Origin of the sequence: Xanthomonas vasicola (genome assembly GCF_000772705.2) — a bacterium.
GTDB lineage: Bacteria > Pseudomonadota > Gammaproteobacteria > Xanthomonadales > Xanthomonadaceae > Xanthomonas > Xanthomonas vasicola.
Window position 1 is genome coordinate 57,672 of sequence record NZ_JSBW02000048.1, and the last position, 57,671, is coordinate 115,342.

General features: G+C 64.3%; 49 protein-coding genes, 3 other RNA genes and 1 riboswitch (2 of these 53 cut by a window edge). Of the genes, 13 read left to right on the top strand and 39 right to left on the bottom strand.

The genetic code is table 11. The annotated features are described in order from the left end of the window. The 5 genes in view from NX05_RS13325 to mraZ are tightly spaced (at most 55 nt apart) and all read right to left on the bottom strand, a layout consistent with a single transcriptional unit that may run on beyond the window. Positions 1-1,132 carry the 5' portion of a UDP-N-acetylmuramoyl-L-alanyl-D-glutamate--2,6-diaminopimelate ligase gene (locus NX05_RS13325; RefSeq protein ID WP_172645765.1) on the bottom strand. Its footprint begins 344 nt before the window's first position, so only the first 1,132 of its 1,476 coding nucleotides appear in the window; its start codon is at positions 1,130-1,132; its stop codon lies off the left edge, out of view. Positions 1,133-1,140: 8 nt separating this feature from the next. Continuing rightward, entirely contained in the window at positions 1,141-3,009 is a 1,869-nt protein-coding gene (locus NX05_RS13330; protein WP_017118331.1) for a peptidoglycan D,D-transpeptidase FtsI family protein, read from the bottom strand. Between the two features lie 55 nt (positions 3,010-3,064). Beyond that, positions 3,065-3,328: a cell division protein FtsL gene (ftsL, locus tag NX05_RS13335; protein WP_005991913.1), complete on the bottom strand. Its 264-nt coding sequence runs from the start codon at positions 3,326-3,328 to the stop codon at positions 3,065-3,067. After that, complete coding sequence (rsmH, locus tag NX05_RS13340; RefSeq protein WP_039436660.1) at positions 3,325-4,383, bottom strand: 16S rRNA (cytosine(1402)-N(4))-methyltransferase RsmH; 1,059 nt, start codon at positions 4,381-4,383, stop codon at positions 3,325-3,327. The genes ftsL and rsmH overlap by 4 nt, the downstream gene beginning before the upstream one ends. A 14-nt stretch (positions 4,384-4,397) precedes the next feature. Beyond that, the gene (gene mraZ, locus NX05_RS13345; RefSeq protein ID WP_104607691.1) at positions 4,398-4,853 is read right to left on the bottom strand and encodes a division/cell wall cluster transcriptional repressor MraZ; all 456 of its coding nucleotides are present in this window, start codon (positions 4,851-4,853) and stop codon (positions 4,398-4,400) included. A 315-nt stretch (positions 4,854-5,168) separates the two neighbouring features. Between mraZ and NX05_RS13350 the strand changes: the two genes are divergently transcribed. The 3 genes from NX05_RS13350 to NX05_RS13360 are packed head-to-tail and all read left to right on the top strand — an operon-like array spanning position 5,169 to position 6,550. After that, on the top strand, positions 5,169-5,936 hold the full coding sequence (locus NX05_RS13350) for an NRDE family protein (RefSeq protein WP_039436659.1): 768 nt from the start codon (positions 5,169-5,171) through the stop codon (positions 5,934-5,936). A 48-nt stretch (positions 5,937-5,984) separates the two neighbouring features. Continuing rightward, positions 5,985-6,236 carry a type II toxin-antitoxin system CcdA family antitoxin gene (locus NX05_RS13355; RefSeq protein WP_010367654.1) on the top strand — a complete coding sequence of 84 codons (252 nt, stop codon included), beginning with the start codon at positions 5,985-5,987 and terminating at the stop codon, positions 6,234-6,236. Then, entirely contained in the window at positions 6,233-6,550 is a 318-nt protein-coding gene (locus NX05_RS13360) for a CcdB family protein (protein WP_010367656.1), read from the top strand. Before NX05_RS13355 ends, NX05_RS13360 begins: the two co-directional genes overlap by 4 nt. 284 nt (positions 6,551-6,834) lie before the next feature. On the opposite strand, the gene rnpB is transcribed toward NX05_RS13360, so the two are convergent. The 3 genes from rnpB to rsmI form a co-directional block, all read right to left on the bottom strand. After that, positions 6,835-7,184, bottom strand: an RNA gene (gene rnpB / locus NX05_RS13715) — RNase P RNA component class A. An 18-nt stretch (positions 7,185-7,202) separates the two neighbouring features. Continuing rightward, positions 7,203-7,421, bottom strand: a complete 219-nt coding sequence (locus NX05_RS24455) for a hypothetical protein (RefSeq protein ID WP_026112348.1) — start codon at positions 7,419-7,421, stop codon at positions 7,203-7,205. 490 nt (positions 7,422-7,911) lie between these two features. Continuing rightward, complete coding sequence (gene rsmI / locus NX05_RS13370; RefSeq protein WP_026112344.1) at positions 7,912-8,739, bottom strand: 16S rRNA (cytidine(1402)-2'-O)-methyltransferase; 828 nt, start codon at positions 8,737-8,739, stop codon at positions 7,912-7,914. An 81-nt stretch (positions 8,740-8,820) separates the two neighbouring features. Here rsmI and NX05_RS13375 point away from each other — a divergent pair, with 81 nt between their 5' ends. Genes NX05_RS13375 through NX05_RS13390 form a run of 4 tightly spaced genes read left to right on the top strand, consistent with a single transcriptional unit; the run spans position 8,821 to position 12,875 of the window. Then, the gene (locus tag NX05_RS13375; protein WP_039436656.1) at positions 8,821-10,551 is read left to right on the top strand and encodes a penicillin-binding protein activator; all 1,731 of its coding nucleotides are present in this window, start codon (positions 8,821-8,823) and stop codon (positions 10,549-10,551) included. A gap of 4 nt (positions 10,552-10,555) precedes the next feature. After that, a complete protein-coding gene (locus NX05_RS13380) occupies positions 10,556-10,924 on the top strand; it encodes a YraN family protein (RefSeq protein WP_010367666.1) in 369 nt (122 codons plus the stop codon). Between the two features lie 29 nt (positions 10,925-10,953). Continuing rightward, positions 10,954-11,493 (top strand): metal-dependent hydrolase, encoded by a 540-nt coding sequence (locus NX05_RS13385; protein WP_039436924.1) that lies wholly within the window; start codon positions 10,954-10,956, stop codon positions 11,491-11,493. Further along, positions 11,490-12,875, top strand: a complete 1,386-nt coding sequence (locus NX05_RS13390) for an FAD-binding oxidoreductase (protein ID WP_039436655.1) — start codon at positions 11,490-11,492, stop codon at positions 12,873-12,875. The genes NX05_RS13385 and NX05_RS13390 overlap by 4 nt, the downstream gene beginning before the upstream one ends. Before the next feature lie 13 nt (positions 12,876-12,888). Here NX05_RS13390 and NX05_RS13395 read toward each other — a convergent pair whose 3' ends face one another. The 16 genes from NX05_RS13395 to NX05_RS13470 form a co-directional block, all read right to left on the bottom strand. After that, entirely contained in the window at positions 12,889-13,605 is a 717-nt protein-coding gene (locus NX05_RS13395; protein ID WP_017118337.1) for a response regulator, read from the bottom strand. Next, entirely contained in the window at positions 13,595-16,255 is a 2,661-nt protein-coding gene (locus NX05_RS13400; RefSeq protein WP_039436654.1) for a sensor histidine kinase, read from the bottom strand. The genes NX05_RS13395 and NX05_RS13400 overlap by 11 nt, the downstream gene beginning before the upstream one ends. Positions 16,256-16,305: 50 nt before the next feature. Beyond that, positions 16,306-16,935 carry a potassium-transporting ATPase subunit KdpC gene (kdpC, locus tag NX05_RS13405; RefSeq protein WP_026113173.1) on the bottom strand — a complete coding sequence of 210 codons (630 nt, stop codon included), beginning with the start codon at positions 16,933-16,935 and terminating at the stop codon, positions 16,306-16,308. Between the two features lie 40 nt (positions 16,936-16,975). Next, entirely contained in the window at positions 16,976-19,024 is a 2,049-nt protein-coding gene (kdpB, locus tag NX05_RS13410; RefSeq protein WP_039436653.1) for a potassium-transporting ATPase subunit KdpB, read from the bottom strand. An 11-nt stretch (positions 19,025-19,035) separates the two neighbouring features. After that, positions 19,036-20,829 carry a potassium-transporting ATPase subunit KdpA gene (gene kdpA / locus NX05_RS13415; protein ID WP_039436646.1) on the bottom strand — a complete coding sequence of 598 codons (1,794 nt, stop codon included), beginning with the start codon at positions 20,827-20,829 and terminating at the stop codon, positions 19,036-19,038. A gap of 15 nt (positions 20,830-20,844) precedes the next feature. Further along, positions 20,845-20,937, bottom strand: coding sequence for a potassium-transporting ATPase subunit F (locus tag NX05_RS13420; RefSeq protein ID WP_006452907.1), 93 nt, complete (start codon positions 20,935-20,937; stop codon positions 20,845-20,847). Positions 20,938-21,365: 428 nt separating this feature from the next. After that, positions 21,366-21,441: non-coding RNA, sX9 sRNA (locus tag NX05_RS22625), on the bottom strand. Between the two features lie 86 nt (positions 21,442-21,527). Continuing rightward, on the bottom strand, positions 21,528-22,889 hold the full coding sequence (gene xopI, locus NX05_RS13430) for a type III secretion system effector F-box protein XopI (protein ID WP_039436642.1): 1,362 nt from the start codon (positions 22,887-22,889) through the stop codon (positions 21,528-21,530). 45 nt (positions 22,890-22,934) lie between these two features. Continuing rightward, on the bottom strand, positions 22,935-23,285 hold the full coding sequence (locus tag NX05_RS24215; RefSeq protein ID WP_126922549.1) for a hypothetical protein: 351 nt from the start codon (positions 23,283-23,285) through the stop codon (positions 22,935-22,937). 301 nt (positions 23,286-23,586) lie between these two features. Beyond that, on the bottom strand, positions 23,587-24,447 hold the full coding sequence (locus NX05_RS13440) for a hypothetical protein (RefSeq protein ID WP_230597678.1): 861 nt from the start codon (positions 24,445-24,447) through the stop codon (positions 23,587-23,589). Between the two features lie 976 nt (positions 24,448-25,423). Continuing rightward, on the bottom strand, positions 25,424-27,001 hold the full coding sequence (locus tag NX05_RS13445; RefSeq protein ID WP_039436638.1) for a CocE/NonD family hydrolase: 1,578 nt from the start codon (positions 26,999-27,001) through the stop codon (positions 25,424-25,426). 394 nt (positions 27,002-27,395) lie between these two features. Beyond that, a complete protein-coding gene (thiL, locus tag NX05_RS13450; protein ID WP_017118339.1) occupies positions 27,396-28,373 on the bottom strand; it encodes a thiamine-phosphate kinase in 978 nt (325 codons plus the stop codon). 222 nt (positions 28,374-28,595) lie between these two features. Continuing rightward, a complete protein-coding gene (gene nusB / locus NX05_RS13455; protein WP_010367695.1) occupies positions 28,596-29,066 on the bottom strand; it encodes a transcription antitermination factor NusB in 471 nt (156 codons plus the stop codon). Further along, entirely contained in the window at positions 29,063-29,527 is a 465-nt protein-coding gene (gene ribH, locus NX05_RS13460; protein ID WP_010367697.1) for a 6,7-dimethyl-8-ribityllumazine synthase, read from the bottom strand. Before ribH ends, nusB begins: the two co-directional genes overlap by 4 nt. Positions 29,528-29,836: 309 nt before the next feature. Next, the gene (gene ribB, locus NX05_RS13465) at positions 29,837-30,976 is read right to left on the bottom strand and encodes a 3,4-dihydroxy-2-butanone-4-phosphate synthase (RefSeq protein ID WP_039436636.1); all 1,140 of its coding nucleotides are present in this window, start codon (positions 30,974-30,976) and stop codon (positions 29,837-29,839) included. After that, positions 30,973-31,575: a riboflavin synthase gene (locus tag NX05_RS13470; protein WP_039436921.1), complete on the bottom strand. Its 603-nt coding sequence runs from the start codon at positions 31,573-31,575 to the stop codon at positions 30,973-30,975. Before NX05_RS13470 ends, ribB begins: the two co-directional genes overlap by 4 nt. Before the next feature lie 167 nt (positions 31,576-31,742). After that, positions 31,743-31,918, bottom strand: a riboswitch (FMN riboswitch). 219 nt (positions 31,919-32,137) lie between these two features. Between NX05_RS13470 and NX05_RS13475 the strand changes: the two genes are divergently transcribed. Further along, complete coding sequence (locus NX05_RS13475) at positions 32,138-32,761, top strand: outer membrane beta-barrel protein (protein ID WP_039436634.1); 624 nt, start codon at positions 32,138-32,140, stop codon at positions 32,759-32,761. Positions 32,762-32,815: 54 nt separating this feature from the next. On the opposite strand, the gene ribD is transcribed toward NX05_RS13475, so the two are convergent. The 6 genes from ribD to NX05_RS13510 all read right to left on the bottom strand — a co-directional run bounded on the left by ribD (position 32,816) and on the right by NX05_RS13510 (position 40,769). Continuing rightward, positions 32,816-33,925, bottom strand: coding sequence for a bifunctional diaminohydroxyphosphoribosylaminopyrimidine deaminase/5-amino-6-(5-phosphoribosylamino)uracil reductase RibD (gene ribD, locus NX05_RS13480; RefSeq protein ID WP_039436632.1), 1,110 nt, complete (start codon positions 33,923-33,925; stop codon positions 32,816-32,818). Next, complete coding sequence (locus NX05_RS13485; protein ID WP_039436630.1) at positions 33,922-34,407, bottom strand: GNAT family N-acetyltransferase; 486 nt, start codon at positions 34,405-34,407, stop codon at positions 33,922-33,924. The genes ribD and NX05_RS13485 overlap by 4 nt, the downstream gene beginning before the upstream one ends. Next, positions 34,404-34,928 (bottom strand): transcriptional regulator NrdR, encoded by a 525-nt coding sequence (gene nrdR, locus NX05_RS13490; RefSeq protein WP_003490311.1) that lies wholly within the window; start codon positions 34,926-34,928, stop codon positions 34,404-34,406. Before nrdR ends, NX05_RS13485 begins: the two co-directional genes overlap by 4 nt. Before the next feature lie 102 nt (positions 34,929-35,030). Further along, positions 35,031-36,284 carry a serine hydroxymethyltransferase gene (glyA, locus tag NX05_RS13495; protein WP_039436627.1) on the bottom strand — a complete coding sequence of 418 codons (1,254 nt, stop codon included), beginning with the start codon at positions 36,282-36,284 and terminating at the stop codon, positions 35,031-35,033. 178 nt (positions 36,285-36,462) lie between these two features. Then, positions 36,463-38,778 carry a TonB-dependent receptor gene (locus tag NX05_RS13500; protein ID WP_039436625.1) on the bottom strand — a complete coding sequence of 772 codons (2,316 nt, stop codon included), beginning with the start codon at positions 38,776-38,778 and terminating at the stop codon, positions 36,463-36,465. A gap of 1,493 nt (positions 38,779-40,271) precedes the next feature. Further along, positions 40,272-40,769: an RcnB family protein gene (locus NX05_RS13510; protein ID WP_010381857.1), complete on the bottom strand. Its 498-nt coding sequence runs from the start codon at positions 40,767-40,769 to the stop codon at positions 40,272-40,274. Positions 40,770-40,993: 224 nt separating this feature from the next. Here NX05_RS13510 and ettA point away from each other — a divergent pair, with 224 nt between their 5' ends. Continuing rightward, positions 40,994-42,655 carry an energy-dependent translational throttle protein EttA gene (gene ettA, locus NX05_RS13515; protein WP_010367724.1) on the top strand — a complete coding sequence of 554 codons (1,662 nt, stop codon included), beginning with the start codon at positions 40,994-40,996 and terminating at the stop codon, positions 42,653-42,655. 234 nt (positions 42,656-42,889) lie between these two features. Here the strand turns inward: ettA and def are convergent, their stop codons facing one another. From def to arsC, 3 genes are all read right to left on the bottom strand, one after another. Then, entirely contained in the window at positions 42,890-43,405 is a 516-nt protein-coding gene (gene def / locus NX05_RS13520; RefSeq protein WP_017118342.1) for a peptide deformylase, read from the bottom strand. A 38-nt stretch (positions 43,406-43,443) separates the two neighbouring features. Continuing rightward, positions 43,444-43,519: non-coding RNA, sX9 sRNA (locus tag NX05_RS22645), on the bottom strand. A 252-nt stretch (positions 43,520-43,771) separates the two neighbouring features. Then, positions 43,772-44,194, bottom strand: a complete 423-nt coding sequence (gene arsC, locus NX05_RS13525; protein WP_039436622.1) for an arsenate reductase (glutaredoxin) — start codon at positions 44,192-44,194, stop codon at positions 43,772-43,774. A gap of 623 nt (positions 44,195-44,817) precedes the next feature. On the opposite strand from arsC, the gene NX05_RS13530 reads away from it, so the two are divergent. Both NX05_RS13530 and NX05_RS13535 read left to right on the top strand, forming a co-directional pair. After that, positions 44,818-45,240 carry a post-PEP-CTERM-1 domain-containing protein gene (locus tag NX05_RS13530; protein WP_039436620.1) on the top strand — a complete coding sequence of 141 codons (423 nt, stop codon included), beginning with the start codon at positions 44,818-44,820 and terminating at the stop codon, positions 45,238-45,240. After that, on the top strand, positions 45,233-46,891 hold the full coding sequence (locus tag NX05_RS13535; protein ID WP_039436619.1) for a PA domain-containing protein: 1,659 nt from the start codon (positions 45,233-45,235) through the stop codon (positions 46,889-46,891). The genes NX05_RS13530 and NX05_RS13535 overlap by 8 nt, the downstream gene beginning before the upstream one ends. A 317-nt stretch (positions 46,892-47,208) precedes the next feature. Here NX05_RS13535 and pncB read toward each other — a convergent pair whose 3' ends face one another. The 6 genes from pncB to NX05_RS13565 form a co-directional block, all read right to left on the bottom strand. Then, a complete protein-coding gene (gene pncB / locus NX05_RS13540) occupies positions 47,209-48,387 on the bottom strand; it encodes a nicotinate phosphoribosyltransferase (protein WP_039436616.1) in 1,179 nt (392 codons plus the stop codon). Positions 48,388-48,924: 537 nt separating this feature from the next. Beyond that, positions 48,925-49,893, bottom strand: coding sequence for a glycoside hydrolase family 113 (locus tag NX05_RS13545; protein WP_039436614.1), 969 nt, complete (start codon positions 49,891-49,893; stop codon positions 48,925-48,927). After that, on the bottom strand, positions 49,875-51,173 hold the full coding sequence (locus tag NX05_RS13550) for a hypothetical protein (protein ID WP_164722234.1): 1,299 nt from the start codon (positions 51,171-51,173) through the stop codon (positions 49,875-49,877). The genes NX05_RS13545 and NX05_RS13550 overlap by 19 nt, the downstream gene beginning before the upstream one ends. A 49-nt stretch (positions 51,174-51,222) precedes the next feature. Next, positions 51,223-53,130 carry a glycosyltransferase family 2 protein gene (locus NX05_RS13555; RefSeq protein ID WP_010381878.1) on the bottom strand — a complete coding sequence of 636 codons (1,908 nt, stop codon included), beginning with the start codon at positions 53,128-53,130 and terminating at the stop codon, positions 51,223-51,225. 13 nt (positions 53,131-53,143) lie between these two features. Continuing rightward, entirely contained in the window at positions 53,144-54,175 is a 1,032-nt protein-coding gene (locus NX05_RS13560) for a hypothetical protein (RefSeq protein ID WP_039436611.1), read from the bottom strand. 113 nt (positions 54,176-54,288) lie between these two features. Beyond that, positions 54,289-55,143, bottom strand: coding sequence for a glycosyltransferase family 2 protein (locus NX05_RS13565; protein WP_039436609.1), 855 nt, complete (start codon positions 55,141-55,143; stop codon positions 54,289-54,291). Between the two features lie 614 nt (positions 55,144-55,757). Between NX05_RS13565 and NX05_RS13570 the strand changes: the two genes are divergently transcribed. Further along, complete coding sequence (locus NX05_RS13570; protein ID WP_039436607.1) at positions 55,758-56,915, top strand: phosphotransferase enzyme family protein; 1,158 nt, start codon at positions 55,758-55,760, stop codon at positions 56,913-56,915. A 32-nt stretch (positions 56,916-56,947) separates the two neighbouring features. Continuing rightward, positions 56,948-57,671: the 5' portion of a TonB-dependent receptor gene (locus NX05_RS13575; protein ID WP_039436605.1), read on the top strand. The gene runs 1,439 nt beyond the window's last position; 724 of the gene's 2,163 nt are visible here — the first part of the coding sequence; its start codon is at positions 56,948-56,950; its stop codon lies off the right edge, out of view.

Here is a 57,671-nt window from a genome sequence, read left to right on the forward strand (position 1 = left end):
CGCCGCAGCCGAACACGCAGATCAGCCGGTCCTGCGCATGCGAACGCAGGCTGCTTAATGCCTGTTCCAGCGCATCGGGCGTGTGCGCGTAATCAACCACCACCAACGGTGCGCCATGTGCGCCACCGAGCCGATTCATGCGGCCATGGATCGGCTGCAACTGGCCAAGCACAGTGGCGATCTGCGCAGGTGCAGTCTCCAGCGCCCACAACGCGCCAGCCACCGCCAATAGGTTGTCCACGTTGAAGCGGCCCAGCAGCGGCGAATGCACCGGATGCACTTCGCCTTGGATATTCAGCGCGAAGTTGATGCCGTTGTGGTCCAGCTGCAGTGCCTGCGCGCTCACGCTGGCATCGGCCTGCGCGCGCGAGCTCACACCGATTGCACGCAGTGCGGGATCGAGCGAGGCGAACAGCGTGCGGCCAAAGGCATCGTCCAGATTCACCACCGCCGCTTTCAAGCCAGCGCGGGTGAACAGCTTGGCCTTCGCAGCGCCGTACTGCGCCATGTCACCGTGGTAATCGAGATGATCGCGGGTGAGATTGGTGAACACCGCGACATCGAAATGCACGGCATCCACGCGGCCCTGATCGAGCGCGTGCGAGCTGACTTCCATTGCCACCGCCTGCGCACCCTCATCGCGCAACTGCGCCAGCAACGCATGCGTGGGCAGCACCAGCGGCGTGGTGAAACCGGTCGGCACGGCCGCGCCATACAGACCGACGCCCAGGGTGCCGAGCGTGCCGGTGGGTGTCCCGAGCAGCGTCAGCGCCTGCGCCAGCAACTGCACGGTGGAGGTCTTGCCGTTGGTACCAGTGACGCCAACCATCCGCATCGCATGCGACGGCCGGCCATGAAATTGATCGGCCATCACGCCAAGGCGCGCGCGCAGACCGGGCACGGCAATCGCATCGGCCGGGACCGGCATACCGTCTGGAGCCGGAGGCTCGAACAACACCGCACCCGCACCATTGGCGCGCGCCTGTTCGACAAAGCCCAGGCCATGCGCACCGAAGCCGGCGATCGCCACGAACGCATCGCCCGGAGCCACCACACGGCTATCCATCACCAGACCGGAGACCTGCACGTCGTGCGGCAGTGCCACGTCCGGCAGCAACTGCGAGAGCGCCATGGAGCGGCTCATTGGCGGCTCTCCTGCAACGGCGCAGGCTGCGCTGGCGCGTTGGCCGGCGGTGGTGCCACTGCGGTCGGAATGCCGGCAGACACTTCGTCCACAGGGTCCGGCACCAGCGCCGGATCCAGATCGGCCGGCTGCGGCTTGACCGTGGGCTGACCCGTTTTACCGGCAGCTTGCGCGGCCAGCCACGATTGGATGTCGTCCGGCGGCACGTCCATCAAGCGCAGCGCGCCTTCCATCACGCGGTGGAAGACCGGCGCCGACACCAGGCCGCCGTAGTACACCTTGCCCTGCGGATCGTTGATCACGATGACGGTGGCAAAGCGCGGGCGCGTGGCCGGCACCAGGCCGGCGAACAGCGCGTTGTAATGCCCGCGCTCGTAGCCGTTGGCGCCATTCTTGCGCGCGGTACCGGTCTTGCCGGCCACGTGATACCCCAGAATCGCCGCGCCCTTGGCGCCGCCTTGGGTGACCACGGTTTCCATCATGTCGATGACCTGGCGCGCCACTTCCGGCGTGATCACCTGACGGGTTTCGTTGTGCTGGCCGCGCACGAACGTCGGCGGCGTGAGCTTGCCGCCGTTGCCGAGCGTGGCGTATGCCTGCGCAATCTGCAGCGGTGTCACCGACAAGCCGTAGCCATACGACATCGTGGTCTTGGACGGGCCGCTCCAGCGTGCCGGCTGCAACACCACACCGGCCGATTCGCCGGGAAAACCGCTATGCGGCGCGCTGCCGTAACCGAAGTTGCGGATCGACTGATAAAAGGTCTGGTCCGGCACCTTGGCGGCGATCTTGGCCGCGCCGATGTTCGAGCTGCGGGTGATCACGCCGGTGACGTTGAGCACACCGTTGTTGCGCGGCACATCGCGAATGGTGAAGCGCCCCACCGACATGTAGCCGGGGTTGGTGTCGATGATGGTGTCTTTGGTCACCACGCCGGCCGTCAGCGCGGTGGCCACGGTCAGCGGCTTCATCGTCGAACCCGGCTCGACCAGATCGGTGACCGCGCGGTTGCGGCGCGCCGACGGGTTGATGCCGGTGACCGAATTCGGGTTGTAGGTGGGCAGGTTGACCATCGCCAGCACTTCGCCGGTGGCCACATCCATCACCACCATCGAACCGCCGGCCGCGTTGTTTTCGACCAAGGCGTTTCGTAGTTCCTTGTAAGCAAGAAACTGGATGCGGCGGTCGATGCTCAGCGTCAGGTCCTTGCCCGGCTGCGCCGGACGCACCAGGTCCACACTTTCCACGATGGCGCCGCGCGCATCGCGCACCACCTTCTTGGAACCGGGCTTGCCGCGCAGCCATTCGTCGAACGCAAGTTCGAGACCTTCCTGGCCGCGGTCGTCGATGTTGGTGAAGCCCAGCACGTGGGCCATCGCCTCGCCTTGCGGATAGAAGCGACGGAACTCGCGCTGCGAGAACACGCCCGGAATCTTCAGATCGACAATCGCATGCGCCTTGTCCGGGTTGATCCGGCGCTGCAGGTACATGAATTCCTTGCCGGCCTTCTGCGCCAGCTTGGCGTTCAATTCATCCAGCGGCTGTCCGAGCGCCTTGGCCAGTTCGGGAATGCGGTCCGGGTTACGCAGCAGTTCCTGCGGATTGACCCAGATCGATTCCACCGGCGTGGACACCGCCAGCGGCTCGCCGTTGCGGTCGGTGATCATGCCGCGCGAGGTGGCGATGGGCAGTTCGCGCAGGTAACGCGCTTCGCCCTGACGCTGATAGAAATCGCGATTAACCAGCTGCACGAACGCGGCGCGCCCGATCAGCGTCACCGAGCACAGGCCCAACGCGATGCCGACCAGGGTCAGGCGACCACGGAGATTGAAATTGCTGCGGGGGCGGTTGCGGCCGGCCTTCACCGCGCACCTCCCGCTGCGCAGCTGCGCCGTGCAAAGCGGCTGTGCTGCTGATTGGTCATGGGCGCACCACCACGATGTCGTTGGTCTCCGGGAACTTCATCCCGATGCGCGCACGCGCGACCTGATCGACCCGGTTGCTTTCCGCCCACGTGGCCTGCTCCAGCTGCAGCCGGCCGAATTCGATATTCAATTCGTCGCGCGTGTGCTCGAGCTTGGACAACTGCACGAACAGCTTGCGATGCATGTGGCGCATGTACACGACACCGATCGCCGAGGCGATGCTGCAGGCAAGCAGCACGATGAGCAGCAAGCGGCTCATGCGGCGCCACCGTTCGGTGACGCCGGGAATCGGGAATCGGGAGTCGAGAATCGGGAAGCAGCGGCGCTCCTGCCGTCCCCCATTCCCGATTCCTCATTTCCCATTCCCAGCTTCTCCGCCACCCGCAATACCGCACTGCGTGCACGCGGATTGACGTTCAATTCGGCGTCGTCGGCCTTGATCGCACCGCTCACCAGCTGCAGTGTCGGCACGAACGGCTGCGCTTCGGGCAGGCGGCGATTGCTCGGCGGGGCCTTGGCGTAGCGGGCCATGAATTGCTTGACGATGCGGTCTTCCAGCGAATGGAAGCTGATCACCGCCAGACGGCCGCCGGGCTTGAGCGCGGCCAGCGCTGCATCCAGGCCGGCTTCCAGATCGTCGAGTTCGCGGTTGATGTAGATGCGGATCGCTTGAAAGCTGCGTGTCGCCGGGTGGGTCTTGCTGTCGCCGCGCGGCATCACCGAGGCAATCAGGTCGGCCAGTTGCGCGGTACGCAGCAACGGCTGTTCGGCGCGGCGCGCCACGATGGCACGCGCGATGCGGCGGCTCTGGCGTTCTTCGCCATAGGTCCACAGCACATCGGCGATCTCGCGGTCGCTGGCATGCGCCAGCCACTCAGCCGCGCTCTGGCCGCTGTCCGGATCCATGCGCATGTCCAGCGGGCCGTCCTTGCCGAAACTGAAACCGCGCCCGGCCACGTCCAGCTGCGGCGAAGACACACCCAGATCCAGCAGGATGCCGTCGACGGTTGCCGCAGCAACCACTTGACCGAGCCCGGCGAAACTGCCGCGATGGATGGACACGCGCGCATCGCCACCGAACGTCTGTTCGGCCACTGCGATCGCTTCGGGGTCCTTGTCCATCACCAGCAGTCGACCTCCCGGGCCAAGATGTTCCAGCACACCGCGTGCGTGTCCGCCACGCCCGAACGTGCCATCGAGATAGGTTCCGTTTTCGGTCACTTGCAGGCCATCCAGCACCTGCGTGTACAGCACCGGCACATGGGCCGCCGGGGACTGCGACACCGGGTGACCGGGCTGCGCTTCACCGCGCATCCGGGCACCCCGGCTCACAACCTGAGATCGAGCAATTCATCGCCCAGATCCCCGTCAGACAATGTCTGTTGGATCAGTGCGCGATGTGCCTGCTCGCTCCACAGTTCGAACTTGTCGCCCATGCCCAGCAGCACGGCTTTTTTCTCGATGCCCACCGCGTTGCGGTGGCTGGCCGGGATGCTCAGACGGCCATTGGCGTCCAGCTCGAGCACGGCCGAAGAACCCACCAGTTTTTGCTGCAGCGTGCGGACTACGCGCTGGGTATTGGGCTTGGACATCACATCCTCGCGCACCCGCTCCCACTCCTTTTCCGCATACAGCCACAGGCATCCGGCTTCGAACGGGTTGTAGGTGAGGACCAGGCGGTTGCCGCTGACACGCGTGACGAGGTCGCGGTATGCAGTTGGCACCGCCATACGCCCCTTGTCGTCCACCGTGATGGCAGTCTCGCCCTGAAACACCGAATGCAACCTCGAATACCCGCTGGGGGATCATTGAACCACGAAAAACCACAAAACACCTGGTTTTCCCTCCGTTGTCCACCTTAGCAGCGCGTCAAAGGTTGTCAACAACTTTGAGGTCCATAAATCGCTAGTCGCATCAATGAGTTGCAGCACTCTTTAGAGACTTGTTCAAAGGTTATCCACAAGTTGCTGTTTCGTCTCAGATTTTGAGATTGAACGGAAATTCAGGGGCGTGAAGGGCATGTAAACTCGGCCGCAGTCTCACTTCACATTGCGCCAGCTGCATACCTCAAATTGCGCAAACACGTAACAATTGGTGGCATGTGCCTGGTCGCTCTTGCCTGGAAAGCTCACCCTCGCTGGCGCCTGCTGCTGGCGGGCAACCGCGATGAATTCCACGAACGCCCCACCGCGGCGCTGGCGCAGTGGGCGGCACCGGCCGCCAACGTGCTGGCAGGTCGCGACCTGCGCTCTGGTGGCAGTTGGGTTGGCCTGGGTCAGGACGGCCGCGCTGCGGTGGTCACCAACGTGCGCGACCCACTTGCCACCGCCTCGGGGCGCTCGCGCGGGCATCTGATTGCGGACTATCTGTCCGGCAGCCTGGGCGCTACCGCATACGCCGACGCACTGGCCGGCGCCGCCCACGCGTTCCCACCTTTCAACCTGTTGCTATGCGACGCCGACCGTTGCGAGCACCTCAGCAATCACCCGCCACTGGCGCGGCAACTGGCGGCGGGCGTCCATGGGATGTCGAACGGACCGCTGGACGCACTGTGGCCCAAGACCGCCGCACTGACCAACGTGCTGCGCCATTGGTGCGCAGACGGCGCTGAAGACCTGCAGCCGCTGTGGGCTGCACTGGGCAACCCAGCCATCGCCCCCGACGCTGCGCTACCGCAGACCGGCGTGGACCTGGCCACCGAACGCCTGCTCTCGGCCGCCTTCATCACCGGGCCCAGCTACGGCACCCGCGCCAGCACCATCGTGGCGGTGGACCATCGCGGCCACGGCTTCATCCATGAGCGCCGCTTCGGCCCGAACGGGATTTTCCAGGGCCAGACAAGGCTGGCAATCCCCGGAACGCTTTGACGACCCCCAATCATGCGCATACTATGCGCATAACATTGGGAGCCACGCATGAACCGCTACTACGATGTTTCTGCGCAGAAGAAGCCGCTGAATCTGACCATCAACGCCGACCTGGCAGCGCAAGCCCGCGCGATGACCGGCAACCTTTCGGCAAAGGTGGAAGAGTTGCTGGCCGAGTACGTCACCAAGGAACGCGATAGCCACAGCGCAAGAGCGCTTGAGCTGCAACGCGCCGCGAGCGAATGGAAGGCCTTCACTGAGGCGCACGGCTCCTTCGCCGACGAGTTCTCCACGCTATGACCGACCAGTTCGATGTCTACGCCAATGTCGGCCAGAACAAGAACATCCCGTACGTGGTTGTCGTTCAGTCGAAAATTTTCGACGCCTCACCACGCCGTGTCGTCATCCCCCTGGTTCGAAAGTCCAAGCACTCCCCGACCCCATCCCGCTTCACCCCGGAACTCACCGTCGCCGGCCACAGCGTCATCCTGCAACCCCTGGAAATGACCTCGGTGCCGCTGGCCGTCCTCAACAAACCAGCCGGCACATTGAAGGACCAAGGCCAGATCATCATCGACGCCCTGGACGAGCTATTCACCCGCTCGTTCGGTTAAACGCAAAACAAAAAAAAGCCTCAAGCAAGGGCGCAGCAACGGACAAAGCATTCGCCACGAGGGCGAAGCCCAAGCCAAGCAACAAGGATCGAAGCAGCAATCGCATTGATGGCAAACAGCCGAAAGCACCTGACAACTCACCGAGTGCAAGCCCACCCTTGAGTCAAGGGGGCGCGGTGACAGCCGCGGGGTTCTGGCATGCCACGGAGCGGAACCCGCGTTTTGTACCGCCAACAGCGGTACGCAGCGTGGGCGCCTTATTTTGGGCCTACGCCCAAAAAAGGCGGCGGAGCCGGCCGATAAGCCGGGTTCTGTCGTGGACAGTCATTCGTCTAGGCGCTACGTCACCGCAGCGCTCAAGCAACCTACCCGGATCCAGCGCGGGCCACGCCAATGGATCCCTATTTGGTCTTGCTCCAGGTGGGGTTTGCCGTGCCGGTCCGTTACCGGACTCGCGGTGCGCTCTTACCGCACCATTTCACCCTTACCGGCTCCCCGAAAGGAACGTAGGCGGTATCTTTCTGTTGCACTTTCCGTCGGCTTGCGCCGCCCAGGCGTTACCTGGCACCTTGCCCTATGGAGCCCGGACTTTCCTCGGCACTCTTGCGAGTGACGCGACTGTCTGGCCGACTCCGCCGGGGCGAACTATACGCTATTGCCAGACCACACCCCGCCCAGCGCTGTCTTCGGCATACAGCACCACACGTTCGAACTGATGGGCAAATGACCATCTAGCCGCCTCGGCTGGCATCGCGAGTTGTGCGTGCGAAGGCGCCCTCGGGCAATAGATCAGCAGCGCGACAGCGTCGGCATGCGCGCGATATCCCTCGATCTTCGCCTGCTTTTGCAGAATGCATGTCGACACCTGCAACTGAGCGAGGGCGGGCACTTCAAAGACGCCGCCCCCGACCACCTCCGCCCGGGCAGCAGGCCAGAGTTGCACATGTCTCAAGAAATCGGGGAGCCCTCTCCTGATGACCTGATTGCCTTCGATCAATCTCGACTGCCCGGCCAACAGATGCTCCACCTGTTCAATTGCGTCTGGGAGCTTCGGGAGCGGTTGATCCGTAAAACCAAGACTGATCTGTACGCCAGGCAGAAGCTGCGCCAATCGCGGCTTCAGCGACGCTAGTAATTTTTCACGCGCCCGAACGAGCGCTTTTCCATCCGGACGCAAAAGCCGGGTGATCTCGACTGCATAAGTTGAGCCGTCGTCAATGCGAAAACGGATGTCTGCAGCAGGCTCTTTGGGCTGTTCTATCTCGCCGATCGGCAGCGGAAATGCATCCGGCCAGTTCGTCAAGACACACTGGAACTGACGCAGCTCCAGCGCCTTCTTTTTGCCTTCGGCAGTCGTTGGGTCAGCCATTACCGCCATACAACGCCTTGCGCGGCGCGCCGGTCAGCTCGGCGGCGAGCTTGGCGGCGGTGGACGGCGGCAGGTGTTCGGCGAGCTTGGCGTAGACGCGGCGGCCTTCGGCGAGCTGGCCTTCGGCGGCGTTGGCGGCACCCTGCACCATCACCACGAATTCGCCCTTGCGCTGATTGTCGTCGGCTTCGACCTGCGCCTGCAGCTGCGCCAGGCTGCCGTCGAGCACGGTTTCGAAGAGTTTGGTCAATTCGCGGGCAATCACTGCCGGGCGCTCGTCACCGAAGGCAAAGCGCAGGTCGGCCAGCGATTCGACGATGCGGTGCGCCGATTCGTAGAACACCAGGGTGCGGGTCTCCCCTGCCAGCCGCGCCAGGCGCTCGCGGCGGGCGGCGCTCTTGGCCGGCAGAAAGCCTTCGAAGCTGAAGCGGTCGCTGGGCAGGCCGGCCACGCTGAGCGCAGCGATTGCCGCGCAGGCGCCCGGCACCGGGCTGACCTTGATGCCGGCGACACGCGCGGCGCGCACCAGTTTGAAGCCCGGGTCGCTGACCAGCGGAGTGCCGGCGTCGCTGACGATGGCCAGCGATTCGCCCTCGCGCAGGCGCGCCACGATGCGTTCGGACATGGCCTCTTCGTTATGGTCGTGCAGGGCCAGCAGCGGGCGGTCGATGCCGAAATGGCTCAGCAGCTGGCGGGTATGGCGGGTGTCTTCGGCGCAGATTGCGGCCACGCCACGCAACACCTCCTGCGCGCGCGGCGACAGGTCGGCCAGGTTGCCGATCGGCGTGGCGACCACGTGCAGGGTTCCAGGGGACGTCATCAGCGGTTTTCCGGGGGCAAAGGGTAGAATCGTAGCGTTTTTAACGGTCCGCCCCGGCGGCCCCTGTCCAATGGATCTGAAATGAACAAGCGTGTTGCAAGGATCTCCGCCCTTTCGCTGATGGTGATGCTGGCGGCCGGTTGTGCCACCAGCAGCATCACGCCGACCGCCTCGCCGACGCAGAGCGCGGCGCTGGCACTGCTGGATCAAGGCAAGCCGCGCGACGCCGCGCAGCAGTTGGAAGCCGAATCCGCCAGTGCCAGCGGTGCGCAGCGCAGCCGGTTGCTGGCTGCAGCCGCGTTCGGTTGGCACGACGCTGGCGACGATGCGCGTGCCCGCACGTTGCTGGCGCAGGTCAACGCGCGCCAGCTGAGCGGCGAGGAACGCGCCCGTTTCGGGCTACTCACCGGCGAGTTGGCCGTGATCGACAAGCAGGGTGCGCAGGCGCTGCAGGCGTTGGGCGACAGCCCGCAGGGACTGACCCAGCCGCTGCAGACGCGTTGGTTTGTGGCACGTGCCGCTGCACTGGAAGCCACCGGCGACCTGTTCGGCGCCGCCGCCGACCGCGCGCGCGCCGATGCCAGCCTGACCGGCACTGCACGCAGCGAGAACCAGCGTGCGATCGTGCGCCTGCTCGCCGCCGTCGACGATGCCACCCTCAAGGCTCGCACCGCCGCACTGCCGGCCGGCGACCCGCTGTACAACTTCGCCGGGCGTGCACTGATCAGCCGCGGGCTAGGGCTGCCGCGCGCGTTCGAGCGTGATGCGCAATGGGGCTTCGATACCAGCAAGCGCCCGCCGGCCGAGCGCGACGGCTACCGTCCGCCGACGAAGCTGGGTGTGCTGTTGCCGATCACCGGCAACCTGGCCACTGCCGCCGCGCCGGTGCGCGATGGCTTGCTGGCCGGCTACTACGCGGAAACCCGCCGCCGCCCGGAAGTGCAGTTCTTCGATACCGCCGGCACGCCAGCCGGTGCCAATGCCGCCTATGACAAGGCAGTGAGCGCCGGGGTGGATTACGTGGTCGGCCCGTTGGGGCGCGACGAAGTCAGCGCGCTGTTTGCGCGCGGCCAGCTCGCGGTGCCGGTGCTGGCACTCAACCGCCCCGCCGACAACAAGGCCCCGCCCAGCGGCAGCGCCGGGTTCTCGCTGGCGCCGGAGGACGACGGCATCATGGCTGCCGAATATCTGCTCTCGCGCGAGCGCCGCAACGTGCTGATCGTCGGTACCAGCGACGACAACGGCAAGCGCACCATCAAGGCCTTCCGCGACCGCTTCACCGAACGCGGCGGCGCCGTCGCAGGCAGCATCAGCGTGGCCGATGCGCCAGGCGACATCGGTGCGCAGTTGCGCAATTACGGCACCGCCGATGCAGTGTTCCTGGCAGTGCGCGGCAACACCGCGCGGGTGCTGGCGCCGCAGCTGGCACTGGCCGGGTTCGCCGGCAAATCACGCGTGGGCACCTCGCAGTTGGTGGCCGGCACCGGCAAGGTCGAAGACGATCTGGCGCTGGATGGCATCGTCTACCCGAGCGAAACCTGGACCGCGCTGGGCGTGTCCGGCCTGCCGGCAGTGAGCCAGGTGGCCAGCACCCTGCCCAGCGCACGCGGCCCGGCCGCCCGCCTGTTCGCGTTCGGTTACGACGCGTGGAAGATCACCGCGTATCTGGAAAAACTCGCCACCGGCAGCGATGGTGGGCTGCGCGGCGCCACCGGCACCTTGCACCTGGATGGCTTCGGCAATGTGCTGCGCACGCCGGCCTGGTCCACCTTCAACGGTGGCCGCCCGACACCGATCGCCGACGGCCGCTGAGACCATGCCGGCGGCACGTCAGCAGCGTGGTGCGGCGGTCGAAGCGGCCGCACGCGCGTTGCTGGAGCAAGCCGGGCTGCGGCTGGTGGTCGGCAATGCCAACTACCGCGGCGGCGAACTCGATCTGGTGATGCGCGACGGGCAATCGCTGGTATTTGTGGAAGTGCGTTACCGGCGCGACGACCGCTTCGGCGGCGGCGCGGCATCGGTGGACTGGCGCAAGCGCCGCAAGCTGGTGCTGGCTGCGCAGCTGTTTCTTGGCGCCCACCCCGCACTGGCGGCGCTGCCCTGCCGCTTCGATGTGGTCGATGCCAGCGGCGAGCCGCCGGTATTGCAGTGGATCCGCGACGCCTTCCGCGCCGACGATTGCTGACCGCCACCGACGCGCACACCGACGTTCCGATGCCAAGCATCATGACCCATGCTGCAGTGCCATTGGCGCTCTGGTGCGCCAGTGAACGCGGCCGCATCTCGCCGCGCCTGCTCGCGGCCGGCATCGTGGCGGCGATGCTGCCGGATGCCGATGTGCTGGCATTCGCGCTGCATATTCCCTACGCCGATGCGTTCGGCCATCGCGGCGCCAGCCACTCGCTGTTGTTCGCTGCGTTGATGGCGTTGCTCGGCCTTGCAGCGCATCGTCTGTTGCGAGCGGATGCCGTGCAGGCAACTGTGTTTTTGTTCGTCTGCACCGCGTCGCACCCGCTGCTGGATGCGATAACCTCCGGCGGCCTGGGTGTTGCGCTGGGCTGGCCACGGAGCGAGACCCGCTGGTTCGCAGCGTGGCGGCCGATTCGGGTGTCGCCATTCGCGACCGGCTTCTTCAATGCGCGCGGCCTGACCACGCTGCTCTCCGAGCTGCGTTGGGTCTGGTTGCCGCTCACCGTCGCCGTGCTGGGGTGGAAATGCATCCAGCGCGCGGCACCACAGGACCACGTGTCATGACCGATGTACTTCCCACCGCACTTGCCGAGCTGTTGGCCGCGCGCCTCGGTGCCGATGGCTGGTTGACCGCCGACGATGCACGCCGCCGCTATGGCGAAGACGATTCGCATCGCTGGGCATTGCCTGCTGCGGTGGCGTTGCCGCGCGACACCGATGACGTGGTGGCGATCGTGCAGGCGTGCCGTGCGCACGGTGTGCCGATCGTGGCGCGCGGCGCCGGCACTGGCACCACCGGCGCGGCAGTGCCGTTTTCCGGCGGCGTGGTGGTATCGATGGCGCGCATGAATCGCATCGTTGCGCTGCGCCCGGAAGACCGCTGCGCAGTGGTGCAACCGGGCCTGCTCAATGGCGACCTGCAACAGGCGCTGCAGCCGCACGGATTGTTCTGGCCGCCGGATCCGTCCAGCGCGGAGATCTGCAGTATCGGCGGCAATTTGTCCACCAACGCGGGCGGCCCGCGCGCGGTGAAGTACGGCGCGACCCGCGACAACGTACTCGGCCTGGTGGCGGTGACCGGTACCGGCGAGGTGATCCACTGTGGCGGTGCGTACACCAAAAATTCCACCGGCTACGACCTTACGCATCTGCTGGTCGGCAGCGAAGGCACCCTGGCGATCATCGTCGAGGCAACTTTAAAGCTGACCCCGCGCGCACTCGCCCAGGCTGGCTTGCGTGCGCTGTACCGCGATGCCTCCAGCGCGGCGGCCGCAGTATCGCGGCTGATGGCGCAACCGACCACGCCGACCATGCTGGAATTCATGGATGCCAGCGCGATTGCTTTGCTACGCCGCAACGGCAGCGATGTGCCCGACGCCGGCGCCATGTTGTTGATCGAAGCTGACGGCGATCACGACACCTTGCCGTACGCGTTGCAGGCGTTGCACGACGCCGCCGATGGCGAGGGCGTGCTGAGCCTGGACGTGGCCGCCGATGGCAGCGCGCGCGACAAGCTGTGGGCCGCACGCCGCGCCTTGTCGCCGGCCTTGCGCACCATCAAGCCGGGCAAGATCAACGAAGACGTGGTGGTGCCGGTGTCGCGCATTCCCGAACTGGTCGCTGGCGTGGAAGCGCTCGCTGCGGAATTCGCATTGCCCATCGTCGCCTTCGGTCACGCGGGCAACGGCAACCTGCATGTCAACATCATGTACGACCCGGCCGATGCCGACGAAGACGCACGCGCACATGCCGCGCTGCCACGCCTGTTTACGCTGGTGCTGGCGCTGGAAGGCACGCTCTCCGGCGAGCACGGTATCGGCGTGGCCAAGCGCGACTTCATGACCCAGGCATTCAGCGCACCGACGCTGGCGGCAATGCGTGCGATCAAGGCCGCTTTGGACCCGGGTGGCATCTTGAATCCGGGGAAAGTCCTGCCGCCCGCCTAGTAACGCGCTTGCCTCAGCGCGTCACGCCGATAAACCGCAGACCCACGCCAGGCTCGGTGACGATGTAGTGCGGGGCGGCGGCGTCGTCCTGCAATTTCTGGCGCAGTTTGCCGACCAGGATGCGCAGGTAGTGGGTGTCGTCTTCGTGGGTGGGGCCCCACACTTCGCGCAGCAACTGCGGTTGGGTGACCACGCGGCCGGCGTGCTTGAGCAGCAGTGCGAGCAGTGCGTATTCCTTGCGGCTCAGCGGCACGGCTTCGCCGTTGAGTGTGACTTCGCGCAGGCCCAGGTGGATATGCAGGCGGCCGTCGTCGAACACGCTTTCTTCCACCGTGCTGCCGGCACCGGCCTGACGCAACAACGAGCGGATGCGCGCCATCAATTCCTGCACGCCGAAGGGTTTGGTGACGTAATCGTTGGCACCGGCATCGAGCGCGGCAACCTTTTCGGTTTCGCCGGCGCGCACGGTGAGCATGATCACCGGCACGCTGGACCACTGGCGGATCTCGCGCAGTACCTCATGGCCATCGCGGTCGGGCAGGCCGATGTCCAGCACAACCAGTTCGGCGCCCTGCCCGGCCAGCAAGGCCAGGCCTTCTTCGGCGGTGCCGGCCTGCAGCACCCGGTAGCCCTGCGCACGCAGGCTGATATCGAGAAAACGGCGAATCTGCGGCTCGTCGTCGACGATCAGCACACGGGCTGGCGGGATGGCAGTGAGGTCAGTCGGCATCAGGGCGAGGTGGCGCGGCGGGAACGAGCAACGGCAGCGTAATGCGAATTGTGGTGCCGTGACCATGCGCGCCTGCCAATGCCTCCACGCTGCCGCCGTGCGCGCCGATCATGCCCTGGCAGATGGCAAGGCCCAAGCCGGTGCCGTTGCGCCCACGGTCGCCGCGCTCCACGCTGTAGAACATGTCGAAGATGCGCGCGCGTTCGTCTTCGGGAATGCCCGGGCCCTGGTCGCCGATGTCGATCTGCAATGCGCCAACGCGCAGCTGCGCCTGCACGGTCACCGGCGCATCGGCTGGCGAAAATTTCGCCGCATTTTCCAGCACGTTGAAAATGGCCTGTTCGACCAGCGCTGGGTGCACCCAGATCGCCGGCAGATCGGCGGCCAGTTCCAGCTGCAGGCGCACGTCGGGCTGGTAGCGCTGCAGGCGGCGGGTGGCCGAGCCGATCAATTCGTCCACGCCGATCCAGTCGCGGTTCAAGGTCAGCCCGGTGTGGCCGAGCCGGGTCATGTCGAGCAGATTCTGGATGTAGCGATCCAGCCGCTCGCCTTCGAGCTGGATGGTGTCGAGCAGGCTGTGGCGGTCGTGCGCGTCCATCGCATCGCCGTAGCTGGCCAGGCTGCTGGCCGAGCCGATCATCGAGGCTAGCGGCGAGCGCAGGTCGTGCGAGACCGACGACAACAATGCCGAGCGCAGGCGCTCGGTTTCGCCACTCACGCGTGCACCTTCCAGATCGGCGACCAGGCGCGTGCGCAGCGCCGCCTGGCCGATGTCTTCCACCATCGCGTCGGCCAGGCGGCGTTGTTCCAGACCGGGCCGCTGCACGCCCTGACGAAAGCGCAGCGCGGCGACGCCAAGGGTGCCGCGCTCATGGCGCACCGGCAAGCACCACCACTGCGCCCCGGCCAGGGTATCGGTGAAGCGGCCGGCCGGCTGGCCATGCCGCTGGGTCCAATCGGCGGCGCTACGATCGAGCGCACCGAAGCTGGTGGGTGCGTCGCTTTCGCGCTGCTCCAGGCGTAGCCAGACATCGGCATCCAGCGCGGTGGTCAGCGCGCGACGGCCGGCTTCCAGCACCTGGCCCAGATCGGCAGCGGTGCTGAGCTGGCGGGCCAGCGCCTGCAAGGCATTGGCGTGCGCATTGGCCGCGCGCAAGGCCAACACCTGGCTGCGCAAACGCGAGGCCAGGCGGCCCGCAACCAACGCGGCGATCAGGAACATGCACACCGTCACCACGCCCTGGCGCGCGCTGATCTGCAAGGTGAAGCGCGGTTCGATAAAGAAGAAGTTGTAGGCGACAAAACTCAGCAGCGCGGCGACCACCGCCGCGGCCATGCGCGTGCGCGAGGCCACCAGCACGACTGCGACGATGAACACCATCGACAAGTCGTCGATGTCGGTCCAGCGTTGCAGCAACCATGCCACGCCCACCGCACCGGCCGCTGCAATCGCAGCGAATACCAGGTCGTAGCGCTGCAGCCATTGGCGCGGATGACGCCAGCGCTGACGCGCACGTGCACGCGCATCGGCGGAGCTGACGATGACCAGTTCGTAATGCGCGCCACGTTGCAGCAGCTGCTGGGTCAACGTGCGATTGAACATGCGTGCCAGCGGGCGTTCGCGGGTGCGCCCCAGCACCAGGGTGGAGATGCCGTTCTGCGAGGCGAAATCCAACAAGGCCTCGGCGACATTGGTCCCGTGCAATAATGCGGTATCGCCACCGAGGCGACGCGTCAACGCGAACGCGCGGTCGATTTCCAGCTGCCAGGCCGCATCGGTGACAGTGCGCGTCTGCACGGTGACTACCGTCCACGGTGCATCGCGCCGCTCCGACAAACGCCGCGCCACGCGTACCAGATAATCCGAGCTGCCACGGCCATCGATGGCCACCACCACGCGGCGTCGCAATGCAGCGGTGCCAGGCAAACCGCGCGCAGCCTGGGTGTCGCGCAGATCGCTGTCGACGCGGTCGGCTGCGGTCTGCATCGCCAACTCGCGCAATGCGGTGAGGTTGGAGGGCGAGAAAAACGCCTGCAAGGCCTGCGTGGCCTGCTCGGGCAGATACACCTTGCCCTGCTGCAGGCGCTCGATCAGTTCGCGTGGCGGCAGATCCACCAGCACGATATCGCGCAAGCGGTCGAATACGGCATCGGGCACGGTTTCGGACACGCGCACGCCGGTGATGCGCAGCACGATGTCGTTGAGGCTTTCCAGGTGCTGAATGTTGACCGTGGTGTAGACGTCGATGCCGGAATCGAGCAACTCCACGATGTCTTGCCAGCGCCGCTCATGGCGGCTGCCGGGCACGTTGCGGTGCGCCAGTTCGTCGATCAGGGCCAGCCGCGGTTTGCGTGCCAGCAGTGCATCCAGATCGAGTTCTTCCAGCATGCGGCCCTGGTAACTCACGCGAGCGCGCGGCAGCAGCGGCAAACCCTCCAGCAACGCAGCGGTTTCGCTGCGCCCGTGCGTTTCGACCACGCCGGCCACCACATCCATGCCCTGCCGCAGGCGCTCGCGCGCCCGCGACAACATGGCGTAGGTCTTGCCCACCCCCGGCGCAGCACCCAGGAACACCGTCAACCGCCCACCGTGTTCGCGCTGTAATTCGCCGATCAATGCATCGGCTTGCTGGGTGCGGGCGTCATTCATTCGGGGAATCTGGAATCGGGAATCGCAGAGCGTACAGCTGCGTGATGATCCTAGTGCGCTTGCTTCACACCATTTTCCATTCCCGACTCCCCATTCCCAGCCTTATCCAGCGCCAGATTCAGCGCGAGCACGTTGACCCGCGGCTGCCCAAGCAGTCCGAACTGTGGCGCTTCGGTCGCAGCCTGCACCAGTGCAGCGACGCGTTGCTCGGGCAAGCCGCGTGCGGTGGCCACGCGGCGGATCTGCACCTGGGCGCCGGCGGGGCTCAGATGCGGGTCCAGGCCACTGCCGGATTGGGTCAGCAGCTCGCCCGGTACTGCCTCCGGGGCGATGCCGTCGCGTTTGGCCACTTGGGCACGCGTGGTAGCGATACGGGCCAGCAGATCAGGATTGGAGCGCGCCTGGTTGCTGCCCGACGCGGCGGTAAGGTCGTACTTGGCGGCCGACGGACGCGGCTGGAAATAGCGCGCATCGGTAAACGGCTGGGCAACCAATGCCGAGCCGACAACGCGCGCATCGACACGCACCAATGAACCGGTGGCCTGCTCGGAGAACAGCGCACCGGTGATGTCGGTGGCGACCAGCGAGTAGGCCAGGCCCAGCCCGAACAGGGTGAATACCGCGAGCATCAGCGAACCGCGCAGGGCGCCGTCGTCGCGTAACGGCAAGGAAGAAGACATGGACATGTTCCCAGAAGAAGAAAGGTGCATCACACGTGGCTCAGCCACCGAAGACAGCAACCAGCACCAGATCGATCACTTTGATCGCAACGAATGGCAGCAACACGCCACCCACGCCGTAGATCAGCATGTTCCGACGCAACAACGCGGTGGCGCTGGAAGGACGAAAACGCACGCCGCGCAACGCCAGCGGAATCAATGCCGGAATGATCAACGCATTGAAGATCAACGCCGCCAGCACCGCGTGGCGCGGGCTGGAGAGCTGCATCACGTTGAGCGCGGCCATCGACGGGATGGCGGCAGCAAACAGTGCCGGCAGGATCGCAAAGTATTTGGAAACGTCGTTGGCCAGCGAGAACGTGGTCAACGCACCGCGCGTGATCAATTGCTGTTTGCCCACTTCCACCACTGCCAGCAGCTTGGCCGGATCCGAATCCAGATCCACCATATTGCCGGCTTCCTTGGCGGCTTGCGTGCCGGAGTTCATCGCCAGGCCAACGTCGGCCTGCGCGAGCGCCGGGGCGTCGTTGGTGCCGTCGCCGACCATTGCGACCAGCCGCCCACCGGTCTGCTCGGCACGGATGCGGGCCAGCTTGTCTTCCGGACGTGCCTGGGCGATGTAGTCGTCCACGCCGGCCTCGGCAGCGATGGCGGCAGCGGTAAGCGGGTTGTCGCCAGTGATCATCACCGTCTTGATGCCCATCGCACGCAACTGCGCGAACTTTTCCTTGATGCCCTGCTTGACCACGTCGCTCAACTCGACCACACCCAGCACATGGCGGCCTTCGGCCACTACCAACGGCGTGGCACCGCCACGCGCGACTTCTTCGATACGGCCCTGCAATTCCGGCGATACCGTGGCGCCCATGCCCTGCACATACGCCACGATCGAATCGCCGGCGCCCTTGCGGATGCTGCGCCCGCCAAAATCGACACCGGACATGCGCGTCTGTGCGGTGAACGCGATGAACTGGGCACCCTCCGCTTCCACTGCCACGGCACCTTGCTGACGCGCCAGCTTGACGATGGATTTGCCTTCCGGCGTGGGGTCGGCCAGCGAGGCGAGCATGGCCGCATCACGCAGTTGTGCGCGGTCGACGCCGGCCAGCGGATGGAACGCGGTGGCCTGGCGGTCGCCGTAGGTAATGGTGCCGGTCTTGTCGAGCAGCAGCACATCCACGTCACCGGCCACTTCCACTGCCTTGCCGGATTTGGCCAACACATTGGCCGACAACGCGCGGTTCATGCCGGCAATGCCGATCGCCGGCAACAGCCCGCCGATGGTGGTCGGGATCAGACACACCAGCAGCGCGATCAGCAGCAGCGGGTCCAGCGTCACGCCGACAAAGCCCGCAATGGCCGGCAACGATGCCACCACGATCAGGAACGTCAGCGTCATCGCGGCAAGCAGTAACGTCAGCGCAATTTCATTCGGCGTCTTCTGCCGATTGGCACCTTCCACCAACGCGATCATGCGATCGAGAAAGCTATGCCCCGGCTCGGCAGTGACCTTGAACACGATCTCGTCGGAGAGCACGCGCGTGCCACCGATGACGCCGCTGCGATCGGTGCCGGCTTCGCGCAACACCGGTGCCGATTCGCCGGTCACCGCTGCTTCGTTGATGGTGGCAACGCCACGCACAATTTCGCCATCGGCTGGTACGAATTCGCCTTCGGACACCATCACGTAATCGCCCGGGCGCAACTCTGCTGCCGGCACGCGGGTTTCGCGGCCACCGAGTGCGGTTTCCACCCGGCGTGCCACCAGGTCCTTGCGTGCACGCCGCAGCGAGGCCGCCTGGCCGCGGCCACGCGCTTCGGCAATGGCTTCGGCAAAATTGCCGAACAACACGGTGACGAACAGAATCGCCGTCACCGCCCAGCCGAAACCGGCATGCGAATGCCCGCTGGCGGTGATCACCGCCGCCAGCACCGTGCCGCCCATCACCACTGCCATCACCGGGCTGCGCAGTAGATGCCGCGGCGCCAACTTGCCGAAGGCGGCGCGCATCGCCGCAATCAGCACGGCGGCATCGAACAACGCTGCGTCACCGCGCTCGCGTTTTTCAGTCGTATCGATCGTAGACATTGCTCAAACTCTCAGGACGCCGCCAGGGCGAGGTGTTCAGCGATGGGACCCAGCACCAGTGCCGGCATGAACTGCAGCACGGTCAGCACCAGCACGATCGCCATCAGGGTCAGCGCAAAGGTGGGCGTTTCAACTTGCAGGCTGCCGGCCGACTCCGGCGCGCGGCGCTTTACTGCCATGCGCGCAGCTACCATCAGCGGCAAGATCAGCGCCGGGTAGCGACCCAGGGCAAGCACCACCGAGCAGCTCAGATTCCACCAGTACGTGGCATCACCCAGACCTTCGAAACCCGAACCGTTATTGGCAAATGCGGAGGTGTACTCGTAGAACACCTGACTGATGCCGTGGAAGCCGGGATTGGAATTGGCAGTAAACGCCGGCACTGCCAGTGCCACTGCGGTAAAGCCCAGCACCACCAGCGGCTGCAGCAGGATCAACAGCGCCAGCAATTGCACTTCGCGCGATTCGATCTTACGGCCGAACAACTCCGGCGTACGTCCGGTCATCAAGCCGGCCAGAAACACGCTGAGCAACAGATACACCACGAACTGCTGCAAGCCGCAGCCGATGCCGCCCCAGATGGCGTTGATCAGCATGTCGACCAGCGTGACCAGGCCGCTCAATGGCGCCAACGAATCGTGCATCGCGTTGACCGAGCCATTGGAGGTCTGCGTGGTCAACGCCGCCCACAACGCAGAGGCATCCGCACCGATGCGCACTTCCTTGCCTTCCATCAGCGCCGGCGAGGTCGCACTGGCCGAATGCGCTTCGGACCACAGCAAAAACGCGGTGGACGCGGCCGACATCGTCAACATGGTGCCGAACACCAACGCAGCGAGTCGTTTGCGCCCGGTCAGATAGCCGACCATGAACACCACGCTGATCGGCAGCAAAACGATGGCCAAGGTTTCCAGAAAATTGCTCAGCGGCGTGGGGTTTTCCAGCGCCACCGAGCTATTGGGGCCATACCAGCCACCGCCGTTGGTGCCGAGCTGTTTCACCGCCACCATCGCCGCAACCGGGCCCACTGGAATGGTCTGCTTGGCCATGCCGGCGCTGCTATCCAACGGTGTAGCGGTCGCTGCGCCCTGGAATGTCGACGGCACACCCTGCCAGCCGAGCAGAACGGTCCACAGCAGGCACAGCGGCAACAGCACGCGCACGCTGGAGCGGATCACGTCGGCCCAGTAATTGCCGACGTCGGCTTCAGGCAGCGCTTCCAAGCCGGACCCCGTGTGTTGGCGTCCCTGACGCGGCGATTCTGGCTCCGAAATCTCCGCCACGGCCGTCGTGTCCGATACCGGTGCAGCACCCGACGCCTGTTTGGCAGCGCGCCCACCGAACAACGCACGCAGCGTCGCCACCGCCAACGCCAAGCCCATCATCGGCGTCACCACCTGCAGGCCGACGATGCCGGTCATCTGCGACAGATACGACAACTGCGCCTGGCCGGAGTAATGCTGCTGATTGGTGTTGGTGACGAACGACACCATGGTGTGCAGCGCAGTATCCCAACGCATGTTCGGGATGGCGTCCGGGTTGAACGGCAGCCACGCCTGGGTCATGAACACCGCCCAGGTCAGCAAGCCAAGCACTAGGTTGCTGAGCAGAAATGCCACGCTGTAGCCGCGCCACGACATGCCCTGCTGCGGGCGCGTGCCGAGCAATGCGTACAACGGCCGTTCGATCCAGCCGAACAGCGCGTCGCCGCGCATCGGTGCGCCGCGCATCACGGCGGCCATGTAACGGCCCAGGGGCCACGCCAGCACGATGGCCAGCGCGTAGACAAGAAAAGTTTCAGTCATTGGAGCGCACTCGGATCAGAAGTCTTCGGGCCGCAGCACCACGTACAGCAGGTACGCAGCGGCAACGAGTACGGCCACGCCGCACAACAGGGACAACCAGGCAGGCATGTCAGTTACTCCCCGAGACGTGCGCACGTGGCGCGATGGATGCGATGTGTCGCAGCGTCGGCAGCGCGTGCGTGCCAACATGACAAAGCGCTGCCGCACTCTGCGCGCAGCGCCGATGAAGCAGGCAAGTGAAGGGATGCATCGGGATCGTCCACGGCGGAACCGCTCCGCCAACGTGCGCAGTCTCTGCCTGGGCTGCGTAAAGTCGCTATGGATCTGCCGCCGGCGCTGCGTAAAGTCCGCATAAAATGCGAGGGCAGCCTGAGCCTCAACCAGGTAGCCCGCCAGGCGCTCCAGCGGTCGGCTTCCCTCACTGCGGTGACCTGGCTGCACGCAGAGGGCAGCTATGCTGTGAGCCCCATCTGCTCTCGGGTCGCGCCGGACAGGGTGGCGCCAGGCAGTGCGCGCCCGCTTGTGTGACTTAGAGCGGCTAACAAAACGTAGCGAGCAGTCGTCAGGTGGGTGCGGGCGGCGCACAGGAACCGGAGTGTACGAGTGGTACATGCCGATTCCGAGCACCGGCCGCGCCCGCCTGGCGGCTGCGCAGTAGTTTTGTTAGCTGCTCTAAACCACACTCAATCAAACAGTGCTCACATGTCCATATACCTGCGCGACACAGTCGCAAGCATCATGCTGGCCGTGGCGATCGCGTCATCGCATCTGGCGATGAGTTCGGCGGCCTGGTTCGGGATCGCAGCAGCCTGCGCACGGACGGAGGCAATGACTGGTATCTGCTCGCTCGGGAAGAGGCTACCCGCCGCTGCAAGCACATCCAGGCTGCACAGATAACGCACCGCGGCAGGCTGCTGCGGCAACGCCCCAGCCAACCTCCTCAACACCGCAGCGCTACTCTCGGTGCTGTCCAATGCGTGCACGGCCCGCGTCAATTCCCTGAAGGCAGCCTGGCGCACTCCCGGATTGGGCAGTGTGTTCAACAAGGCCACCAAGTGGGTCAAGGCTTCGGCTCCATCGCCGGAACGCGCGAGGTGCTCGGCAAGCTGCGCATACGCCTGCTGGAATCGATGGATCGGCTCCAATCCGACAAGATGCAGGCGTAGGGTCACCTCCGCCAGCAGGCGGGGGCCGGTCTGAAGCGCGGCAGCCTCGGTTATCGCTAGGTTGACTGCCTCCTCGGGCAGCTGCCTGATCGCCGATGCCAGCAAATTAAACGGAAGTGCTCCGCCGATGCCTCCGGCAGCGCCACCCTGAGCCGGAGCCACAGCGCCTTGCGCTCCTGGCGCAGCATCACCTTGCACGCCCCCTGCATCAGCCTCTGCTACTGCCACCATATGGCCACCGTGCGCTGCTCCGGCAGCAGCCTGCAGCGCTTGCCTCCGCGTGGCAATCAAACTGGGCAAGATTGCATGGAAGGCGAGCGCGCGCAGGTCCTCGGGCAAGCATCCCAGGTCATCGGTCAAGCGCGCCATCACGCGAAATGCCATATTCCCTGAATAGCGGGTTGCACGATTCAACACAGCGGTAAACGCCTCAAATCGCTGCGCCCGCGGCAATGATGGAATCCGCGCCGCAAGCCTTCCGTACCTGCGCAATATCTGCTCGCTGCGATCTTGATCGGCCGGGTACGGGAAATGCGTCACCGCGTGTAAGGCCGCGCGCAGACGCTCGCCGCTACCGATCTCACCGAAATCGGTGAGAAGGTCATAGCACGGGTTACGGTCCATAAACGCCTGCATTTCCTCACGGGCAACCGGCGCCATCTCCCGCGAAGTTGAGCCGAGCCGCGCCATGCTTCTTGGGTCCAATCGACGCACGATTTCTCGCCGAAGATCGCGCGGGATTGGGGAAAGTCTGTCGAAGCGCTCGTCCTGCTCGATTTGTGCCCGCAGCGGATCGGGCAGTGGTCGGCTGGCCTGCGGCTGGGACGTCGACGCCTCTTCGGTCTGGCTGGTCGACGCCGCAGCATGCGGCAGACCGGTTCGGTTGATCGGCATCTCGGGTCTCCTGCGGTGTGCCGCAGCAGCGGCATCGCTGCGGTTCTAAGCGCGTACTTTCTCCAAAGCAACATCCTGTCTGCGGGCAGTTTCAGAAATCACGTTCGCCTGCACGAACGCGACGGCGCACACGCACAGACAGCCAAAGCCGAAACCTCCGCAGCAGCAATCGAAGCGATCGATTCTGCTGTTGGGTGGGTGCTGTGATGCATTGATCTTCACTGCAGCGATGGAATCGGCATCATCACGTTTCGCATGCACGCAGACGCTCCCATCACCCCGACCGGACCATGCATCAAGGCGCACAAAGGCGTATGCGTGCTCTCGCCGCTCGACCAACGCACCGAACTCCACGCTGGTGATCGCACACGATCGAGCTGCCAGGAACGCCTGCAACTCCTTACCGACTGTCGCGCCATCTATCGCACGACGCGGTCAAACCATCCATGGTTTATAGGCGCTCAACGCCGTGGTTTGGCGGGTTGCCCGGCCCGCAACCCGGCAAGCAGCTGCATACATCCGCGCGCCAGGAACAACGTTTATGCGTCGAGCCTCGTGGCTGCGTCGCCTTCAGTGCGTGCGCCGCCATTCGGAGGGACACTCCCTCGGGGTCTGCGCCGGGCGCCCGAGCATCATGGCGATGCAATGGCCCGAGGCGCCGTGTCCAAATCCGTCGTGCGGCTGCCGATATCTCTGTCTACCAGCAACACCAACTGGATGCTGGCCTGGAATCCGCCAAGGCAGTCGTTCTTGCGCACATGGCGATGAAATCAGCGGAGCGTCCGGGGATCGCGTCTGCTTGGGCACGGACTGCGGCGCACACCGCCTTGAACCTTCTGCGATCGAGCTGCAGTGCCTCCAGGAGCAGTAACTCGCCACCTTGATAGCGCTCTGCTTCAGGCTGTTGCGGCAATACGTTAGCCAAACGCACCAGCAAAAAGGCAGTGTCCTTGCGGCGGGAAAATAGGGAGCTGGCATTCGCTAACGCACCAAAGGAAGTCCAGCGCATCTGCGGATCGGGCAGGGTGACCGACAAGTCGACCATATGGTTCAACACGTCCCGTCCGTTTGCCAAACGCGCACACGCCTCCACAACGTACTTGTGTCGTTCCATAAACCAGCCCGTGATCTGCAACCCCGCAGTCACTTCATGAAGCAGCGTCGCCTCCGCTTGCGCAGGCGGCCCTGGCTGCCCTGCAGCGAGGTTAGCGACCGCACGTAGCAACATCGATAATGGTATAAAATTGCGGATGTAAGCGATCTTTAATAGCCTGGATTCAGCAGACAACATCTCCAGTGCAGCATCCCCGCCCTGGACAGCATCGGGCTGGGCGACCTGGTCGTGAACGGCTTGCGCCGCTTGCAACACCTTCGTCAAATAAGCTTCACGTTGCTCTCTGGGCACGATTCCCAGCTGCTCTGTCAAGCGAGACAGGGTAGGCAGCGTTGGTTGGCCGGGAAGCTGGTTGATATGCTCCAACAACGCCATGAGCGCCTCGGCACGCTCCGATTGCGGTAGCTTTGCTGCGCGCTTAACTAACTGGAAGCATGCGGTCAAGCGCGCGCCGTGGTCTTCACCGCCTGGGTACGGGAGACGCGTGACCATTCGTAACGTAGCACGCATATCCTTAAGGCTGCGGACGCGACCGCAGTCGGTCAGTGGGTCGTAGCGTGGGTGCGCTTCTAGGAAGAGCTCCATACGGTCACGGGCGGCTTCCGCCATCGCCCGCGAAGTTGCGCCAAGCCGCGCAATGCTTCTACGATCCAATCGACCCAAGATTTCTCGGCGAAGATCGCGAGGCAGTGGAGTAAGTCTGTCGAAACGCTCGTCCTGCTGGATGTGTGCCGGCGGCGGATCGGGCAGTGGGCAGGTGGCCGGCGACTGGGAGGTCGACGCCTCCTCCGCTCGGCTGGTGGACGCCACAGCGCGCGGCAGAGCGATTCGATTGGTGTGCATCTTGCATCTCCTGAGGTGCGCCACAGCGGCGACATCGATTGCGTCTCTGGGCGTAATTTTGCAAAGAGCCAAATCGTGCCTGGAGGCAGCGAGGGAAATGGTGTTCACCCACACGAACGGAGCTTGCGCGCCCAACGTGGCGCAAACTTGCGCTTGACCGGCCCAGGCTGCGTGACCAACCTGCACGAAGGCAATATGCGCCGGGCAGCGCTGCTGCCCGGGGGCTACGCGCCCTTCGGCGCGCCGACCCCGCCTTGCCATGAAGGCAACTTTACCCAGCTGGCTGCGCTAGAACGGGTGGCAACAGGCAGATGCAGCATCGACAGCCACCCCGGTCCATCGCGTGTTCGCTTAGATGTCGAGCACCCAAACGAGCCCCCAAAGATGCCTTGTCGCAAGGGTCGAAGCCGGCCCGGCGATTGCCCGCTTGCCCAATCGCCCCCCTCGCATCTTGCGATGAGTTCGCCGGATTAGACGGAAGGCCGCTCGCGCTGTGCAGGCAAGCTGCGCCCCTGCTCCACCTCTCGCTGTCACCGTGCCGTGCAGCATGGGACGAATGCAGATACGACGATGACGACTATCGCAACGGTACGCTCAACTGCGACGGCGCTATTGCAGGCGATGTAAACGTCACGTTGCCGCCATCGTTGATGCTGCTATAGCGCGTGTCGCGGGTGTCGATCACCAGCACCAGCCGTTGCCCGGCAGGAACGTCAGCTGCGGCGGCTTGCAATGGCCACGTCAGCGTCACTGGCTTGCCGGGGGTGGTGTCGCGCAACGAATACGGCGCATGCGTAATCAGCTTCGCCGCGCCCAGCGCATCCATGCAGTAGAGATACGCGAATAGGCTGACCTTTGACTGACTGGGCACCACGGTCACGCGCAGCGACGGGCTACCGGCCAGGCGCCGGGTGCTGTTCGATGGCGAGCCGACCCATACGGCTGCACCAGCGCGATTGACCAGCGGAATGGAGGTTGTCACCGGCACGCCAATGCCTTGCAGCAAGCCGCTGACCAGCACCACGCCGGAATCGGCCAGGGTCGGCACGTCGGTGGCGATACGCGACTGCCATCCGCTCGACGTCCCGCCGGTCAATCCACCGGTCGGGCTCAACAACCCTGCGGGTGCGGACAGGCCAAACTGCGTGGTGGCCTGTTGCACCGACGCCCAGTCCGGATATTCAAGCCACTGCCCCGCACGTGGCGATAGCCGCACCGGCACTTCTGCATCCACCCCGTTGGGCAATTGCTTGAGATGGCGGTCGAACCAGCGCGTGGTTGCGGTGTAGATCTCGTTGGGCAACCCCAATGCGCCGGGCAGCTCTGCGGTGGCGTGATCACCCTGGCTGAGCAGCAGTTGTTTCGGGCCTCGCAACTGGTTGAAGAACGCGACGGTCTGGTTCGGCGGGAACAACCCGTCGTTGAACGCATTGCCCAGCAACACTGCGGTACCGCGCGCGTTGAGCGCGGCTACATCGGTGGCCGGGCTGCGCGACGCCGCTTGCGGCAGGAAGCCCTGCACCGCGTCGTCGTAATCGCCTTGCGCGACGCGTACGCCGATCTGCGCCAGATCCGGGCCGGCGCGTCCGGTCAGCGCGCCGGCGCCCACCAATAGCCCCACGCCCTGCTGGCTGACCGTGCGATTGGAATACAGCGAGGCTTCCAGATCGGCCCAACCGCTGAGCGCGGCCACGGCCTTGATGCGTGGGTCGCGCTCGGCCGCGAGCAGGCTGATGCCCGCACCGTACGAGATGCCCGACGCGCCGATCGCATTCGGGTTGGCCGGCGTATGCGCCAGGGCCCAGTCGATCACCGCGCTGACGTCTTCCACCGTGTCCGGCCCGGCGATATCGATCTGCCCGGCCGAATCCCAGAACCCGCGCGAGGTGTAACTGACCACCACGTAGCCGTCGCTGGCCAACTGGGTGGCGCGGCCGAGATATTCCAGATTGGGCAGCGACCAACTGGCCGGCATCACGATCAGCGGAAACGGCCCTGCACCCTGCCCCTGCGGCACCAGTACCAGTGCCCCCATCTGCGCACCGTCCCAGCCGGGGATGCGTTCATAGGTCTTGCTGAAGGCGCCCGCCATCGCCGACGCCGACGCCATCCACAACGCCAGTGAGGCGATGCTTCCGATCCAACGCTTGCTCATGCTGTTCTCTCCCACGCGAGGCCAGGCCGGGGTGGCCCAGCGGCAACTGCCATGCATCCGTTGTTCGGGGGAGAACGCCGCGAACGTACCAGACGGTACGGTATGGATCAAGAGCCGGGAGCCGGGAGCCGGGAGCCGGGAGCCGGGAGCCGGGAGCCGGGAGCCGGGAGCCGGGAGCCGGGAGCCGGGAATCGGGAATCGGGAATCGGGAATCGGGAATCGGGAAATTGAACCAGGAGCAGCGGGCGGCATCGCTGCGTAGTTGTCGTACTGCAGCCTGGCTGGTGGCGCTTTTGCAGCAAGCGCGGGCACGGCGCGCAAGTGAAAGCAGCCCGCGCGGATGGCTGATCGCGACCCGCGGGCTTTTGCGCGCCGCGCAACGCTTCCCGCGCCCTCAGCTCAGCACGAAGTGCTGATAGCCGCGCTGCGGCGGTTGCCAGGGGTTGCCGTCGGCGTCGTGCACCACCACGCCGGGTGTGGCGACGATCTGGCCGATACGCGTTGCGGCCACCTGCGCAAATTCCATTGCCTGTACCACTGCAGCGCGATGCTGCGGCGCGGCGGTGAAGCACAGCTCATAGTCATCGCCACCGCCAAGTTGCCAGCCAAGGCACTGCAATGCGCTGATGCCTGCGCTGCGCGGCATCGCCGGCAAAGCCGCAAGCGCCAGTTGCGCGCCTACGCCGCTGCGCGCACACAGATGCCCCAGATCGGCCAGCAGCCCGTCGGAGATGTCCACGCAGGCATGCGCAAGCCCGCGCAAACGTAGCCCCGCCTGCACGCGCGGCTGCGGACGCAGCAAGCGGCTGCGCCAGTGTTCATGCAACGGGTCGGCAGCCACGCAGGTCACGTCCAGTTGACCGGCCTGCCACAGCGCCAGCGCGGCGGCGGCCTCACCCGGCGCACCGGTCACCCACACATCATCGCCAACGCGCGCACCATCGCGCCGCAACGCCGCACCCGGCGGCAGGCTGCCGATTGCCGTCACCCCGCACGAGAGCGACCCGCGGGTGGTGTCGCCACCGACCAGCACAATGTCGTGCGCATCGGCCAGCGCGAAGAAGCCATCGGCGAATCCATCCACCCACGCCGCATCGTCGTTCGGCAGCGACAACGACAAGGTGCACCACCGCGGTTGCGCACCCATCGCCGCCAGATCGGAGAGATTGACTGCCAGCGTCTTCCAGCCCAGGTCGTCGGCGCGGGTTTCGTGCGGAAAATGCACGCCGGTATTGAGCGTATCGGTGGTGATCGCCAGCTGCTCACCGGCCGGCGGCTGCAGCAACGCCGCATCGTCGCCAATGCCCAACGGCACATCGGCACGCGCTGCAATGCGCGCACGCAGCCGGGCGATTAGATCGAATTCGGGCATGTGAAGGGCCGGGATTGGAGATTAGGCATTGGGGATTGGTCACAGCGGCTTTGCGCGGGGCGGCACGATTGCCTACCGCCTGCACTATCGAATGATGCGGCAGTCCGGACATGGCGTAACTCAACCCAAGGCTTATTCACTCAAGCAAGTGCTCGCACACTTGCATCGGCGGGACCGTCGCTCGCTGCCAATCACGAATCACGAATGCCGGATCTCGGCACCTCAGGCGCCCGACTCCACCTTGCGCCACTCCACTGCGGCGCGATCCAGCACCCCGTTGACATAGGTGTGGCCGTGCTCGGAGCCGAAGCGCTTGGCGGTTTCGATTGCTTCGTTGATCACCACGCGGTACGGCACGTCCTGGCGGTACAGCAATTCATAGGCGGCCAACCGCAGCACTGCGCGTTCGATCGCATCGACCTCTTCCACGCCGCGATCCAGGTACGGGGTCAGCGCGGTATCCAGTTCGGCGCGGTTGCTCAGCACGCCTTCGACCAGGTTCTCGAAGTACGCCAGATCGGCAACTTCGTGCGCCTGCTCATGGGCGAACTGGCCGATCACCTGCTTGGCGAAGCCACCGGAAATCTGCCACGCATACACCGCCTGCAAGGCACGCCGACGTGCGCGCGAACGCAGCACCGGGTCGATACCGTCGCGACGGCCGTGGCGCGGGTGCCCACCGGGCTTGCTCATGGCAACAACTCCATCAAATTCACCAGTTCCAGCGCTGCAAGCGCGCATTCCTCGCCCTTATTCCCGTGGCTGCCGCCGGCACGCGCTTCGGCATCTTCCACGCGTTCGACCGCCAGCACGCCGTTGAGCACCGGCACGCCGGTCTGCAACTGCACGCTCATCAGGCCTTCGGCGCACAGGTCGGCCACGTGTTCGTAATGGCGGGTATCGCCACGGATCACGCAGCCCAGCGCGATGATTGCGCCGTGCTGGCCGGACTGCGCCACGCGGTTGGCGGCGATCGGAATTTCCCAGGCGCCGGGCACGCGGATCACGTCGATAGCGTCGTCGCCAATGCCGTTGCCGGCCAGGCTCTGGCGCGCGCCGGTGACCAGCGCGTCGGTGATGCGGGCATTCCAGCGGCTGGCGATGATCGCAAAGCGCGCGGTGGTGGGGCGAAGATCGCCTTCGTAGTGGGTCATGCGGGTCGGCAACTCGAGGGGGCAGGAAGTTTAACAGCTGCCGGGGCCAGGCCCGGCCGACGCGTACAGACGGGGTCCACCAAAGCAGACCCGGCCATGCGTTTTAACGGCAATGTGCGATTGCGGTCAGCCGACTGCCCCACCCGATCAGGCCGGACCTACGCCTCAACCGATGGCCATGCTCTGGCCACTGCGCTTCCGGCACGTAGGCCATAGCAGCTGACAGATACGCGCTGTCAGTCACGCGAGCCGACACGGCCGGAACCATCGGCACGGGGCGGATGCCATCGGTAACGGCTCGCAGCCATCTCAGGGCACGGCGGGCGGCGACACCGAACGCACACCTTCGCCGGCGTGGCATTCCAGATACTCCACCACTTCCAGCCCGAACCCGGCCAACCCCACCTGACGCCGCGGGGTGCCCAGCACGCGCAACTTGCCCAGACCCAGTTCGGCCAGGATCTGCGCGCCGGCGCCGTTACGCCGCCACTGACTCACGTCCTTGGCGTTGGCGGCGGCTTCGGGTTGCTGGCGCAGCCGTGCCAGCAGCGATTCGCTGTCGCGCGGTGCCGACAGCACCACCATCACGCCCTGCCCTTCGGCGGCAATCGCGCGCAAGGCATCGGTGGCCGCCACGCCGAAGTCATCGCGCTGCCAATGCAGCAAGTCGGCCAGCGGATTTTCTACCTGCACACGCACCAGGGTGGGTGTGTGCGGATCGGCGCTGCCGCGCACCAACGCAAAGTGCAGGTCGTGCGCGATGCGGTCGCGGTAGGTCACCAACTTGAACGAGCCAAATTCGGTGGTGATATCGCGCTCGTCCACGCGCTCGACGGTGTGCTCGTTGGCCAGCCGGTACGCGATCAGATCAGCGATCGAGCCCATCTTCAGCCCATGCTCGCGCGCGAACACTTCCAGCTGCGGGCGACGCGCCATGCTGCCGTCCGGGTTGAGCACTTCTACCAGCACACCGGCCGGTTCCAGCCCGGCCAGCATCGGCAGATCGCTGGCTGCTTCGGTGTGCCCTGCACGCGTCAGTACGCCGCCGGGCTGCGAAATCAGCGGGAAGATATGCCCCGGCTGGCTCAGATCCTGCGGCTTGGCATCCGGCCGCACCGCGGTGCGCACGGTGTGCGCGCGGTCGTAGGCGGAAATGCCGGTGGTCACGCCTTCGGCCGCTTCGATGCTGACGGTAAAGTTGGTCTGGAACTGCGCGGTGTTGTTGCGCACCATCGGCGCCAGGCCCAGTTGCGCGCAGCGCTCGCGAGTCAGCGACAGGCACACCAACCCACGTGCGTGGGTGACCATGAAGTTGATGTCCGACGGCTTCACCAACTCGGCGGCCATGATCAGATCGCCTTCGTTTTCGCGGTCTTCGTCATCGACGATCACCACCATGCGACCGGCGCGCAATTCTTCAATCAACTCAGGAACGGGCGCGAAATTCATGCCACACCTCGCGTCCCGAGCAGGCGTTCGACATAGCGCGCCACCAGATCGATTTCCAGATTCACCGCAGCACCGACTGCCGTCTGCGCAAACGCGGTATTGGCCACCGTATGCGGAATCAACGCGACTTCGAAGCCTTCTTCGTCCACTTCATTGACGGTGAGGCTGACACCATCCACACAGATCGAGCCCTTCTTGGCGACATAGCGCAACACCGACGGCCGCGCAGCAAATCGCCAGCGCTGCGCGCGTGCATCGTCATGCACCGCCTGTACCTGGCCCAGGCCATCCACATGCCCGCTGACCAGATGCCCGCCCAGCCGGTCGGTGGGCCGCATCGCGCGTTCCAGATTGAGCAGCGCACCTTCCGGCAACGCGCCCAGCGTGGTCAGCGAGAGGGTTTCGGTGGAGGCGTCGGCCTGAAAACTGGCTGCGTCGAACGCAATCACGGTCAGGCACACGCCATTGACCGCAATGCTCTCGCCCAACTGGACAGACTCGAACGGCAGCGTGCCGGTGGCGAAGGTGAAACGCACATCGCCGCCCTGCGGCTGACGCGCAGCCAGCTGGCCGACGCCTTCAATGATTCCGGTGAACATCAGCATGCCTCCGCGTGCAGCACGGAGGCTGCTGCGATGGAGCGCTGGAAGGCCGCGGCGCGGCGCGGCAGGTGGTACATGGACATAGTCGTTTCTCGCAGAAGTTGAGCGAAAAACGCCGCAAGGCAAAGCAAACAGGCGCGCGCACAGCCGCAAGGCTGCGCGGTGGCCGTCTTCTTTCATCCGGACTATACCGTCGGCTCCGGCATCGGACCGGATCTGCTGACCTTCGCGCGATACCCGGCACCTGCAGCGCCAACCGTCGCGACGAAGCGCTCGCGGGCTCACATGCGTGCGCATGCCTACCGCCGGTGGGGAATCGCACCCCGCCCTGAAGACGTTCGTAAGTGCCGGCGAACCGGCCGGCGCAGTTTAACAGTGCGCATCCGCGCAATGCCTGAGCGTCAGACAAGGCTGGCAGGACGCTGTGTCGTGTCAGGAAACTCCCCATAGCCAGCTTTGTGAAGAAGCTGTTAAATTGCGCGCGGCGACGGGAGACGTCGTTCTTTTCCACCTCGCAATGGGGTGGAGACACGGACATCAATTCGGAGAGAACCATCCAATGCGCAACACCCTGATTCTGGCTGCCCTGCTGGCTGCCGCACCGTTTGCCGCCTCTGCGGAAGGCCTGAGCTACACCTACGTCGAAGGCGGCTGGAACCGCACCAACTTCAACGTCAATGATGACAACGAGGGCATCAACGGGGGCTACCTGCGCGGTTCCTGGCAGATCGCCCAGCCGGTTTACGTCTTCGCCGGCTACCAGCGCGCCACCAAGGACTACAACCTCGGCGCCGACTTCACGATCGACGGCACCCTGACGCAGGCCAACGCCGGCATCGGCTACCGCCAGGAAATGACTGAGCGCGTCGAGTTCATCGCCGACATCAGCGCGCTGCGTACCAAGGTCGATGCGGACCTGCGCCAGCGCGGCCGTTCGCTGGGCAGTAGCTCCGACTCCACCACCCTGGGCTGGGTGAACTTCGGCCTGCGTGGCAAGCCTTCGCCGCGTACCGAAGCATGGCTCAAGGCCGGCTACATCGATGGCAGCGACGTGGACAAGGGCGAGTTCGTGGGCACCCTGGGTGGCCAGGTGAACTTCACCCAGACCTGGGGCCTGGTTGGCGAAGCCCAATTCATCGACGACGCAAATCAGTACCGCGTCGGCGTGCGCGCGAGCTTCTGATCGGCATCGTGCATGAATAAAAAAGGCCCTGCATGCGGGGCCTTTTTTTTGCACTCACCCCACCGCTAGTGGCGCGTAGCGCAAGCGCAGATCCTGCCCAAGCTGACGCACATCGTGGAGTTGCAATTCGTAGCGCTGTGCCAGCGTTTCGATACCGAGGCCAGCAAGCAAGGGCCTTGCAGTGTCGCCCAGCAGCACCGGGGCCATATAGATCAGCAGTTCGTCCACCAGCCCCGCCTGCAGCAGCGCACCGCTCAGCGTGGCCCCGGCTTCCACATGTACTTCATTGATGCCGCGCTTGGCCAACAACGCCAGCACTGCAGCCAGATCGAAACGTCCAGCACTCAGCGGCAGTGCCGCAAATTCCGCACCATTCAGCGCAGTTGCCGCGACAGCATCGCCATGCAGATACAGCGTCGGCGCATCGCCATCGCGAATGTTGGCGCACGCCAACGTGCGCAAGCCGGAATCCAGTACCACACGCAGCGGTGGCGCGAACGCGGTGTCATCGCCCAGCCGCACCGTCATCGACGGATTGTCGGCCAACACCGTGCCAGCACCGGTCAAAATCGCGCCGGCACGCGCACGCCAGCGCTGTACGTCTGCACGTGCATCGGCACCGGTAATCCATTTGGATTGGCCGCTGGCCAACGCGGTGCGTCCATCCAGACTGGCGCCGAGCTTGATCCTTACCCACGGCCAGCCACGCTCTACCCGCGACAGAAATCCCCGATTGAGCGTGCGCGCCTGGGCGTGCATCACCCCGCTCAGCACCTCGATTCCGGCATCGCGCAGCAACGCAAAACCACCGCCATTGACCTGCGGAAACGGGTCGGCCATCGCCGCGACCACACGCGTTACGCCTGCATCGATTAATGCCAACGCACACGGCGGCGTGCGCCCGTAATGCGCGCATGGCTCCAAGGTCACATACGCAGTGGCGCCGCGCGCCAACTCACCGGCCGCACGCAGCGCGAAGACTTCAGCATGCGGGCCACCCGCACGTTGATGAAAGCCTTCGCCCACGCACACGCCATCGCGCACGATGACGCACCCCACCATCGGATTGGGGCGGGTGGTGTAGGCGCCGCACTCGGCCAAGCGCAATGCCTGCGCCATCCAGCGGTGGTCGTCGGCACTCGCGGCCGCCGCGATCTCCCTCATTGCGTGACTGCTCCCGGCCCGATGCACATCACCACGATGTGCATCGGGCCCAGCAAGAATTTGGTATGCGTCTGCCACCCCAACCGTTGATAAAACGGCATCAATTCCGGCTGGCAATACAGGTATAGCAACGGCACGCCCAGGCGCGCAGCGGCCTGCACGCAATGCGCCACCAGCGCCTCGCCAATGCCCTGCCCGCGCGCCTGCGGCTGCACATACAATGACGCCAACCAGGGCGACCATTGCCGAATGCGTGCATCGTCGTTTTCGAGCAGGCTCACCGAACCCAGCCACTGCGTCTCACCCAGTGCCACCCAGGTCGTTGGGATGACGCCATCGCGCGTATGGCTGCGCAATTCGCTCAGCGCCTCATCGAGGTTCCATTCCGGCAGCAGCGTGCCGAAGGCCTGCAGATGCGCTTGCGCAATCTCAGGCAGATACGCTGGCGTTTCCGCCACGCAGGCGATGCGCATCGCGCTCACCGCTTGCCGGGTTTGCCGGCGCGTTCCAGTGCAGCTTCCAGTAATGGCAGTTGTTCGCTGCCGACCGGCAGTTCGCGTTCGAGTTTTTCGATTTCCTCGCGGAAATCGGCCACGTCCTGAAAACTGCGATACACCGAGGCAAAGCGCACATAGCCAACATGATCGAGCTTGCGCAGCTCCACCATCACGTATTCGCCCACGCGCAGCGAGCCCACTTCGCGCTCGCCGGACATGCGCAGCTGATGCACGACTGCACGCACTGCCGCTTCGATTTGTTCCTCGGCCACCGGCCGCTTCTGCAGCGCGCGATCGAAGCTGGTGCGCAGCTTGCGTGCATCGAAGGCCTCGCGTCCGCCATCGCTCTTGACCACGGTGGGCAGCTTCAGTTCGATCGTTTCCAACGTACTGAAACGTTCGCCGCACGCCTCGCACTCACGGCGGCGACGAATCGTCGTGCCGTCTTCGGACACCCGCGAATCGATCACGCGGGTGTCGTTGTGCTGGCAGAAGGGGCAATGCATCAGGCGTCCGGAATCTGAGATTAGGGATTAGGGATTGGCAACAGCACAAACAAGGACACGCCGTTAGCGCATCCCAAATCACCAATCTCCAATCCCGGCATCTCAGCCATACACAGGATATTTCTTGCACTGCGCGGTCACTGCATCACGCGCTTTCGCCAACACCGCCTCATCGGTCGGGGCGTCGAGCACGTCGGCGATCCAGTTGGCCAGATCGATACTGTCCTGTTCCTTGTAACCGCGCGTGGTGATTGCCGGGGTACCCAGGCGCAGGCCGGAAGTAACGAACGGCGAGCGCGGGTCGTTGGGCACGGCGTTCTTGTTGACGGTGATGTGCGCCTTGCCCAGCGCGGCTTCGGCATCTTTGCCGGAGACGTCGCGGCCGATCATATCGACCAGCATCAGATGGTTTTCGGTACCGCCGGAGACAATCTTGTAGCCACGCGCAATCAGCGTATTGGCCATGGCCTGAGCATTCTTGACCACTTGTTGCTGGTAGGTCTTGAACGCCGGCTCCAGCGCTTCCTTAAACGCGACGGCTTTGGCGGCGATGACGTGCATCAGCGGGCCGCCCTGGATGCCGGGGAACACGATCGACTGCAGCTTCTTCTGCAACTCTTCGCTGGCGCCCTTTGCCACGATGATGCCGCCACGCGGGCCACGCAGCGTCTTGTGCGTGGTCGACGTCACCACGTGCGCATGTTCCATCGGGCTGGGATACACCCCAGCGGCCACCAGGCCAGCGATGTGGGCCATGTCCACGAACAGATAGGCACCCACGCTGTCGGCAATGGCACGGAAGCGGCCCCAATCGATCTTCTGCGAATACGCAGAGAAACCGGCCACCACCATCTTCGGCTTGTGCTCGGTCGCAAGGCGCTGCACTTGTTCGTAATCGATCAGGCCCTGCTCGTTGACGCCGTATTGCACTGCGTTGAACAGCTTGCCGGAGACGTTGACCTTGGCACCGTGGGTCAGGTGGCCGCCGTGCGCCAGGCTCATGCCCAGAATGGTGTCGCCCGGCTGCAGCAGCGCCAGATACACCGCCTGATTGGCCTGCGAACCACTGTGCGGCTGCACATTCGCATAGTCGGCATCGAAGACCTGCTTGATGCGGTCGATCGCCAGCTGCTCGGCAATATCGACGAATTCGCAGCCACCGTAGTAGCGCTTGCCCGGATAGCCTTCTGCGTACTTATTGGTCAGCTGGCTGCCCTGGGCTTCCATCACCAGGGGGCTGCAGTAGTTTTCGCTGGCGATCAGCTCGACGTGATCCTCCTGGCGGCCGGCTTCAGCAGCGATGGCCTTAGCCAGTTCGGGGTCGTAGGTTTCCAGTCGGACATCGCGCGAGAACATCAGGTCTCCAGAGGAATGGACAGATGGCAGGCGCATAGTTTAAAGCGTGTTACACCCTTTGAGGTGAGATGCCATGCACGAGGCCGGGGCCGAAATCACGTCAACCCCAGCAGGGCCGAAGACAGCTGCCTGCAAGCAGACGCAAGCGCAGGCAAGCCCGTGCCTGCGCCGTGGCGCTTTACAGCTCGAACGATCCGCCGAATGTGACCATCAGCGTGCGGTCCTGCAGAAGTTGCCAGGTCGCTGCCGAGGCGGTGGTGTCCAGTGCCGTGGTCGCCGAGAACATCAGCGCCTTACGGTTGCCTAAGTTGAACAGGTTGACCTTCAGGTAAGGCTTCTTCAGGTTGCCAATGTCAGCGAAGTTGTAGCCGCTGTTGAGGTTGACGGTGGCAAATCCAGCAGCGTCCGAGCCACCTGAGTTGAGGAATGTGCCCCAGATCCTGCTCTGCGCATTAACGCTCAGGCTGGCCCACAGGGCATGGCCTGTGTAGTTGATGGAAGCATATCCCGCGTTCCTCGGTGCGTTGACCAGTGTCTTGCCGTCGGTGGCATAGGTGGTGGCACCAAGCGCGACATCGCTCTTCATCTCGCTTTTGTTGTATGCATAGGAGGCATACACAGACCACAGGTCGTCGAACTTGTAGCTCAATTCGGTATTGACACCACGCATCTGCACGCTGCCTAGCTGGTAGTAGACCGGAGCGCGGGTCACCGGATCGGCGCCACTGAACTGCTTGTGCTCGAAGTTGGTCGCGTACAGGTCGAACACCGTGCTCAGATTGTCGCCGTAGTAGCGCCACCCCAGGTCGGCGGTCAGCGACTGCTCGGGTTCGGCATCGCTGATCGATGTCTGCGAACCGATAGCACTGGCATAGGCGGCATTCCAGAAATCGTACAGCGCGGACGTGTTGATTGGCGCGCGGTAAGCCTTTCCCACTCCGAGGAATAATTGGTTCTGCTCGTCGAGCTGGAATTTGACGCCCCCCGTCGGCGTGAACTTTCTATAGGTATTAGCGCCGGAGGCGTACAGCGAGCTGTTTCCCGGCGTGGTCAGATCGATGCCCAGGTCAGCGCCCGGCCAGGTCGAATACCAGCCCTTGCGCTGCACCCAGGTATAGGCGCCACCAACGGTCAGCGTCCACTGGTCGTCGGGCGTCCAGGTGTTGGTGGCGAAAGCACGGTAGGTAGGCGTGGTCGAGTAGAAGCGATAGGCGACCTGCGGGCTCCCGTTGGCATTTTTGTAGTAATAGCGGCTGTCATGGCCCCAGACATCGGCGGGGTGGCCCTGCGGGTCGGCCGGAAGGAAGACATTCGAACCTTGCTCACGCGGGCGCTCGACCAGCATGCCGTACTCCAGGCTGTCGCGCATGCCAAAGTCCTGCTTGAACTTGACGTGGATGCCTGGCCGGAAAGTGTCGAAGGTGTAGAACACATAGGTACTGGCGTACCCGTAGCCGCCGCCGCCGTAGCCGTAGACGAAGTACGGCACCACAGATAGGTGCAGGCTGTCGCTCAGTGTGAACTCACCGTCGAGGCTGGCGATCCAGCTGCGGAACGGATTGGTACGGGTGCCGACCCAGTCACTGGCGTCGGCCGACTTGTAGGACTGGACATAGCCAAAGTCGTAGCCATTGACGGCGATCTGCTCCTTGGTGAGGTTGCGGTAGTCGTTCCTGACATGGCGCGTGTATTGCAACGCGCCGGTAATCGCGTCGCCGTCGCCCAACGTCCACACCGACTTGGCGTCGATCTTGTTCACCGTGGACTGGCCATCGCCGCGCCAATGGTCGGTCTGGTTGTTCGAATAAGAGAACCACGAACGGACCGGTCCGCTGTCGCCGGTGTTGTAGCGCAGGAACGTGCGCTTGTAGTTATTGCTACCCAAGCTCTGGCTCAAGTCCAAGCCGGCATTGGCGGTTGGATCGACGCTGACCCAGGCGATGTTGCCACCGGCTGCGCCGATCACCGGTGAGCTCACGTCGGGAAAGCCCTGCTCGACGGTGATGTCGCCCATGTTTTCGGTGTCGCCGTACTCGCTGGCATACATCGTGTAATCACCCGAGTCATTGAGCGGCACACCATTGAGGGTCACGCCGACCTCGTCGGCGGGGAAGCCGCGCACAGTGAAGTTGCCGTCACTCAGGCCGGTCATGTCGTTGGTGGCCGAGATCGCGCCGGGGATGCTGGATAGCATCTGGGTGAAGTTGGCGCCGGTCACGCCCCTGATGACGGCCTGTCGACTGATGGTGGACACGGCCTTGGGCGCGTACTGCACCTCCATGTTGCCGCTGCCTAGCGACACCGAGCTACCGGTCACTTTGACCGCGTCGAGCTGGAGCGCGCGTTGAGTGGCGTTGGAGTTGGTGGTGTTGGAGGTCGTGGTGAGGCTGCCGCGCGAAACGGCGTCGGTGCCGGCGGCGTCCTGGGCGAAGGCGCCGGCGGCGGCCGCGTACAACACCGCCATCACGGCCACGGAAAGAAGCGCTTTGTTCATGAGGAGATTGCCAGTGTGGGGGAAGGTATCTGGTCAAGCCATTGTCGCGTCGGCACGCGCAGTCGCGGACCAACGTTCGGGCCGCGTCCATGGCCCGAGTGCTTGCAACTGCTGTCCGTTGACTTGGGCGTCGCCATCTTTCAGATGGTGGTCCAGGTCTGCGCAGTTGGACAAAGTGCCCGCCCTGTTCGAGTCGTCCACGCGCCCGATGTCCCGGACTAAGCAGCCCGACGTGCCGGTGGCATCGAATATCTTCATCCGCCGGAACAGCAGAACGCGCCACGCCGTCGCGCACCGGCGGTGCCGAGCTTCAGGCGAGAGTTGCCCCAACCGGTAATTTGGTGTGCAGCATGCGGCCGTTGCCAGCCAGATCGACGCCGGAAACGCTCTATTCCGGATGGGCGTGTCAGGCATGGCGGGTTGCGAAGGATCATGGGCGGTCAGATGGCGAGCGTTTGCGAATCAGGAAGGCGGCATGTTGGTGGGCGCGTCTTGACGGACGCCGATCACGGCATGGAAGTCTCGCCTCCGACACACCACATGGCCGATGGCAGCCTAAATTTTTCCCGCCAGACTTGCGGACTCTGAAGTCTTCGAATGTCCCGTTTTGCGATCCGAATGACGCTCCAGTGCATGCGATGTCATTTTCTTGTCCTCTTCTGTGGGCAAGGTTTGTCCCTTAAGCCCTCGGCACGATCCAAGAGCGCCTGAACAGCATGTCGTGCGCTGATCCGGAATAGGCGAAACAAGCAGCACTGCTGCACACCTGTGGCGCCAGAAAAAACGTGTCCGTCGGTGCGGATCCTTTGGACCGATGGATTGCTCTGGCCCAGTGCACTCTGACACCGAGGGCGGTCAGGTCGAACCACCATCCTGCTGAGCTGCCGCGGCAACGGAGTGCCCATCTATAAAGGCTTTGCCACCCGCAGTCAGAGGAGCGATGTACGTGAAGAACAGAAGCTTGGGTGTTCAGCGGGCCGCAAGCTGATGCCGGAAGCAGCAAGCCGACAGCGACGGCTCCAGCAGGTTTGCCGGTACAGGCGCAGCAGCGCTCGCTGAGCCGACTGTCTTCTAGGACATAGACAAGTAAAAGATGGTCGTTGCCTGGCGCAGACCATCTACTGCACTAACCCAAGCGCAGCTTCCGAGCCTGCAGATGACCGAAGCGCTTGAACTGATGCTCAACGGTGTGAGCCTCGTGGAGATACCGACAGAGCCGGCGAACTTGGGCGATGCCGCACGCCGACGCTTCAGCAATGCCTCCTATGCCGGCTCACACAGGTGCTCGGCCATTGCCGCAGGCACCAACACACAATGTGCTGCAGGATGTCCTTTCGATCGAACAACACGCGCGACAGGGCGCGTTGGTGAAGCCATTGGTTAGTCGGGGCGTGTCAGGCGGGATGCCACAATGCGACAGGGCGTACCGAAGTACGCCCTGTCGCCGTTACCAATCTGCGGCTGCGCCTAGCCGCCCTGGTTGACGGACACGCTCAATTGTTGAGCACCAGGTCGGCAATGATGCCGGTGGCAATGGCGACCAGCAGCAGGTTGCCGCGGTCGTCGCGCTGCCAGCGGTAGCCGTACGGTGGGCGGCGCAGGTCATAGCGGTCGTAATCGTTCACCACATAGACCGGGCCGTGATACCGCTGGCCACGGGCCCAGTACGGACGCGGCGGCGGGCCGGGGCGGTAGTACCCAGGGCGGTCATAGACGTAGACACGATTGCGGTCGTAGCGGCGGTCCTGGTAACGCGCGTCCCGATAACCCTCGCGGTAGCCATTGCTGTAGTAGCGACGGTCCTGACGCCACTCGCGGCGGTCGTCACGGCGATCGTCGCGCCAGTCGCGGCGATGATCCGGGCCATGGTCGCGGTCATGTCCGCGGCGATCGTGGTCGCGGTCCCAATCCCCGGCGAACGCAGACGGTGCGAAGGCACCCAACGCCAGGATGGAGGAAAGCACAGCGGTAACGATGCGTTTGCGGTTCATGACAGCTCCTGTTCGCGGTGTCGTAATTTCATTAAGAGGATGGCCGCCTTAACGCATTCTTGCTGGAATCGATTACGAAAAAGCCTATTCAGGTCGGAAGCAAGGTGTCGTTTAGCTGCAAGCGCGCCGCCGCGGGCCAAGCCACTTGCCCGTATAATGGACGCAATCCCTTTTTCGCCGCCCCCGGCCTTGGCCGGCGGGCTGCCTGCGTCCCCGGAGCACCCATGTCGCAATACATTTACACCATGAACCGCGTCAGCAAGGTGGTCCCGCCCAAGCGGCAGATCATCAAGGACATCTCGCTGAGCTTCTTCCCAGGCGCCAAGATCGGCCTGCTCGGCCTGAACGGCGCGGGCAAGTCCACGGTGCTGAAGATCATGGCCGGCGTGGACACCGACTTCGAGGGCGAAGCCCGCCCGCAGGCCGGCATCAAGGTCGGTTATCTGGCCCAGGAACCGCAGCTCAATCCTGAGCACACCGTGCGCGAAGCGGTGGAAGAAGGCGTGGGCGACGTGCTGCAGGCACAGGCCGCGCTGGATGCGGTGTATCTGGCCTATGCCGAAGAAGGCGCCGATTTCGATGCGCTGGCCAAGGAACAGGAGCGCCTGGAAGCGATCCTGGCCGCCGGCGATGCACATACGCTGGAAAACCAGCTGGATGTCGCCGCCGATGCGCTGCGCCTGCCGCCGTGGGAAGCGATTGTCGGCAAGCTGTCCGGTGGTGAAAAGCGCCGCGTGGCGCTGTGCCGCCTGTTGCTGCAGAAGCCGGACATGCTGCTGCTCGACGAACCGACCAACCACTTGGACGCCGAGTCGGTGGAATGGCTGGAGCAGTTCCTGGCGCGCTACACCGGCACCGTGGTGGCGGTGACGCATGATCGCTACTTCCTCGACAACGCTGCCGAATGGATCCTGGAACTGGACCGCGGCCGCGGCATTCCGTGGAAGGGCAACTACACCGACTGGCTGACCCAGAAGGACGAGCGCCTCAAGCAGGAAGACAACCAGGAAAAGTCACGCCAGAAGGCGATCCAGAAGGAACTGGAATGGTCGCGCCAGAACGCCAAGGGCGGCCGCACCAAGGGCAAGGCACGTCTGGCTCGCCTGGAAGAGCTGCAATCGGTCGATTACCAGAAGCGCAACGAAACCAACGAGATCTTCATCCCGCCGGGCGAGCGCCTGGGTAACGCGGTGATGGAGTTCAAGAACGTCTCCAAGAAGTTCGGCGACCGCTTGTTGATCGACAATCTATCGATGATCGTGCCGCCTGGCGCCATCGTCGGCATCATCGGCCCCAACGGTGCCGGTAAGTCGACTCTCTTCAAGATGATCACCGGCCAGGAAAAGCCGGACTCCGGCGAGATCGTAGTCGGCCCCACCGTGCAGCTGTCCTATGTGGACCAGAGCCGCGACGCGCTGGAAGGCAACCACAACGTCTTCCAGGAAATTGCGGGCGGCCTGGACATCCTCAACATCAACGGCATCGAGATCCAGTCGCGCGCCTACATCGGTCGCTTCAACTTCAAGGGCCAGGACCAGCAGAAGATGGTCGGCTCGCTGTCCGGTGGTGAGCGTGGTCGTCTGCACATGGCCAAGACCCTGCTGCAGGGCGGTAACGTGCTGCTGCTCGACGAACCGTCCAACGACCTGGACATCGAAACCCTGCGTGCGCTGGAAGATGCGTTGCTGGAATTCCCCGGCAATACCTTCGTGATTTCGCATGACCGCTGGTTCTTGGACCGTATCGCCACGCACATCCTGGCCTTCGAAGGCGACTCGCACGTGGAGTTCTTCCAGGGCAATTACCGCGAGTACGAGGAAGACAAGCGCCGCCGCATGGGCGACGACGCCGGCCCGAAGCGTCTGCGTTTCAAGGCGCTGAAGTAAGTTGTCGTCGTTCAAAAAAAGGGCGCCGAAAGGCGCCTTTTTTATTCTCTACTTGGCGACTGGGCGCCGGCGATGGGCCTGTCTTGCCGAGCGGCGTTTGCCTATCGCGATGTATCTTGAGGCGCCCCGCAGCTAATGGTTCCTGCAAGTGCACTACCCGCGTGCATGCTTGCTGCCTACCGGGATGCGCCCTGCACATGCCTTAGTCCATCAACGACAGACCATAGAGATGTATTACAGGTCGTAAGACAGCACGTCTTCGAAACCGAAGGTGTCGAAGTTTTCGATGCGCGAGGGATACAGACGGCCGACCAGGTGGTCGTATTCGTGTTGCACCACACGTGCGTGGAAACCTTCGGCTTCGCGCTCGATCGGGCTGCCATCGGGTGCAACGCCGCGGTAGCGAATGTAGCGATAGCGTGGAATCACTGCGCGCAGGCCGGGGATCGACAAACAGCCCTCCCAGCCGTTTTCCATCTCTTCGGAGAGTGGTTCGATCTGTGCGTTGGCCAGGGCCGTACGCGGTACCGCAGGCGCTTCGGGATAGCGCTCGCTGGCGTCGAAGCCGAACACCATCAATTGCAGATCCACCGCGATCTGCGGCGCTGCCAAACCGACGCCACGCGCAGCGTCCATGGTTTCGAACATGTCGGCCACCAGCGCGTGCAACTCGGCGCTGCCCAGGTTGGTGACCGGTGGCGCCACACGCAGCAAGCGCTTGTCGCCCATGCGGATAATGTCGCGAATCATGCATGTGCTCCTGAAGATCGTGACGTGCAGTTTAGAGTGGCTGACAACACGTAGCGAGCAGTCTTCAGCCGGCCATAAACAGCGCGCGAGAACTGCAGTGTACGAGTGGTAGATGCCGGCATTTGTGCATGCCTCCTCCAAGCAGCGCTCGAGGCGCGTCGCGGTGGGTACAGTCCGCCTCGTTAGTCACTCACACAGCGGCATGTTATGCATGCAGACGGCATGTGCAGCAACCTGCTGATCAGTGGTTGATAGCCCTACGAGCCGCCGAACGGATACCCCATGGATGAGCGCACTACGTCCAATCGCCAACGCTGCAACCAGCGTGACAAGCGCAATGCCGGCTGCGCGCGCCGGTTGACCATGTCAGCGGCGGATGCGTTGCCCCGCCTCGTCCAGCAGACGCTCGCCGTCTTCCTTGACGAAGCCCTGCGTGTCTGGCGGCAACAGGTCGAGCACCAGTTCGGAGGGACGGCACAGGCGCGTGCCGCGCGGGGTCCGTACGAATGGGCGGTTGATCAGGATCGGGTGCGCGAGCATTGCGCTCAACAATGCCGTGTCGTCCAGGGCAGGATCGTCGAGCCCCAGTTCCAGATATAGCTTGCCTTTCTGGCGGATGGCCTCGCGAACCGTGATGCCGGCAGCGGCGATAAGCGACTGCAGCGTCTCGCGGCTTGGCGGGTGCTGCAGGTAATCGACGATTTGCGGTTCGACGCCGGCATGACGAATCAGCGCAAGGGTATTGCGGGACGTCCCGCAGCCGGGGTTGTGGTAGATGACGGCGTACATGGTGGTCTAGGGTTGACTGAGGATGTAGCGCGCTGCCGTCGACTGGCGTCGGGCGGCGCTGAGAGCGGCCAGTGTAAGAGTGGCCTTGTGGGTATGCCGAGCGCTGAGCGCGTGCGCGTTAGCAGGTTGGGTGACGACGCCAGGGAAGGCCGCTGGTGTGACATGCCGCTGGAGGCTGCAACCGTACCCTCATCCGCCCCTTCGGGGCACCTTCTCCCGGTGGGAGAGAAGCGCAGTTGATGCCTGCCGGGGCATCGGCCCTTCTGAAGCAGCGGGCTGCTTGGCTGAGCCAGCTCGGCACTGTGCCAGCGCGTGACCACGATCGTGCCCTGGCCTGCCTGCCTGCGCCTGCACCTATGCCTGCGCCCGCACCCGCGGCCGCGCCAACAATCTGTCTGGCTCCGAGCGACTCAGCGGTACCGGGCCCAAGAAATCCCCAGTCCACAAGCCCGTCGATGAATTTTTCAGGCTTCCGCCTCGCACTCGTCGGCGAATGCGTCAAAAGATTGACATAAGTCCCGGATTCATGATTCAGTCATGAACAGACTGAATGGAAGGATTCTCTCGAGCGCCGGTGTCAGCACGGCGTTTTTTCCCCTGTTGGACACAAGGAAACCCCAACGATGATGAGCTTTCGCAAGCCCGGATGGATGCTCTCCGGTCTGTTGTGTCTCGTGTGCCTGCCGGCAATCGCCGCAGCGCAGGAAGCGGCCACCAGCAGTTCAAAGGTCGGTATCGATCCCACCACCGGCAAGTTGCGCCCGCTGACCGACGCCGAGAGCGCGGCGCTGGAGCAGCAGGCCGCCGCGGCCAACTCCGCAGCCCGCAGAGCCGCACGCACCTCGGTTCCGCGGACCGAAGCGGCCGCACGCGCTACCGAGCGTCGCCTGCCCAACGGCACCGTGGCGCGCAAGTTGCCGGCCACCCAAATGAGTTCGCTGACGGCAACCCGCCAGGCCGACGGAAGCATCGTCATCGAACACAGCGAAGACGCCGATACCACCCAACCCGCCCACGCCGAGCACGGAGCGCTGCCGCATGAATAAGCCCTTGTTGCTGTTGTCTCTGGCCGTGGCTGCGGCACTGGCACCGCTGCATGCATCGGCGGCCAATGTCACGCTGATCAATGGCGATGCCGGCACCGTGGTCGGCTTGAACGACCCGACCGCTGCCTCGCCGTTGGGCGGCAATCCGGGGCGCTCGATCGGTGAGCAACGCCGCATCGCATACCAGTACGCAATGGACCTGTGGGGCGCGGTGCTGCAGAGCAACGTCGAGATCAAGGTGCATGCCTCGTTCGCACGGCTGAACTGTACCGCCACCGGCGGCACGCTGGGCCAGGCCGGCCCGAACTGGATCGTCAACAACTTCCCCGGTGCCAAGGCCAATACGTTGTACCCGTCCGCGCTTGGCGATGCGATCGCCGGGCAGGACCTGGTGCCGGATCCGGCCGATCCGGCCGACGTGTTTTCGCAGTTCAACGGCGACCTGGGCAAGGACGATTGCCTGGCCGGCTCGGGCTGGTATCTGGGTCTGGACGGCAAGACACCCGAAGGCCAGATCAACTTCCTCAACGTGGTGATGCATGAGATCGGCCATGGTCTGGGCGCGGCGGGCTTTCTCAACAAAACCACCGGCGTGCTGGGTTCGGGCAGCGGCCTGACCGACGTCTACACCTCGCAGGCCTACGACAACGTTCAGAACAAGCGCTTCGACGACCCGACCATGACCAACGCTATGCGCGCCGAAGCGATGCGTACGCCCGGCCGTACGGTATGGGCCGGGACGCGCGTGAACCGCGAGGCGGCGTTGATCCTGGATCCGCGCACGCTGCTACGCGTCACCGCACCGGCCAGCGCTGCGGGCAAGTTCGAAGTGGGCTTTGCCAGCTTCGGTCCGCTGGCCACGGCGGCCAATTTTCCGGCGCGTTCGGTGCTGACGGTCAACGACGGCGTGGCGGCCGCATCGGCCAGCGATGGCTGCGAAACCCCGTTCGTCAATGCGGCCGATGTGGCCGGCAAGGTGGCGCTGATCGACCGCGGCACCTGCGCGTTCGCGATCAAGGTGAAGAATGCGCAGCTCAATGGCGCGGTAGGCGTCATCGTCGCCAACAACGCGGCCGATGTGCAGACGATGGGCAACGCAGCACCGCCGATCACCGACATCACCATCCCCACCATCATGGTCTCGCAGGCCGATGGCGAGCGCCTGAAGAGAAGCACTGCGGTGGTCGCTGCGCTGTACGAAGATCCGCAGCTGCTGCAGGGCACCGACAGCGCAGGCCGCACGCGGCTGTACTCGCCTAGCGTCGTGGCGGGCGGTTCGACGTTCTCGCACTTCGATACCGATCTGCAGCCCAATGCCTTGATGGAGCCGTTCGACACGCCGGAAGTGCAGGCGCATGTCAACTTCGACCTGACCGCGGCGCTGTTTGCCGACATCGGTTGGACCTTGAACACCGGGCCGGCCAAGTTGGGCACCTGCAGCACCTTGGTCCCGACGGTGGAGACCGGCGGCCTGATTCCCGGTGCGAACGTGTCTGCCGAAAGCAGCTTGTGCAAAACGCAGAACGTCGGCAACCGCCTGGGTTACCTGACCTGCATGGACGAACACGCGCGCGAGTTGCAGAGCCAGGGCGTGATCAGCCGCGTGCAACAGGCAGCGGTCTTCGTCTGCGCCACCAAGGTGCGTCCGTAAGCGATAAACGTGGTGTGTGAGATTGTGTGATGCGAACGGCGCCGCAAGGCGCCGTTTGTTTATTCGCACTCGTGCTGTTCAGTGCAGGCGAGTGCATCGATGCAACGCTGCGGCGACAAAGAAGGCGTGGCCATGAAGCGTGCGGAGGCCATGCATAGGCATCCAGCTGCCCCTTGGCCCACTGCACAGAACTGCTCCGCACGATCACCGCGATGCGGAGGATCTGCCACGTAATCAGTTCCCAGACCGCGTGGCCGGATTTTCGGCAGTGCATGCCACCCTGCCTCAATCCGGTGGTGTGTGGTTACGCCGTTTGGCTAAGCCTCTGCCATGGGCGGCAGCCCAAACACGTCGCGCAGATAGCGCAAATACCCGATGTCCTCGCACATGCTCTTGCCGGGCGAATCGCTGAGCTTGGCCACCGGCTGGCCATTGCAGCGCACCATCTTGATGACGATCTGCAGCGGCGTCGGCCCCAGATCGTTGGTCAGGCTAGTACCCACCCCGAAGGCCAGCCGGCAGCGGGGATGGAAATGCGCATACAGGCGCATCACCTTGTCGATATTGAGGCCGTCGCTAAACACCAACACCTTCGTGCGTGGATCAATGCGGTGCGCTTCCAGATGCGCGATGACGCGTTCGCCCCATTCGAACGGGTCGCCCGAATCGTGGCGCATGCCGTCGAACAACTTGCAGAAATACAGGTCGAAATCGCGCAGGAACGCATCCAGCCCGACCACGTCCGACAACGCGATGCCCAGATCGCCACGGTATTCGCGCGCCCACGATTCCAGCGCCGCCACCTGCGAATCGCGCAACCGCGGCCCTAATGCCTGGAAGGCCTGCAGATATTCGTGCGCCATCGTCCCCAGCGGGGTCAACCCGTACTGCTTGGCGAAATACACGTTACTGGTACCAACGAACTGTTCGCCCAGGCCATCGCGCAACAGCGGCAGCAATTGGCCATGCCATTGCCGCGAGTAACGCCGGCGCGTGCCGTAATCAGCAATCTTGCAGCCGGCCGGCATGCTGCGCAGGCTGCTCACCTTCTCGCGCAGGCGGCTGCGGCCTTCTTCGAAATCCGGCTCGGAGGTATTGCGGAACCAGACCTCGTTGATGATCGCCAGCAGCGGTACCTCGAACAGGATGGTGTGCAACCACGGGCCGCGGATGGTCAGTTCGATCTCGCCCGGATGAGTCGCCGATGCGGTGAGGCTCAGATACTTGCGATCTAGATGAAACAACGCCAGGAAGTCGGCAAAGTCCGGCTTGATGAAGCGCAGGCTGCGCAGGTAATCCACCTCATCCTCGCGCAGCCGCAACCGGCACAGCGCATCGATCTCGCGCGAAATCTCGTCGATGAACTGCGCCAGGTCCACGCCGGGAGTGCGGCATTTGAAGCGGTAATCCACCTGCGCGGCGGGATGCTGGTGCAGCACCGCCTGCATCATGGTGAATTTGTACAGATCGGTGTCGAGCAGCGAATGGATGATCATGGCGCCGGATTATGCCCGCTGCAGCGATGCCGGCGTGTGCACTGGCCAAGATCCGAGTGACAGCGTCGTGCGTTGAACCTGCGTTTGAGGACGTGCCTTTGCTCACAGGGGCGCTGGTTGGTCTCGACTAGTCCTGAGTAGTGCATTCAACAGCGGAACGCGCGCGTCGCGATCACGAACGCGCAGCAGCCGCGCCCGCCTGACGCGCGGAGAAGTTACGCAACACACTTGTGTCGTAGCGACCTACAACGGCTGACACAATGCAGACGCGTCTATTGTGCGCGTCCTTCCAGCAGAAATTCGGCGCGCTGGACGCGCTGACGCAAAGTTCAAATTTGATCTGCGTGCTCCACCGGCAGGCGTCGCGGCATGTTCATGCTCGCTGGGATCATCGAAACTTTCCAAGTAGACCGCAACTCGCTGTCGCCAACCGAGTGTGGTCGGCGCGCTGGACCGCAGCGTGCGAGCGCTGCAGGTCGATCTCAAGCACCGGCAGCGCCCTGCCCTTCGGCAAGCACAGTCGTTTACTCGCCGCTCTTAGCGCGCCAGCACCTGCTGCGCCGGCTTGCCCTGCACGGTGAAGTCGCTGTCGCCCGGGCCACCGGCCTTGGGGTCGGTGTACCAGCACCACAGCGCGATGCCTTCCACGCCATGCGCCTGCAGCACCTTGCGCCACTGTTGCAGCACCTGCAGCTGCAGCTTGGTATCGACGGCGGCCGTGCGTTGCTCCGGGCTTTCCCACGGCGCCGCCAGACTGCCGCGCGCCGAACGCAGGCCCAGCTCGGCCACCCACACCGGCTTGCCGACACGCTGACCCAACTGCTGCAGGCGTTGCGCGGCAGCGTTCATTTCGGCGGTGCGCGCATCGGCAGCGTCGGACAGGCGCGGATACAGGCTGGTGCCCACCGCATCGAACAACGACCAGTAACGGAAGCTCTCGGCATGCTCCATGCCGTCGGCCACGTACAGCAGTTTTCCGGTGTAGACCTTGCGTACTGCCGCGACCAACGCCGGCCATTGCGGCGCGTCCTGCAATTTGTGCAATTCGGTGCCGATCACCAACGCTTCGGCGTGTTCGTCCTGGGCCACCTTGGCCAACGGCAGCAGCGCGTTCTGATACGCCGCAAACCAGGCTGCTTGATCGGTGGGCGCGGCATCGCCCGCCCAATGTCCCGGAATCCAGACATGCACTTTGAGCGCTGGCTGCAAGCCAGCCTGGAGGCTTGCTCGCAACGCAGCGCGCATGGCCTTTACACTGCTGTCGCTGCCCAACACCGGGTCGTTGGACTGCGGGTCGGCCTGCCACACGAACGCAACCAGCAGCGCCTTGCTGGCGCCGGTCTTGGCTAAGGCATCCAACGACTGCGCTGCAGCCTGGCTATCCCACGGTGCATTAGCGGACACCTTGACGTTGGCACCCATCCACGTGGGCGCGGCGGCGTTGCAGCCGTTTGCCAGCAGACAAACGCCGATCAACGTTGCGATGCTTAGAACGCGCTTGAACATGCAGCAGACACCTCGGCATTCGGCGGCGCCGCGTGTTGAGCACACGCTGTCGCCCGCAGGGATGCATTGTTCTTGTCCGTCGGCGCCACCGTGGCCGCTGACGGGTTTGCCTGGTTGGCGTAGTCCGCAGGTGCTACTGCAGTTGGCGCCACGACAGCACTATCCGCCGTCGCCGGCCGTACCACGCCAGCATCCTGCGTAGCAGCGGCAACCGATGCACTCACCGGCAACGCCACCGGCTCCGTCATGACAACAGGCTCGCCCTGCATCAGGGAGTGTTCGTCGCCAGTTGCGGCATTCATCCAGCTGCCCCATCCCTGCGGCTGCGCCCAAACCGCACCCACCAGGCCCAGCAGCAGCAATCCGGCCGCCTGGCCGCGCTGGTCGACGTGCAGCGCGCGCAACAACAACGCCACCGGGACCCAGAGCAGCAGCAAGGCATCAAAGCCAGCCCAGCCGAATGCGAACGACAACGCCGCAGCGCAGATCACGGTGCCGGCACTGGCCACCACGCCACGCGTCAGCGCGCCACTACGCGTCCGCGTCACCAGCGCCAGGACCGGGAAGCACACCGCTGCCGCAACGCCCCAACGCACCGCCGGCAACCAGCCTTCGGCGTGACCCGCCAGCGGCAATGGCAACGGGTTGGAGGCCGGCGCGATATTGAGCATCGTCGGCCACGGCGCATTGAATACGATCAGATTGACGTACGCCCACATGCCGATCAGAAACGCGAACGGCAGGTAACACACCAGATAAAACGAACCCGGCGCCTTGCGCAGCATCTGTGGCGGCATCACCAACAACAGCCACGGCGCGACCATCGTCGACAGCGCCAGCGTCTGCAGATCCAGACACAGCAGGATGCATAACCAGCCGGCAATCCGCAGATAAGTGAAGGCTTCCACCTGCGCCTGCAACCGGCGCAAGGTGCGGCACAAGCCGTAGAAAGCCAACAGCCCTACCGCATGACTGCCACCGGCAGCGATCGGCAGCAGGAACAGCGGATTGCACCCAACCAGCAACGTCAGAGCGCTGGCCCAGCCACGTCCGAACACGCCGGCCAGATCGCGCCACAGCAGCGACAGGAACAGTGCGTTCGCGGCGACCGCCACGAACGGCCACACCTGGAACGGCAGATTCCAGCCATGTTGAGTGAGATCGACTACCCACCCCAACAAGCCGGTCGCCGGCAGTCCGCCACCCGGTGCGTACACCGTCGCCGCAGTGCCCACCGACTGCACCAGCAACGGCTGGCTCAGCAGCGACAACGCCACCACGGCGATCAGGAACGCCGGCAGCCCACTATCGTGCCGCGTCGCGATCGGCTCACTCTTCGAGTGCGGCACGGCGCTCGTTTTCCGAATGCTTGCTGATGCCATGCGTAGTCTTCTCCCAATAGAACGGATTGTGGATCAACTGCCACAACCCCTTGTAGGCAGCGATCGACTGCAACGCCCAGTAGAACGGTACCGTCAGCGCGTACGGCGCCAGCTTGAAGTAGTCGCGCTTGAACGCAGCGACCAGCGTGATGTAGATGAAGAACGCATTGGCCAGCAGCAGATTGACCAGTGAGACAGCAGCCAACCACGGCGGGAAGAAGCGCTCGAACATCGTGGTGCCTGTGAGCATCCACACCGCGTACAACGCCCATAGCACCGGCACGCCCAAGGCAGTGAAGAAGCCGCCGCCGATGAAGAACTGAAAGCCCCAGAACCCCTTGAAGCCGGTACTGCGATACAGATGCACCGGGTCGCGCATGTGCACCAGCCAGGTCTGCATATAACCCTTGAGCCAGCGCGAACGCTGCCGGATCCAGTTGGGAATACTGACGTTTGCTTCTTCGAACGTGGTGGAATTGACCACATTGACGCGGTAGCCGTTCTGGATCAGCCGCACGCCCAGATCGGCGTCTTCGGTGACGTTGTACGGGTCCCATGCGCGCACCTGGCGCAACACGTCCAGGCGAAAGTGATTGGAGGTGCCGCCCAACGGGATCGGAATGCGCAGGTATTCCAGCGCTGGCAGGTAGAAGTCGAACCAGAGGGTGTACTCCAGCGTGAACATCCGCGTCAGCCAGTTTTCGTCAGCGTTGTAGTAGTTCAGCCGCGCCTGGATGCACACCACATTCTTCTCGGCCTTGCGGAATGCCGCCACCACGCGCTTGAGCTGATCCGGCTCGGGTTTGTCTTCGGCGTCGTAGATGGTGAGCAATTCACCGCGCGCAAAGTGCAGCGCGTAGTTGCAGGCCTTGGGCTTGGTCTTGGGCTGCGACGGCGGCACCCGGATGATTTCGAAGAAGGCTTCCAGGCCGAGTTTCTTGGCCGCTTCGATGGTGTCGAAATCGTCCGCTTCCAGCACCAGCTTCACATCCAGCTTGCTGATCGGGTAGTCCAGCTTGCGAAGCGCGTTGGCCAGAATCGGCAGGACTTCCGGCTCCTTGTACATCGGCACCAGCACGGTATAGACCGGCAGGTCGTCGTCGTTTAATGCGGCCACTTCGTCTTCGGTGACCTTGATGTCGATGCGGTGGCGCGAGCCGAACCACACCAGCAGCAACTTCAAACCGAAGGTGGCCAGAAAGCCCAGCGCCACCAGCACGTTGACGGTGATCAATGCAGGCACTGGGAATAACACCAGCGTGACCAGCATGACCGCAGCCAATGCCCACAACACGAACTTCTGCCCGCGCGTGACCACCTGGCGTGCGGAATAGGTCGGCGCATGCGCGGCAAGCAGATTCAGCGCGTTGTCGGTGAGCTGCTCATCGGCGTAGCGCTGCAGGCTCCAGATGATGTCGAACTTGGCGGTGCCGACAAAGCGCACGTCTTCGCCGTAATGCGCACGCGCCCAGGCGAACAGCGCCGGATCCGGGTCGGCCACGGCCAGCACCAGCACGCCGTCTTCGCGCCGCCACGGCAACACCAAGCGTTGCGCGTAACTATCCAGATCGCCGGAAGTGAGCAGCGCAGGATCCGGTGACTGCTGCACCAGATCGATGAATTGCAGCCCGAAGTGCGCCGCAACGATGGCGTAGAACCGCTGCGCCGGCACACCGCGCTGGGCCAGAATCACATCGCCCAGGCGCGAGTTCCAGCGCTGCTGCAAGGCCAGCGCCGAGCGCAGCTGTTCGTCGGTGATGACGCCTGCCGAAACCAGCGCACGACCTAGCAAACCGCGCTCGCGGCCGATGTCCGGCGCGCGTCCCAGCGCTTCCATTTCGCAGGTGACCGTCATGTGGGGGGAGCCCTTAGAAACGCCACCAGGCGGCCACGAATGGCCCGCCTGCGGCACCGGTGTTGCGGCCCATCACCGGCTGCTGATAGCCCACCTGCCACTGGCTGCCGCCCGGCGCCGTGTACAGCGTGGACAGCTGCAGCTTGGTGAGATCGTAGTTGGTGCCGGTGGCGACGAAGCCAACGCCACCGGCGCTGCCGGCAACGTCGAAGTTGCCACGCCCGTTGCCCAACCCTTGAATCACGTTGAGTTCGCCCAACAGCAACCAGCTCGGCGCCAGGCTCAGACCTGTGGACGCGTCCACGCGCAGTTCGTCGGACGCAGCGCTCCCGCGCAGGCGGACAGCGCCACCTAGATCGACGTAGCCGTTGTGGTCGCCAAGTGTGTAACCGCGGCCACGGCTATAACGCAGCTCAAGACCATAGTCGCCGAGGCCGAGCGCAGGGTCGGAATTGGCGGAAGGGTTGTTCGGGTGGTAGGTCTTGCTACGCCCATAAGCCGGGATGCTCACCAACGCCTGCACGGAACTGCGCCAGACATCGTCCTGCGCGCTCGGCAGCGCATAGCGCAGGCCGATTTCCTGATCGGCAAAACCAGTCGTTGTGGTTTTCTGCCGGCCGTTGACGGCATCGTGGTTGCTGAAACCGACGTCGTTGAAATAGAAATTACCGATGAAGCTGAGCTTCTCGGTCAGACCATGCTCGACGTAGACGTTGAGCTGATCCTGCCGACTGCGGCCGTTGCCATCGAACTCTTGGCCGTCACCAAACGTTGTGCGGTGATGACCGTCGTCGAACCACCCACGGCCATCGCTATGCAACGCCTTGATGATCACCAACGTGTCGCCCTGCGGCTGGGTCCAGGCACCGGCCAGGGCGGTGCCCGGCAACGCGACCAGCAGGCAGCTCAGTGCAAGCGCCGATGCCACCGACGGCGCACGATGTTGCGTTGGATTGGGGTGACACGGCGAGGCAACCAAGCTGGACTGCAGCGGGTTAGCGCACCGCTGACGGCCCCGTAATTGCGGGTCGTTCTGTAAAGACATTGCACGATTCCTGACGGGGGAGCAGGGGGGGACAGGACGCTAGAGACTGATCACTGTTCGGGCGAAACCTATCACAGTTCCAATCCGCCACTCATCACCGATTTATCACAAATTTAACGCGTCTGAGGCGATTTCTGCTGTAACAACCGCGGCACCTGCGCAGCTGCATGGGTCCAGATCGCAAGCCACACGCCGAGCTGAGTGAATAGCCCGCGCTGGCTAGCTTCGAACTTGCGGAAATAGCGCCACAATCCACGATGTTTGTGCCATTCCACGAAAAATGGCCGCGCGCGGCTGGAGACGCCGCGCACATGCAGCACCTGCAGATCGTTAGCCACCGCCACCAGGGCGCCGGCCTGGCGGGCACGCCGGCACAGGTCCAGATCTTCGGCATGCAGCCGGTAACTGCCGTCCCAGCCGTCCAGCCGGTCGAACAGGCTGCGCTGCATCAGCATCAATGCGCCGGAAATCGCGTCCACCGGCTGCAAGGCCCGTGACGGGTCGGCCGGCACCGCCAGGCTGGCGGCGGCGCGCGGCGCGCGCAGCATCGCTGCAAAGTCCGGGTCGCGGCGGCGCACGGCCGCGTCCGGCCGCCCCTGCTCGTCCACCTGTTCAACCCCCAGCAGCACCGCCGGATGTCCCGCTGCGCGGTCGCATAGCTGCAACAAGGTGTCGCGTTCGACCATCAGGTCTGGGTTGATAAAGACCAGCCAGGGCGCCTGCGAGTCGCGCGCGCCCTGGTTGCAGGCGGTGGCGAAACCGGGGTTGTCGGGGTTGGCGACGAAATGCAGCCGTGCATCGGCCAGGGCATGGCGCTGCACCACTTCCAGGGTGTCGTCGCTGGAGGCGTTATCGACCACCCGGATCTCGCTGATGCCCTCGGCCGCGCGCAATCGCGACAGGCACGCATCGATGGTGCTGCTGCTCTGATAGGTGACGACGACGGCGGCGATCTGGACGGGAGTCATCCGGGCATTATCCAGCGCCGGAGCGGCGCAACGCCATCTCGGGTTCGCTGCTGCACGATGCGCGTCAGGCGCTGCCGCGGCCGCATTTGCATTGATGTCGGGGCATGCGGGTAGACATTGCACCACGCTCCCGCTTGCAAAGCAGTTACTCGCGCGAACACACCTTGCGACATAGCGCCATAGCGACCCATCCACGCAAGGCGCATACTGCGCGCCCGGAGCCGCCATGCGGTCTCCGTTCGCGACTTTTGCGCGACCAGCAAAACGACTGTGCAGCCATCAGGCGAGCGCGGGCGGCACTCGATGCATGTACACGCGTACATCCGCTTCAGCGCACACCGCCCGCACCCATCTGATCGCCAGCCGTTTTGCCATTCGCTTTTGGTGCACTCCACACCTGATTGTTGAGATGACGGTTAGCGACCTTTCGGTTTCGCGCTGCCTTTTCATGCATTGCGTTGCTGCCGCCTGATGGCGGATGCGATGCAACAACGGCCCGGCAGCGCCGTTCTTGTCCTTGGCGGCGCATGCGCCGCCTCAGCCGCTTCTCCTCCGATTACCTGGTCTATACCACTGGCTAACACCGCACGATCCCTGCTGCCGGGAGTCAGCCGATGAACGTGCCGCATCAGGTGCATGGCATGAGCCTGGAACTGGCGCTGCCGGACTGGCCGGTGCTGACCACCGATGAAATCCATCGCGTGCTGCAGGGGTTTCCGGCGCTTGGCCGCCTCACCGAGGTGCGTTGGCATAGCGCGCGCCCGTTCTCGGCGGCGGCTTGCGTGGAAACTGCGAGCGGCCCGGTCATCGTCAAGCGCCACCATCGCAGCGTGCGCAGCGTCGCCGCGCTGCGCGAGGAACACAGCTTTATTGCCCATCTGCGCTGGGCCGGCGCGCCGGTGGTGGAGGTGCTGCATGACGCCCAGGGCCGCACCGCGCTGGCCTACGACGATTGGGTGTACGAAGTGCAGCGCGTCGGCGCCGGGCGCGACCTCTACCGCGATGCCTTGTCGTGGACACCATTCACCGACCTTGCCCATGCGCGGGCGGCCGGGGCCGCGCTGGCGCAACTGCACAACGCCGCCCAGGGCTTCGATGCACCGGCGCGCTCCACCAGCGTGTTGGTTGCCAACCTGCGGCTGTTTGCGCAAGCAGACCCGTTGCAGGCGTTGCACGATGCCTTGTCAACGCGGCCGCACCTGGCAGCCGCCTTGCAACACCGCCCCTGGCAACATGACATCGCCACTCATCTGCTGCCCTGGCATGCGCGTGCGTGGCCGCTGCTGTGCGCGCCGGGCGCGCTACCGCCGCTGTGGACGCATGGCGACTGGCACGCATCCAACCTGCTGTGGGACACGGTCGACGGGCACACCCGCGTCAGCACCATCTTCGACTTCGGGCTGACCGATTGCAGCAGCGCGCTGTTCGATCTGGCGACCGCTATCGAACGCAACCTCATCCCCTGGCTACGGCTGGACACCGACGCACGCGCGCAGGCCGAGCTTGCTCAGCTGGACGCGCTGCTGGATGGCTACGCGCAGCATCGCCCACTGGATGCCAACCAGTTACGCCGCCTAGCCGCACTACTGCCGATCGTGCATGCCGACTTCGCCCTGAGCGAAATCGAATATTTCGCCGGCGTCACGCGTTCGTTCGCCAACGCCGACATCGCCTATCACCGCTATCTGCTCGGCCACGCGGACTGGTTTGCCAGCGCCGATGGTCAGCAGCTGCTTGAGCATCTGCATGCGCGTGCGCGGCGGGTGCCGTGAGCGCCTTCCTTTATCTCTGTCGAGTCTTGCCAATGCCTGTGACGCTCCCCCTGCTCTCCCGCTGCCCGCTGGCACTCGCACTGGCATTGTGCTGCGCCCCTGCACTGGCGCAACAGCAACCCGATGCCGATGCCGTCGAACTGGATGCGGTCAATGTGCGTGGCGAGCGCGTCGACACCAGCACGGCATTGAGCGGATTCGGCGCAACCCGGCTGCTCGACGCGCCTGTGTCGATCTCGGTGATCGATCGTGCGCAATTGCTCGATCGTCAGGCACGCGTGCTCAGTGAGGTATTGCGCGCCGATGCTTCCGCTGGCGATGCGTATGCGCCGATCGGCTATTACGAAAACTTCGTGGTGCGCGGCTATTCGCTCAATGCCGCCAACAGCTACCGCATCAACGGCATGAGCGCGGTGGGCGAACAATCGATCGCATTGGAAAACAAGCAGCAGGTGCAGATACTCAAGGGCCTTGCCGGCTTGCAATCGGGCGTCAACGAACCGGCCGGGTTGATCGACTACCGCACCAAGCGGCCCGAGCATGTGCGCAGCGTGACGCTGGGCACCGACGAACAAGGGTCGCGCTACGTCGCCGCCGATCTGGGCGACTGGTTCGGTGCAGAGCGCACGCTGGGATTGCGCATCAACGCCGCACGCGAAGACATCCACAGCTATGTCGATCATGCCGACGGCTATCGCAATTTCCTGTCGCTGGCCGGCGACTGGAAGATCACCCCGCAAGCGCTGCTGCAGCTGG

Excerpts from the sequence above, each read along its gene's own strand:
- ftsL (WP_005991913.1), bottom strand. The coding sequence starts at position 3,328 with ATGAGCCGCTTGCTGCTCATCGTGCTGCTTGCCTGCAGCATCGCCTCG.
- rsmH (WP_039436660.1), bottom strand. The coding sequence starts at position 4,383 with ATGCGCGGTGAAGCGCAGCCCGGTCACCCGGTGTCGCAGTCCCCGGCG.
- NX05_RS13350 (WP_039436659.1), top strand. The coding sequence starts at position 5,169 with ATGTGCCTGGTCGCTCTTGCCTGGAAAGCTCACCCTCGCTGGCGCCTG.
- NX05_RS13355 (WP_010367654.1), top strand. The coding sequence starts at position 5,985 with ATGAACCGCTACTACGATGTTTCTGCGCAGAAGAAGCCGCTGAATCTG.
- NX05_RS13360 (WP_010367656.1), top strand. The coding sequence starts at position 6,233 with ATGACCGACCAGTTCGATGTCTACGCCAATGTCGGCCAGAACAAGAAC.
- rsmI (WP_026112344.1), bottom strand. The coding sequence starts at position 8,739 with ATGACGTCCCCTGGAACCCTGCACGTGGTCGCCACGCCGATCGGCAAC.
- NX05_RS13375 (WP_039436656.1), top strand. The coding sequence starts at position 8,821 with ATGAACAAGCGTGTTGCAAGGATCTCCGCCCTTTCGCTGATGGTGATG.
- NX05_RS13380 (WP_010367666.1), top strand. The coding sequence starts at position 10,556 with ATGCCGGCGGCACGTCAGCAGCGTGGTGCGGCGGTCGAAGCGGCCGCA.
- NX05_RS13385 (WP_039436924.1), top strand. The coding sequence starts at position 10,954 with ATGCCAAGCATCATGACCCATGCTGCAGTGCCATTGGCGCTCTGGTGC.
- NX05_RS13390 (WP_039436655.1), top strand. The coding sequence starts at position 11,490 with ATGACCGATGTACTTCCCACCGCACTTGCCGAGCTGTTGGCCGCGCGC.
- NX05_RS13395 (WP_017118337.1), bottom strand. The coding sequence starts at position 13,605 with ATGCCGACTGACCTCACTGCCATCCCGCCAGCCCGTGTGCTGATCGTC.
- NX05_RS13400 (WP_039436654.1), bottom strand. The coding sequence starts at position 16,255 with ATGAATGACGCCCGCACCCAGCAAGCCGATGCATTGATCGGCGAATTA.
- kdpC (WP_026113173.1), bottom strand. The coding sequence starts at position 16,935 with ATGTCTTCTTCCTTGCCGTTACGCGACGACGGCGCCCTGCGCGGTTCG.
- kdpB (WP_039436653.1), bottom strand. The coding sequence starts at position 19,024 with ATGTCTACGATCGATACGACTGAAAAACGCGAGCGCGGTGACGCAGCG.
- kdpA (WP_039436646.1), bottom strand. The coding sequence starts at position 20,829 with ATGACTGAAACTTTTCTTGTCTACGCGCTGGCCATCGTGCTGGCGTGG.
- NX05_RS13420 (WP_006452907.1), bottom strand. The coding sequence starts at position 20,937 with ATGCCTGCCTGGTTGTCCCTGTTGTGCGGCGTGGCCGTACTCGTTGCC.
- xopI (WP_039436642.1), bottom strand. The coding sequence starts at position 22,889 with ATGCCGATCAACCGAACCGGTCTGCCGCATGCTGCGGCGTCGACCAGC.
- NX05_RS13445 (WP_039436638.1), bottom strand. The coding sequence starts at position 27,001 with ATGAGCAAGCGTTGGATCGGAAGCATCGCCTCACTGGCGTTGTGGATG.
- thiL (WP_017118339.1), bottom strand. The coding sequence starts at position 28,373 with ATGCCCGAATTCGATCTAATCGCCCGGCTGCGTGCGCGCATTGCAGCG.
- nusB (WP_010367695.1), bottom strand. The coding sequence starts at position 29,066 with ATGAGCAAGCCCGGTGGGCACCCGCGCCACGGCCGTCGCGACGGTATC.
- ribH (WP_010367697.1), bottom strand. The coding sequence starts at position 29,527 with ATGACCCACTACGAAGGCGATCTTCGCCCCACCACCGCGCGCTTTGCG.
- ribB (WP_039436636.1), bottom strand. The coding sequence starts at position 30,976 with ATGAATTTCGCGCCCGTTCCTGAGTTGATTGAAGAATTGCGCGCCGGT.
- NX05_RS13470 (WP_039436921.1), bottom strand. The coding sequence starts at position 31,575 with ATGTTCACCGGAATCATTGAAGGCGTCGGCCAGCTGGCTGCGCGTCAG.
- NX05_RS13475 (WP_039436634.1), top strand. The coding sequence starts at position 32,138 with ATGCGCAACACCCTGATTCTGGCTGCCCTGCTGGCTGCCGCACCGTTT.
- ribD (WP_039436632.1), bottom strand. The coding sequence starts at position 33,925 with ATGAGGGAGATCGCGGCGGCCGCGAGTGCCGACGACCACCGCTGGATG.
- nrdR (WP_003490311.1), bottom strand. The coding sequence starts at position 34,928 with ATGCATTGCCCCTTCTGCCAGCACAACGACACCCGCGTGATCGATTCG.
- glyA (WP_039436627.1), bottom strand. The coding sequence starts at position 36,284 with ATGTTCTCGCGCGATGTCCGACTGGAAACCTACGACCCCGAACTGGCT.
- NX05_RS13500 (WP_039436625.1), bottom strand. The coding sequence starts at position 38,778 with ATGAACAAAGCGCTTCTTTCCGTGGCCGTGATGGCGGTGTTGTACGCG.
- NX05_RS13510 (WP_010381857.1), bottom strand. The coding sequence starts at position 40,769 with ATGAACCGCAAACGCATCGTTACCGCTGTGCTTTCCTCCATCCTGGCG.
- ettA (WP_010367724.1), top strand. The coding sequence starts at position 40,994 with ATGTCGCAATACATTTACACCATGAACCGCGTCAGCAAGGTGGTCCCG.
- def (WP_017118342.1), bottom strand. The coding sequence starts at position 43,405 with ATGATTCGCGACATTATCCGCATGGGCGACAAGCGCTTGCTGCGTGTG.
- arsC (WP_039436622.1), bottom strand. The coding sequence starts at position 44,194 with ATGTACGCCGTCATCTACCACAACCCCGGCTGCGGGACGTCCCGCAAT.
- NX05_RS13530 (WP_039436620.1), top strand. The coding sequence starts at position 44,818 with ATGATGAGCTTTCGCAAGCCCGGATGGATGCTCTCCGGTCTGTTGTGT.
- NX05_RS13535 (WP_039436619.1), top strand. The coding sequence starts at position 45,233 with ATGAATAAGCCCTTGTTGCTGTTGTCTCTGGCCGTGGCTGCGGCACTG.
- pncB (WP_039436616.1), bottom strand. The coding sequence starts at position 48,387 with ATGATCATCCATTCGCTGCTCGACACCGATCTGTACAAATTCACCATG.
- NX05_RS13545 (WP_039436614.1), bottom strand. The coding sequence starts at position 49,893 with ATGTTCAAGCGCGTTCTAAGCATCGCAACGTTGATCGGCGTTTGTCTG.
- NX05_RS13555 (WP_010381878.1), bottom strand. The coding sequence starts at position 53,130 with ATGACGGTCACCTGCGAAATGGAAGCGCTGGGACGCGCGCCGGACATC.
- NX05_RS13560 (WP_039436611.1), bottom strand. The coding sequence starts at position 54,175 with ATGTCTTTACAGAACGACCCGCAATTACGGGGCCGTCAGCGGTGCGCT.
- NX05_RS13565 (WP_039436609.1), bottom strand. The coding sequence starts at position 55,143 with ATGACTCCCGTCCAGATCGCCGCCGTCGTCGTCACCTATCAGAGCAGC.
- NX05_RS13570 (WP_039436607.1), top strand. The coding sequence starts at position 55,758 with ATGAACGTGCCGCATCAGGTGCATGGCATGAGCCTGGAACTGGCGCTG.